We start from the raw sequence: 57,671 nt of genomic DNA on the forward strand, positions 1-57,671 counted from the left end.
TTAACTGTATTTCTGGAAAGCGAGAGATAATTGCTAATAAAGAGCTTACTCTTACCGCTACAATAGAATTTTAGTGCTTTTCTAATTTTGCTCATGTCTGTTAGTTTATTGGCCATAAATCCGTCGTTTTTTTAACGAATTTAAGGGCTAACAACATGAAAAAAGTAGTTGTTTTTTAGGTGGTCACTTTCAACTGGAATCAGGTGGTCAGTTTGCTCCGGAATTGGGTGGTCAATTTCAACCGAAACAAGTGGTCAATTTACACTGGAATTGGGTGGTCAATTTGACCGTTTTTTCCACAAGCCCTCCGGGTTTCTAAAAAAATCTCCACCCTTATAGTTTCAAATCAGAATCTGGATGTAAAATCAGGTACGCACAACTCAACGCGAGTTAGGTTGTATTTTTTCAGAAAAACTGGACTTCTTTTGAAACCTCCGCTAATGCGACTACTTTCTTTTTTTTTCTTTTTTTCTTTTAAGAAATGGATTCAAGAGCCAAAGACGTTTTGCTAGAGCTCTATATTTCACTCACACATATAAAGCCCCCGCCTTAATTTTATATATCGAATCCTATATATATCATAAGCGGGGTAGGTCTGCTTGAGAGGACGTGTTTTGGCTACATTAGACATACTGCTAACGTGCGTTTTAATAAAGATAGCACTTACTCTTGTGTTGAGGTTTACTTAGCCATTAAAGCTCTTAAACAAGACCTTTTACAACAGCTAACATGTAGTTTTATACCATAGGGTAAAGCTTGTATAGAAGGTTCTGACCTTAAATTCCTGTTTTTCCGTTGTCAAAAAACACTAGGTAGCGATCCCCCCCGTCAAATTATAGGGGAAAGTAAAATTGGAGTTAGAATTTCTAAGACGGAAGCTGTTTTGAAATTATTCTGAGGGAGGGAGTCTAATAAAAAAGACTAATAATAACACCTTAAAATTATGCAAATAATATGCAAACGCTAATTTATAAGAAAAACAAATTACCGTAAAACAAAAATAACCCACTGATTATCAGTGAGTTATTTAGTGAAGGCAGAAGGATTCGAACCTTCGACCGCCTGCTTAGAAGGCAGGTGCTCTATCCAGCTGAGCTATGCCTCCATTTTTCTTTTAAAACTTAAATGGAAAAAGTTTATTCTGTCGGGGTGGCAGGATTCGAACCTGCGGCCTCCTGCTCCCAAAGCAGGCGCGATAACCGAGCTACGCTACACCCCGTAAAACATAAAATCATTCTTAAACTTTTTTTCAAATAGCTCTCAAAAAATATTTGAGTTATTTAATTCGAAAATACTATCTTTCGAAACAAAAAAAGTAAGCGGAGGGACAGGGACTCGAACCCTGGCACCGGTTACCCGATGACAGTTTAGCAAACTGCTCCATTACCACTCTGGCACCCCTCCAAGCTCAGAGAAACATGTCTCGTTTTGCGGTTGCAAATGTAACACTTCATTGCATTACTCACAACTATTTCAGGGCTTTTTTTTAATGTTTTTTTGCATTTTTATAAAACCGCTTAACAATCAAACATATAGCTTGAAATAAAAATCATATTTATTTCGAGAAAAATATAATACCCAAATCAAAATCAGATTTTATATTAATTTGATTAAATTTGCTAGATAAACTAACATTACAAAAATCATGAACAAAAGAGTTGTTATCGTTTCTGCCGTTAGGACACCTATCGGAAGCTTTATGGGAGGATTATCTACAGTGCCTGCTCCAAGATTAGGCGCTATAGCCATTAAAGGAGCTTTAGATAAAATAAAATTAGATCCAAAATTAGTTGATGAAGTATATATGGGTAATGTGGTTCAGGCCGGCGTAGGACAAGCTCCCGCACGTCAAGCTGCAATTTTTGCAGGCTTAGCTGATACCGTTGCTTGTACAACAATAAATAAAGTATGTGCATCAGGCATGAAATCAGTAATGCTGGCGGCACAAGCTATCCAATGCGGTGATGCCGAAATCGTAGTTGCTGGTGGTATGGAAAACATGAGTTTAATTCCGCATTACATGAATTTGAGAGCTGGAACTAAATTTGGCCCTTCGACTATGGTTGACGGAATGCAAAAGGACGGACTTGTTGACGCTTACGACAACAACGCTATGGGCGTTTGTGCGGACTTATGTGCGACTGAATATAACTTTACTAGAGAAGATCAAGATAAGTACGCAATTCAATCGTATGAGCGTTCATCAAAAGCTTGGGAAGCTGGTAAGTTTGATAACGAAATTGTTCCAGTAGCTGTACCGCAGCGAAAAGGAGATCCAGTTATAGTATCTAGGGACGAAGAATATACAAATGTCAAAATAGATAAGATTCCAACTTTAAACGCTGTTTTTTCTAAAGATGGAACTGTAACTGCCGCAAACGCATCAACCATAAATGATGGTGCAGCAGCTATGATCTTAATGAGCGAAGAAAAAGCATTATCATTAGGTCTAAAACCTCTTGCATTTATAAAAAGTTACGCTGATGCTGCTCAAGAACCAAAATGGTTTACAACGAGCCCATCTAAAGCACTTCCTAAAGCTTTAGATAAAGCAGGAATACCAATCAGTGATGTTGATTATTTTGAGTTCAACGAGGCTTTCGCAGTCGTAGGACTTGCAAATGCTAAAATTTTAGGTTTAGAAAATGATAAAGTAAATGTAAATGGTGGTGCCGTTTCGCTAGGACATCCTCTAGGATGCTCAGGAGCACGAATTATTGTTACTTTATTGAATGTTTTAGAGCAAAATAATGCTAAAATTGGAGCCGCAGCTATATGCAATGGTGGTGGTGGTGCTTCGGCAATTGTGATAGAAAGACTTTAAAAAAATATGAGTTATGAGTTTTGAGTTTTGACACTTACAACTCATAACTCTTAACTCATAACTTTACATAAATGTTCGGAATTTGTAATCTGGCTATTATCCCGCTTCGGTTTGAACCAAATGATAGAAGCGAAATCGTTTCTCAAGTTTTATTTGGTGAACATTTTGAAGTTTTAGAACAACAAAAACAATGGTCTCGCATCAAGATGCAATTTGACGGATATGAAGGCTGGGTAGATTCCAAACAATACCAAGTAATTTCAGAGTCTGACTTCAATCAGCTTTCTGACGAACCTATTATCTTAAATGCTGATTTAATCGAATACGTCACTGGATCTAATAATTTGCTGATGCCAATTCCTCTAGGCGCTTCAATTTCGTTTATTAGCAACGACACTATAAATACAAGTAACTTCGATTTTGAAGGAACAAAAGTAAATGGTGTAAAAGATAAAAAGCACCTTATAAATACCGCCTTTTTATATCTTAACGCTCCTTATCTTTGGGGTGGAAAAACACCTTTTGGCATTGATTGCTCAGGTTTTACCCAAATGGTCTACAAGCTTAACGGCTACAAACTACTAAGAGACGCTTCGCAACAAGCCACACAAGGAGAAGCTTTAAGTTTTATCGAAGAGAGCGAACCAGGTGATTTGGCTTTTTTCGACAATGAAGAAGGCAGCATTATTCATGTGGGCATCATCATGGAAAACAACTATATTATCCATGCCAGCGGAAAAATACGGATTGATAGATTAGATCATCTAGGGATTTATAATCCCGAAATAAACAAACATACTCACAAACTGAGAGTCATTAAAAAGATTATATAAAAAAACCTATCTGAACTAAATCAGATAGGTTTTTTTTCAAAACTGTAAACGAATGTATTATTTCATTTTTGCTTCTAAAGCTTTCTTTTCAGCAGTCATTTCTAATGCACTGTACACATTTAAAAGTGTTTTAGCTACATCATCATTTTTAGAATCTACTTCTAATGCTTTTACTAAATAAGGTATAGCGCTTTTAAATACGTTTTGTCTTTGCGTTTTCAAAACTGCATAACGCTTCATATCTTTATCAGACGTTCCTAATTTATTCATTTCATCGATAATCCCAGTCTCAGCGTCTAACTTTAATGCCGCCATATTGATGTAAGCATTAACATATTTAGGGTTAATTACAATAGCTCTATCATAATATTTTTCAGCATTTACAAGGTCTTTAGCATTACCACTAATTACTCCTAAGTTAAAAACTAAATCTGCATCATTAGGATTTTTTTCTAAAACTTCATTGATTAACTTTTTATAAGTATCAAAGTCTTTAGTTTCTAAATACAAGTTTGCCTGAGTTAATATCAATGAAGTATCGTCAGGATTTGCAGCTCTAGCCTCTTCAATTGCTTTTTTAGCTTCTTCTGTTTTACCACCTTCAACTAAAATCAAAGCCATGTTTTTGTATATCTCTCCTCTTTTTGAAGGAATAACTTCAACAGTAGGTTTTTCGTGCGTACCTAACTTAACAGCTCTATCTCTTTCGGCAAGAGTATTAAAAAGATCTTCCTTATCTGAAATTTTATTTACCGCTAAGTAACTAGTTCCTTTTCCAGAATAGTTCATTCTTTTTAACTCTTCGTACATCTTTAACGCTGTATCATACTCTTTTGCATTTACATAAGTCGAAGCTGCATAGTATAGATTTAAAGTGTCTTTTTTGTCCAACAAATAAGCATCGTACAATTTTTTTGCACTATCTGAATGTTTTTCAACTTTAGAGTCGGCAATAGCGCTATTAATCAATTTATATTTTATATCAATAATTGATGTCGCAGCCTGAGCAGAAAATTTAGCTTTTCCAGACGCTTTCTCTGCATTTACTAAACTTAAATAAGCATCTGCAGCTAAGGCCAAATTTTTATCTGTATCAATGCTTTTATTTGCTAATTCAAGATATGTATTTCCTTTTAAAAAGAAAAATTGCGCTTTTTCGTCTGCACTTGCATTAGCCAATAAAGATTCAGCACCTTGTAAAATAGTAGCTGCTTCTTGAGTACTTCCTTTTTTTAGCGCTTTTTCAGCAGCTTTAATTTCATCTTTTTGAGCAAAAGACGCTACTGATAGCAATAAAGCTGACGCTAGTACTACATATTTACTTTTCATAAAATTCTATTTAATAATTAATTAATCTTTGTTTTTGTCTATTATTCTTGTTTATACTTCGTCATCAGCATCGTCTGCTTCATCCTCAGCTTCATCTTCTACTTCGTCATCTTCGTCCTCATCTTCGTCAGTAACACCCTCATCTTCCAGAACTTCTAAAATAGGTTTTACTCTTTCGATTACTTCCACTTCAATAACGTTACCGTCTTCGTCAACAACAACTTCTGGATCATCTTTCATCACTTTTGTAACCGCAGCGATAGAATCTTTACCTTTTAAGTTTATCAATTTCACACCTTGAGTAGCACGTCCCATAACTCTTAAGTCTTCGACAGCCATTCTTATTGTTAATCCTGATTTGTTGATAATCATTAAATCATCTGCATCAGTAACCGCATTGATCGAAATCAGATTACCTGTTTTCTCAGTAATATTTAAAGTTTTAACTCCTTTACCACCACGATTCGTAATACGATAAACATCTTCTCCATCGTCATCAACTAATTTAGTACGTTTTCCGTATCCATTTTCAGTTACAACTAAGACTTGAGATTCATTTACTGCATCCTTATCTACAGTAACCATGCCAATTACTTCATCAGTATCATCCTTAAGCGAGATTCCACGCACTCCAGAAGCCGTTCTTCCCATCGGACGGGTTTTAGATTCTTCAAAACGAACTAACTTCCCTGACTTAACAGCAAGGATAATTTGGCTCTCACCATTCGTTAATTTAGCTTCTAATAATTCATCTCCCTCTCTAATCGTAATTGCTGCAACACCATTTACTCTAGGTTTAGAATATTTCTCTAAAGAGGTTTTCTTAACCTGACCTTTTTTAGTCACCATAACTAAATTATGACTCTTAATATAGTCTTGATCTTTTAAGTCTTGTGTACAAATAAATGCTTTTACCTTATCATCACTTTCGATATTAACAAGATTCTGAATCGCTCTACCCTTAGCAGTTTTAGTTCCTTCCGGTATTTCATAAACACGCATCCAGAAACATTTTCCTTTTTGAGTAAAGAACATCATATATTGATGGTTAGTCGCCACAAACATGTGTTCTAAGAAATCTTGATCTCTTGTTCCAGCACTTTTTTGACCTACTCCACCTCTATTTTGTGTTTTGTATTCTGTTAGGTTTGTACGTTTAATATATCCTGCATGCGAAATTGTAATAACTACATTCTCATCAGCAATTAAATCTTCGATACTTACATCTCCACCAGAATATTCAATTTGGGAACGACGCTCATCCCCGTATTTATCACGTATTTCGATAAGCTCCTCTTTAATTAAAGCTGTTCTCAGATTAATATCTTCTAATAATGCTTTTAAGTGCGCTATTAACTTCATTAATTCTTCATATTCAGCTCTTAACTTGTCTTGTTCTAGACCTGTTAATTGACGTAAACGCATTTCTACGATCGCACGCGCTTGAATATCTGATAATTTAAATCTTTCGATTAATTTTTCACGAGCTTCTTCGGTATTTTTCGAACCTCTAATTAAAGCGATTACTTCGTCAATATTATCTGAAGCAATGATTAATCCTTCTAAAATATGAGCTCTCTCTTCTGCTTTACGCAATTCGAAACGTGTTCTTCTAACTACCACATCATGGCGGTGCTCTACAAAATAGTGAATCATGTCTTTCAGATTCAACATCTGTGGACGACCTTTTACCAATGCAATATTATTCACACTAAAAGAAGACTGTAACTGCGTATACTTATAAAGCGTATTTAAAACTACGTTTGGAGTCGCATCACGCTTCAAGATATAAACAATACGCATACCGTTCCTATCTGATTCATCGCGAATATTTGCTATTCCATCAATTTTTTTATCGTTAACTAAATCGGCAGTACGCTTGATCATATCGGCCTTATTCACTTGGTACGGAATTTCGGTAACGATGATACATTCTCTTCCGTCCACTTCTTCAAAACCAACTTTAGCACGCATTACAACACGTCCTCTTCCGGTTTTAAAAGCTTCCCGAACACCTTCGTAACCATAGATAATTCCTCCAGTTGGAAAATCCGGCGCTTTTATATAGGTAATTAACTCATCTATCTCGATATCGTTATTATCCATGTAAGCCAAAGTACCGTTGATTACTTCGGTAAGGTTGTGCGGAGGCATATTAGTCGCCATACCTACAGCAATTCCTGTTGCTCCATTGATCAATAAAGTAGGAACACGAGTTGGCATTACTTTTGGCTCATATAAAGTATCATCAAAATTCAGTTGAAAATCAACCGTTTCTTTTTCGATATCAGCCATTATTTCTTCCGAAATCTTGCGCATTCTAGCTTCAGTGTAACGCATTGCTGCAGGGCTATCGCCATCTACAGATCCAAAGTTACCTTGACCATCCACTAATAAATATCGCAAACTCCATTCTTGAGCCATACGAACCATGGCATCATAAACTGATGTATCTCCGTGAGGGTGATACTTACCTAAAACTTCCCCGACAATTCTGGCGGATTTTTTATGGGCTTTATTTGAAAAAACTCCTAAATCATACATTCCGTAAAGAACTCTTCGATGAACTGGTTTCAAACCATCTCTAACATCTGGAAGCGCCCTTGATACAATTACTGACATCGAATAATCAATGTAAGCTGACTTCATTTCATCTTCTATGTTAATAGGAATTAACTTTTCTCCTTCAGACATAAGTTGTTATATTAAAATATTATATTAGTTTCAAAACGTGCCAATATACGGCTTTTTGAAATTTATAGCCCTGTTTTAACGTTCTAATTTCAAAGATTTATTAACAAAATTACATCGGTTTTGTTTAATAAATTAAGCGCATTTTTACAATATTTCCCTATATTTTTTGTCAATTAGCTGACATGACATCTTCGGGTACGATTTTTGTTTTTAAAATACTAATTCACTAAGTTTACATATACAAAACACACATTATGGATGATAATTTTTCACCAAGAGTAAAAGATGTTATTACCTATAGCAAGGAAGAAGCTTTGCGATTAGGTCACGACTTCATAGGAACTGAACACTTGATGCTAGGTATTCTTCGCGATGGTAATGGTAAAGCAATTCAAATATTAAATAACCTATCTGTCGACTTAGACCATTTGCGTCGAAAGGTAGAAATACTAAGCCCAGCAACTCCTAGCATCGAAACAAATTTAGAAAAGAAAAATCTTCATTTGACCCGACAAGCAGAACGCGCTTTAAAAACAACTTTTCTAGAAGCAAAAGTGTTTCAAAGCTCCTCTGTTAGTACAGCGCATTTATTGCTCTGTATTCTGAGAAACGAAAACGATCCTACAACCAAGCTACTGAATAAACTTAAAATTGATTATGATGTAGCTAAAGAACAATATATCAATATGACACCAAACGAAGAAGAATTCTTGGAAAATTTACCAAGAGCTACAGACTCATACAATGACGATTCAGGACAAGATGACAGTCTTAAAGAAGGGAGTTTTAATAATCCAGCCAATAAATCCAATAAGAAATCTAAAACACCTGTATTAGACAACTTCGGAAGAGATTTAACAGAAATGGCCGAAGAAGGAAAACTAGACCCTGTTGTAGGACGTGAGAAAGAAATTGAACGTGTTTGCCAAATTTTGAGTCGACGTAAAAAGAACAATCCGCTCCTTATAGGTGAGCCAGGTGTTGGTAAATCAGCTATTGCCGAAGGTTTAGCTTTGAGAATCATTCAGAAGAAAGTTTCTCGAATCTTATTCAATAAGCGAGTAGTTACTTTAGATTTAGCAAGTCTTGTGGCTGGAACTAAATATAGAGGACAGTTTGAAGAACGCATGAAAGCGGTAATGAATGAATTAGAAAAAAATGACGATATCATTCTTTTTATTGATGAAATTCACACTATTGTAGGTGCTGGTGGTGCAACTGGTTCATTGGATGCATCCAATATGTTTAAACCTGCTCTAGCAAGAGGAGAAATCCAATGTATCGGAGCAACGACGCTCGATGAATACAGACAGTATATTGAAAAAGACGGTGCATTAGAAAGACGTTTTCAAAAGATAATTGTAGAACCAACTTCTGTTGAAGAAACAATTACCATTTTAAATAACATCAAAAACAAATACGAAGACCATCATAATGTTACTTATACAGCCGAAGCTATTGAAGCCTGTGTTAAGTTAACAAATAGATATATGTCTGAACGTTTCTTGCCAGACAAAGCTATCGATGCCTTGGATGAAGCAGGTTCACGCGTGCACATTACTAATATTGAAGTTCCAAAAAAGGTGCTTGACTTAGAGCGCCAACTGGAAGATATTCGAGAATTAAAAAATGTTGTTGTTAAGAAACAAAAATATGAGGAAGCCGCTAAGCTTCGTGATGACGAAAAACGCATCGAAAAAGAATTAGCAATTGCTCAAGAACAATGGGAAGAGGATGCAAAAAACAATCGAATTGAAGTTACAGAGGACAATGTTGCCGACGTAGTTTCCATGATGACTGGAATTCCTGTAAACCGTATTGCACAAACAGAAAGTAATAAACTGGCTATTTTACCAGAATTGATCGAAAGTAAAGTTATTGGACAAAAAGAAGCAGTTTTAAAAATCGCGAGGTCGATTCAAAGAAATCGTGCGGGATTGAAAGACCCAAACAGGCCTATTGGTTCCTTTATTTTCCTTGGTCAAACAGGTGTTGGAAAAACACAATTAGCCAAGGTTCTTGCTAAAGAATTGTTTGATTCTGAGGATGCATTGGTTCGAATTGACATGAGTGAATACATGGAGAAATTTGCGATCTCTCGTTTAGTTGGAGCGCCTCCAGGATACGTAGGTTATGAAGAAGGCGGTCAATTAACTGAGAAAGTTCGTAGAAAACCCTATTGTGTGGTCCTATTGGATGAAATTGAGAAAGCGCATCCAGATGTTTTCAACATGTTATTACAAGTTTTAGATGACGGATATTTAACAGATAGTTTGGGCCGTAAAATTGATTTCAAAAACACGATAATTATCATGACTTCAAATGTTGGAGCCAGACAATTAAAAGATTTTGGTCAAGGTGTCGGTTTTGGAACGGCCGCAAGAGCTGCGAATGCTGAAGATAATTCTAAAAGCATTATCGAAAACGCGTTGAAGAAAACTTTTGCACCGGAATTTCTAAACAGAATCGACGATGTAATTGTATTCAACACATTAGAGAAACATGATATTGATTTAATTATCGAAATTGAATTGAAAAAACTATATGCTCGTCTTACTGAACTAGGGTATAATTTGACAATTTCTGATAAGGCAAAAGCATTTATTGCAGAGAAAGGTTTTGATAAGCAATTTGGTGCAAGACCATTAAAAAGAGCCATTCAAAAATATGTTGAAGATAGCCTTGCCGAAGAGATCATTACATCTAAAATCGCCACCGGAGATGAGATATTCATGGATATTGAAGAGGGAGCTCAAGAATTAAATGTAAAAGTTAATAAAGCAGAAGCACCTACTAAGTAATTGCAAACTGCGTTTTTTATAATACCGTAAACCCGTTACGTCTTTCTTACGTAACGGGTTTATTCTTTATAGCAATTCTGTATATTTATAAAAACAAATATTTACATTTGACTTTTATAATATGCACTTAACAAAAATAAAAATATATGGCTCAAGATAAAGTTATTCTAGGTAGCGAAGAATGGTGTTCTTTTCCCGAACTAGGAATTCCTACAATAAAAGCACGTGTAGATTCTGGTGCAAAAACATCTGCTTTACATGCGATCAACATTGCTCCTTTTATCAAAAATGAAACAAATTGGGTGCGATTTGACATCAATCCTATTCAAAATAATTTAAAAACCGTCATCCATTGCGAGGCGCGTTTAGTTGATAAGCGTATCGTGAAAAGCTCTAGTGGTTTTAGAGAACAGCGTTATGTGATTCAAACTAATTTAGAGATTGGGACAGAGAGCTGGCCTATCGAAATGACATTGACAAATCGAGATTCAATGGGATTCAGAATGCTTTTAGGTAGAGAAGCCATGAGCGGAAGAGTACTAGTCGATCCTGCTCAGCAATACCTATTGGGCCAACCAACAAATGACAATCTTAAAGAATTATATAAAAATTCCGAAAAAGCAGCTACTGGTTTACGTATTGGAGTTTTGGCTAGTAATCCTGAATTATACAGCAACAAACGGATTATGGAAGCGGGCGAAATGCGTGGTCACGAAATGCATTTCTTAAACATCAAAGAGTGTTACATGCGTCTTGATGCTAAAACACCTGAAATTCACTATAGAGGCGGAATCATATTAAATCAATTTGATGCGATCATCCCTAGAATAAGACCGAGTATCACCTTTTATGGCTGTGCTTTAACGAGACAGTTTGAAGCTTTAAAAGTATTTAGTTTAAACTCAGCTGCAGCAATTACACAATCACGCGATAAGTTATTCTCATTGCAATTATTATTAAATAGTGGTATTGGGATTCCTACAACTGGTTTTGCTAATTCACCGTTAGACACCAATGATTTGATCAAAATGGTGGGCGGTTCACCATTAATTGTGAAATTACTAGAAGGAACTCAAGGTAAAGGAGTTGTTCTTGCTGAGACTAAGAAAGCAGCAGAAAGTGTAATCAACGCTTTTAAAAGTGTAAATGCTAATATACTAGTTCAAGAATTTATAAAAGAAGCTAATGGTAAAGATTTACGTTTATTTGTGATTGACGGAAAAGTAGTTGCGACTATTCAGCGTGAAGCGATGCCAGGAGAATTTAGAGCTAACATCCACCTTGGCGGAACAGCATCTGTTATTAAAGCAACCATGGAAGAAAAGCGAATTGCTATTAAAGCAGCAAAAGCGATGGACTTAAAGGTGGCCGGAGTAGATATTATCCGTTCAGCGAAAGGTCCGTTATTGCTTGAAGTAAATTCCTCTCCAGGATTAGAAGGAATTGAAGGCGCTACCAATAAAGATATTGCCGGCGAAATGATAAAAGCTATCGAAAAGAATTTTAAGATGAGATAGTAGATTTAGCTCTCTTAGAAATTAAAAGTTTTAGACTCAATAAATTCGATAAAAAAACCATCCTAACATTAAAATTAGGATGGTTTTTTATTTATTCGAAAAATATAATTATCTTAAAGAAACAATGAAAGCGCATAATATATTAGTGCTGCTAACAAGGCCGAAATAGGAATCGTTAACACCCAAGCCCACAATAGACTTACCGTAACGCCCCATCTTACTGCAGATACACGCTTCGTCATACCTACTCCAATAATAGATCCTGTAATAGTATGTGTTGTACTCACGGGAACTTTAAAGTGTTCTGTGAAATATAAGGTTAAAGCTCCAGCTGTTTCAGCAGCTACCCCTTCAAATGAAGTTACTTTTGTGATTTTTGATCCCATTGTTTTTACAATCTTCCAGCCACCACTCAATGTTCCTGCCGCAATTGCGGAGTAACAAGCTAACGGAATCCACTCCGGCATTCTAAAATCGCCATCTTCATTTGGAAGCACCACATCTAACCAATGAGGCAGACTTTCTTGAGCAATTCCACTTGTATGAATATAAACAGTAACTGCCGCAGCAATAATCCCCATTACTTTTTGAGAATCATTCCCACCATGTCCTAAACTAAAAGCAGCAGAAGACAATAATTGCATTTTCTTCAACCACGCTGCCGATTGATGTAAGTTTAAACTACTAAATATTAAACAAAAAGTACTAATTGACAAAATTATAAAAGCAACCAAAAACCATTTAATATTGTGTGATTCAAAAACTACACTCCACATATGAGAATCAAAACGAGGTTTTTTGATTTCATCGTAGTGAATCATCTGACTTGCAACAAACCAAATAGTCAAAATCATTAAACTCAGTGTAAATAATTTAGGATAAATGCTTTTCTTCGAAGCATTAAGAAGCCAAATAGATATTAAATAAGACATTAAAGTCCCCAATAAAGGAGCTAAAACAATAAAAGCAATAATCACCAAAACTCCCGAAGGAAAACTTCCTTCATTACCTGCAGTATACCAGTTTACGGTATCGTACCAATAAGCAGTTTTAATTTCGGCACCATTAACGATTGTATATTTAAGAAAACCGTGAACTGCAATGGCATGAGCAATAGCCGCACCTGCAAACCCACCAATTAGAGTATGAGAAGAACTCGACGGAATTCCTTGCCACCAGGTAAATAAATTCCAAATAATGGCCGCAATAACACCGGCGAGAATCACCACTAGATTAATTTCTAATGTATTAGCGGTTTTAGCTACGGTATCTGCGACACCAAAACCAAAGACCCAATAAGCTAAGAAATTAAAAAAAGCAGCCCAAACAACGGCTTGGAAAGGCGATAAAACTTTTGTGGCAACAACGGTAGCAATAGCATTAGCTGCGTCATGAAAACCATTGATGTAATCAAAAATTAAAGCCAGGACTATAATAACTAGAAGTAAAGTAAATTCCATAAATGTAATTTCAGAAAGAAATAGATAAAATTAAGAATGCTTTACAGCGATTGATTCAAGGACACCGGCAACGCTTTTACATTTATCTGTAGCAGTTTCTAAAACCGATAATACTTCTTTATACTTCAATAAATTCTTAACATCTGTCTCATTTTCGAAAATTTCAAAAACGGCTTTGTTATAAACGTTATCTGATTTATTCTCCAATTTATTAATTCTAGCACAGGCAGCAGTTATATTCTTTATATTCTTAAAACCTTTCAATTCTTTAACGGCTGTGTCAATGTTTTGACATGCTTCTAAATTGATTTCTGTCAATTTTCGAATTGATTTAGTAATTTTATCCACTTGATACAATCTCATTCTACTTGCTGCACCTTGAAGATTGTCAGCAACATTGTCAATAGATGTAATTAGTGCATGAATGTCTTCTCTGTCAAACGGAGTAATAAAGTTCCTACTTAACTCAAGATTAGTCTGACGAGTAATTTCCTCTCCTCTTTCTTCTAATTTATCGATTTTTTGAAAAAGAACTTCTCTTTCTTTTAATGGTTGGTTAACAGCCTCATGTAAATAAGTTGCTAATTCAATTAAATTACTAGAAGCTTCCTCAAATAAAGGAAAGAATTTTTTATCCTTCGGAACTAAAAATTGGAAGATGGTATTTAACGACATATTTTTTTTTTTGGATGCAAAAATACTTTATTTTATTATTCGATCGATTATCTAATCCAATAAATCATCTTCTATTTGAAAACTGTTTAAAAAAGCAACCGTTTTCTCAATGTCATAATGTAAAATTCGATCTTCTTTTACGAACGAAACCTCTTCTCTATAAGAACTTAAAAACATTTCGATGAACTCACTTGACTGAAGTGGTCTTCTAAACTCAATCGCTTGTGAAGCATTCATCAATTCGATCGCTAAAATACGTTCCAGATTATCCATAACACGCAACGCTTTTGTAGCACCGTTTGCCCCCATGCTCACATGATCTTCTTGCCCATTACTGGAAACAATACTATCGACACTAGAAGGTGTCGCTAATTGCTTGTTTTGACTTGCAATACTAGCAGCCGTATACTGTGGAATCATAAAACCCGAATTCAATCCTGGATTATCCACTAAAAAAGCAGGTAAATTACGCAATCCTGAAATCAACTGATAGGTCCTTCTTTCGGAAATACTACCTAATTCAGCTAAAGCAATTGCCATAAAGTCTAAGGCTAGTGCCAATGGCTGTCCGTGGAAATTCCCACCAGAGATAATCTGGTCACTTTCGATAAATATATTTGGATTATCTGTAACCGAATTAATTTCAGTTTTGAATACTTTTCTAACGTAATCAATAGCGTCTTTTGAAGCGCCATGAACTTGCGGAATGCAACGGAATGAGTACGGATCTTGAACATGTACTTTCACTTGTTTTATAATTTCACTTCCTTCCAGAAATTCTTTTATACGACCGGCAGTTGTGATCTGCCCTTTATGAGGACGAATAAAATGAATTAATTCATTAAATGGTTCGATGCGACCATCAAAACCTTCTAAGGATATCGCGCCTATTAAATCAGCTAAATAAGAAAACTTATTGGCTTTCATTAAAATATGAGCTCCATAAGCGCTCATGAATTGCGTTCCATTTAGCAAAGCCAGTCCTTCTTTAGACTGCAATACAATAGGCTGCCAGTTAAAGCGTTCCATAATCACGCTTGAATGCACTTTTTCGCCTTCAAAAAACACTTCTCCTTCTCCTAATAAAGGTAAAGATAAATGTGCTAAAGGAGCTAAATCTCCAGATGCGCCAAGGGAACCTTGAGTATAAATAATAGGTAAAATATCATTGTTATAAAAAGCCAGTAAACGCTCCACTGTTTGCAATTGTATTCCTGAATGCCCATAGCTCAATGACTGGATTTTCAACAACAACATCAGTTTTACGATTTCATGTGGAACTTCATCCCCAGTGCCGCAAGCATGCGATTTTACTAGGTTTTCCTGAAGTTTTGATAAGTTTTCATTGGAGATCTTAACATTACAAAGCGATCCAAAACCCGTATTTATACCGTAAATAGGTTCAGAATGCGTCACCATTTTTGCATCTAAATAATCCCTACATTTTTGAATATTAATTTTAGCCTCATCAGAGAGGTCTAATAACATCTGTTGTGAAATAATCTCGTTTACGGTTTCCAGGGAAAGTAGTGCAGTACTTATATAATGTGTATTATCCATTTAAGCTTTAATTTGAGAAGCCAAAATTGACTAAATCAATATTAAAAAGCAACATATATTAACTATAATTTAAATTTCAGATTAAAAAGTATCGATTTACCAAACTTGACCGTGTTTATTACAGAATTACCATGCTTCATAAAGTGATCATTTTAATTGTATTGAGTAGATTGTCACGTAGTTTTATCCATGGTAGTTCAAATTCGAAAAAATCACTATTAGGAATCAAACTTGGTTCTTTCTCCTATAAACCAGATGGAATTAAGGGTTAAAATCAAAAAAAATGGGCTCTAAAACTACTTATGAAAGCTAGTTGCTTAGAAGTCAAATAACGATTGCTACAATAAGAAGGAGGTAAAATAAGAAATATTCAATTGAGGACGAATTCTCATCTAAATTTTAAAATATTCGCAAAAAGCAGCTAAAAGACACTTCCTTTTTATAAAAAGCTGTATTTTTGAAAAACAATAATGACAAATAACAGAACTACATATCACTCTTCGATAACAACTCAAATTTGGGTTGCACTTTCTGTTACTTCTACAATTACTACAACAACTACTACCCCTTAGGGGTATACATTTTACATATAATCCTATTTTATATTTTTCTTTTTTTGGAAGGAAAGATTTTGGATAGGTATATTACATTGTCTTTTTCTCTAAAATAAAACAAACAAAATGAAAGTATTAAAATTTGGCGGAACTTCGGTAGCCAATTCCCAAAATATAAAACTAGTCTTAGATATAGTTCAAAATCAAGCAAAACAAGACCAATTAATCGTAGTTGTATCTGCACTAAGTAAAGTTACGGATCTTCTTCAGTTGGCTTCACAAAAAGCAGCCTCAACGGATGAAAGTTATAAGGAAATCGTTGCCGAAATTGAGCAAAAACATCTAAACGCTGTTAAAGAATTAATTCCTGTTAGTGAGCAAAGCAGCGTTTTAAGTCATATCAAACGCATCATCAATCATTTGGAAACACTTTTAGACGGTTGCTTCCTTTTGGGCGAACTATCTAATAGAACATCAGATACAATTTTAAGTTTTGGCGAGTTGCTTTCTTCTTATATTATTGCTGAAGCACTGAAACAAAATTATAAAAACAGTACCTACAAAGACAGCCGTGAGCTGATTAAAACCGACAATAATTTTGGAAAAGCAACCGTGAATTTCAAAGTTACAAATGAATTAATCAACAATTTTTATGCTGCGAATGAATCTCAGGTAATTTTAATGCCCGGTTTTATTGCGTCCTCTGTTGACGGAATCAACACCACTTTAGGTCGTGGCGGATCAGATTATACCGCTGCAATAATGGCTGGAGCATTAGACGCAACTGATTTAGAAATCTGGACTGACGTAAACGGAATGTACACTGCTAACCCAAAAATCGTAAAACAAGCGCAGCCAATAGCTTCCATATCGTATCAAGAAGCAATGGAGTTGTCTCATTTTGGAGCCAAGGTTTTATTCCCGCCTACTATTCAGCCGGTTTTACGAAAAAACATTCCTATTCATATCAAGAATACATTCGAACCACAAGCAGAAGGAACTTATATTTCAGCCCAATCGATTTCTAACGGCCAGCCCGTAAAAGGAATCAGCCATATCGAGAATATTACTTTGATTACGCTGGAAGGCCCTGGAATGATTGGTGTAACTGGTTCTTCAAAAAGACTTTTTGAAGTTTTGTCCCAAGAGAAAATCAATGTAATCTTTATTACCCAAGCCTCTTCTGAGCACTCCATTTGCATCGGGATCCTAAATGAAGATGCCGAAGCAGCTGAAGATGCTATCAATAAAGCATTTGAAATTGAGATTTTACAGCACAAAATAGATCCTTGCATCGTAGAAAAAAACTTGTGCATTATTGCTTTAGTTGGTGAAAACATGAAAAATCATCAAGGATTGAGCGGTAAAATGTTCAGCACTTTAGGAAAAAACAATGTCAACATTCGTGCAATTGCCCAAGGTGCTTCCGAAAGAAACATATCGGCGGTAATTAATCAAAGAGATGTAAAAAAAGCATTGAACACACTTCACGAACGCTTCTTTGAAGACAACACTAAACAATTGAATTTGTTTGTAATGGGAGTTGGAAATGTTGGCGAGAAATTCATCGACCAGATCAACCAGCAAAAGAAATTCCTAAAAGAAAACTTAAAAATAAATCTTCGTGTTATCGCTTTGTCTAATTCTCGAAAAATGATTTTTGACGAAGAAGGAATTGATCTAAAAGCATGGCACTCAGCTATCGAAAATGGAGAGCCAGCTGATCAAGAGTTGTTTATTAAAAGAGTAAAAGACCAGAATTTACGTAATAGTATTTTTGTAGATATTACTGCAAATGAAGGTGTTTCTAAAACATACGAGCATTTTCTAAGGCAAAGTGTTGCCGTAGTAACTTGTAATAAAATTGCTTGTTCATCTGCATTTGATAATTATAAAAACCTTAAAAATTTGTCCCGAAGATATAATGCGCCTTTCTTGTTTGAAACGAATGTAGGAGCGGGCTTACCTATCATTGACACTGTTAAAAATTTAGTAGCATCTGGAGATAAGATCAATAAAATCCAGGCTGTTTTATCCGGTAGTTTGAACTTTATCTTTAATAATTTCGATAAAAATAATTCTTTCGAAACTGTGGTAAAAGAAGCCGGAGTTCAAGGATTTACAGAGCCAGATCCGAAAATTGATTTGAGCGGAATTGATGTTGCTAGAAAAATATTGATTTTAATTAGAGAAAGCGGTTACGAAATGGAAATTGAGTCCATCGAAAACGAATCATTTCTTCCTGCTGCATGCATGGAAACAGTAAATAATCAAGATTTTTTCAAATCTCTTGTTGATCATGCGGCACATTTTGAGGGAATTTTGGCTGAAGCCAATGAAAAAGAAAGCAGACTGAAATTTGTAGCTCAATTTGAAGATGGCAAAGCAAGCGTTGGTTTGCAATTCATCCCAAAAGACCATCCTTTTTACAATTTAGAAGGAAAGGACAATATTGTATTGTTTTACACAGATCGATATGTAGACCAACCTTTATTGATAAAAGGCGCCGGCGCTGGAGCTGCTGTGACTGCTTCGGGAATTTTTGCCGATGTAATTCGAATTGGAAACGTATAAAAAATAGTTTAATGTCTAAAGTTTCAAGTGATGATGCTATATATCCGCATTTTTTAAACCTGAAACTTTTAATTTTAAACCTGAAACTCATTAATAATGAATGAAATAAGAATATTTTGCCCAGCCACCATTGCTAATTTATCCTGCGGATTTGATGTGCTTGGTCTTTGCTTAGACAATGTAGGTGACGAAATGGTTATTAGAAAATCAGATCAAAAAGGAATTCGTATCACTAAACTTGTGGGCGCCGACTTACCTTTAGAAACAGAGAAAAACGTTGCAGGTGTTGCCGGACTGGCTTTGCTTGATGCTGTTGAAAATGATTTTGGTTTTGATATCGAAATTTACAAAAATATAAAAGCTGGTAGCGGAATCGGGAGTAGTGCAGCAAGTGCCGCCGGTGCCGTTTTTGGAATCAACGAATTATTAGGAAGACCTTTTGAATTAAAAGATCTAGTACAGTTTGCCATGCAAGGCGAGAAACTGGCTTGCGGAAACGCTCATGCTGACAATGTTGCTCCTGCCCTTTTAGGCGGATTTACATTGGTAAGAAGCTATAACCCACTAGATATTATAAAAATAGAAAGCCCTGAGGAATTATATGCCACAGTGGTTCATCCTCAGATTGAGCTAAAAACATCAGATGCGCGTTCTGTGTTAAAGCAAACGGTTTCGCTAAAAAGCGCTATCATGCAATGGGGAAATGTCGGTGGTCTAATAGCTGGTTTATATTCTAAAGATTATGATTTGATAGGGCGTTCCCTGCATGACGAAATTGTAGAACCAATACGAAGTGTACTAATTCCAGGCTTCGATTTAATAAAACAGGCCGCTTTAGAAAATGGAGCTTTGGGTTCTGGTATTTCAGGCTCTGGCCCTTCAATTTTTGCTTTAAGCAAAGGAGAAAAAACAGCAAATCAAATTGCAAAGGCAATGAGCAAAGTGTACCAAGAGATGAATTTACCTTTCGAAATACATGTGTCGAAAGTGAATCCAGATGGCGTGAGAATATTATAAGAATAAAGTACTTAGTTGTTAGTCCTTAGATTAGCGACTAAGGACTAACAACTAAGTACTAAAAAGCTAAAAAATGAAATACTACAGTTTAAACCATCATGCTCCAAAAGTTTCCTTTCAGGAAGCAGTAATACAAGGATTAGCCTCTGATAAAGGATTGTATTTTCCGGAGACGATCAGTGCGCTGCCGCAAAGTTTTTTTGACAACATCGAAAATTTTAGCAATGAAGAAATTGCTTTTGAAGCTATTAAGCAATTTGTAGGCGCTGCAATTCCAGAAAACAAATTAAAAGAAATCATCGCAGACACCTTATGCTTTGATTTTCCCGTTGTCGAAGTGGAAATAGGGATTTACTCCCTTGAATTATTTCACGGACCTACAATGGCATTCAAGGACGTGGGAGCGCGTTTCATGTCGCGTTGTTTGGCCTACTTCAACAAAGATAAAAAAGACAGTAAAAATACTGTTCTTGTTGCCACTTCGGGAGATACCGGAGGTGCAGTCGCAAGTGGCTTCCTAGGTGTTGATGGCGTCGAGGTGATCATTCTCTATCCTTCGGGAAAAGTGAGCGATATTCAGGAAAAACAACTAACGACCTTAGGGCAGAATATAAAAGCGCTCGAAGTAGATGGTGTTTTTGATGATTGCCAAGACATGGTTAAAAAAGCATTTTTAGACGAAAGTCTGAAGCATAAAAACCTGACTTCGGCAAATTCGATAAATATTGCACGTTGGTTACCCCAAATGTTTTACTTTTTCTTTGCTTACAAAGAATTAAAGAAGCAAAACAAAGAATTGGTATTCTCTTGCCCAAGTGGGAATTTTGGGAATATCTGTGCGGGAATCATGGCTAAAAAACTGGGCTTGCCACTTCTCCATTTTGTGGCTTCCACCAATGTAAATGATACTGTACCACGATTTCTAGCGAGTGGATTTTATGACCCTAAACCATCAAAAGCGACGATTTCGAATGCTATGGATGTAGGAAACCCAAGTAATTTTATTCGAATTCAGGAAATGTACCACAATGATTTGGTACATTTCAAGAAAGATTTTTCTTCTTATACTTTTACAGATGAAGAAACGACCGAAGCGATGAAAACCATTTATAAAACTAATGGTTATATCGCTGAACCCCATGGTGCCGTGGGTTATTTAGGATTGAAAAGAGAATTACACAATTATCCAAATGCTATTGGTGTTTTCCTAGAAACGGCACATCCTATTAAGTTTCTGGATGTCGTAGAACCTACATTAAACGTAAAATTAGAAATTCCCGCACAAATAGAAAGTGTGATAGATAAAGAAAAAGTAAGTACTAAAATTAAGACGTATGAAGAATTAAAGGCTTTTTTAGGATAAAATTTAAACTCATATATACAAGCGACTGAGAAGTAATTTTCAGTCGCTTTTTTTATGGCTTAACTTGGTAGGGCAAAACGTTATTCTAGTCGTTTTTGCAACAAAATCAGGCTGCAGCTCTAGCCTTTATAATCTAAAAGAAACCTAATTTTAACAGTTCTTAACATTCCGTTTTGTAAGATTTAACATTAAATACCTCGCACTCTTTCCACTATAAAGTATGCTGTCTGTCTAATTATGTTTAGTTTTACGCTAAACATTAAAAATAGAATAAAACAATGAAAAACTTAAAACTGATTGCTCTAGGAATGATTTTTTTTACTGCTATTGGCTGTAAAGATTCCAAAAAAACTACAGAAGAAGCAACTGCAGCAGCAACTTACAGCATCGTAAATGACTCGACAAAAGTTAGCTTTACTGCTTATAAAACAACGGACAAAGTAGCTGTAGGTGGTACATTTAAAGAAATTACGTTTACAAATATCGGACAAGGAGAAACTGCCTTAGAAGCTTTAAATGGTACAAAATTCAGTATTCCAGTGAGTAGCTTATTTACAAATGATGCTACCGGAACCAGAGATCCTAAAATTTTAGAATTCTTTTTTGGAGTACTGAAAAATACAGAGCTTATCTCTGGTGAGTTTAAAGTCGCTGCCGATAAAACTTGTTCTATAGATGTATTATTAAACGGAAAAACAGCAAATATCCCTTTACAATACACTACAAATAGTGACACAAGCCTTTCTTTTGATGGAGTGATGAATTTAGAAAACTGGGATGCTTTAGCAGCAGTAGCGTCAATCAATAAAGCATGTGAGGCATTGCATACAGGTCCAGATGGCGTAAGTAAAACATGGAATGAAGTGGCAGTACATGCTGATGTTTTATTGAAGAAAAATTAGAAAACCTTAGTACTCAAGCATTCCACTTGTGACTGCAATAATAAAGGCTTCATTGGGCAAAAAAGCTACCAATGAAGCCTTTATTTTTTTTAGAAGTGAATCACTTTCAACGTTTATTTTTAATTTACTAGTCAGGAATATTTCTAAAAATCAGACTCGCCATCATAAAAATTAACATCTAGAAAAAGAAGCAACTACTTCAAAAAACACTCTCTTCTCCACTTAAGCACGTTGTACTTTATTTTGTTATCTTAGATATTTGAAATTGAAATTATTCAGTTAATAAGGCAGCTCCTATTCTAGTAGCAAAACGGCAGAATTCTATGCAAAACTTTTAAAAGAGCATTCTTTTTAATACGTGAACAACTACAGTAAAAGAATTTGCCTGATTATAAAATAGATGAAATTATTATGTCAAAAACATTTGGAGAAAAAGTGATTGATTTCAATCGAGGTCTACACTATTCTGATGCGCTGCCAGAAGATTTTATGGTACTTAATCCTTATATGGATAATCCGGAAACTTTGAAGGTCATGGAACAGTTTTATAATAAATTTTACTACGATTCTAATCAACGAAAATTCCTTATCGGTATTAACCCCAGTCGTCACGGAGCTGGTGTAACGGGTGTCCCTTTTACAGATACCAAACGATTGGAAAGCGTTTGTGGGATTAAAATGGAATCAGCACATACACATGAGATTTCCTCAGTGTTTATGTACGATATGATCGCCGAATATGGAGGAGTGAATGCCTTTTACAAGCAATTTTACATCAACTCGCCCTTTCCGTTAGCAATTGTTCGCCGAACAAAAGAAGGGAAATATCTGAATGCCAATTACTATGACGATCCTACTCTTTTTAAGATGTTGAAGGATTTTATGATTTCGACCATAAAAAACCACATCAGTCTGGGTTTAGATACCTCGGAAGTTTATGTATTAGGAAAGAAAAACGCCGTTTTCATCCAAAAGTTAAACAAAGAAGCTCAATTATTTGACCACATAAAAGTACTAGAACATCCACGCTACATTCAACAATACAAGTCAAAAGAAAAACAGATTTATATTGACAAGTATATTTTAACCTTGAATAATGCCCTATGATCACTTTGAAGCCAGCTGCAATTTACACTATAGGCCATTCTACCTATAGTCTAGAAGTGTTTTTAGCTATGCTCCATTCTTTTAATATAAATTGTTGTTTATATCCGTAGTTTTCCTAGTTCTCGCAAGTTTCCTCAATTCGATCAAGAAAATTTAAAATTAGCTCTCGAAACAGATGGAATCCAATACCGCCATATAATCGATTTGGGAGGAAGAAGAAAAGCAAATAAAGACTCTAAAAATATGCGCTGGAACAATGAATCCTTCAGAGGTTATGCTGATTACATGGAAACAACAGCCTTTGAAATTGCGGTCGACAAACTAGAAGAAAGCGCTTAAAAAAAACAGTATATATGTGCTCTGAAGCCCTTTGGTGGCGTTGCCATCGCTCTCAGGTTTCTGATCATCTAAAAGCAAAACTTTGGACAGTATTACATATTAAAGGAATAGGAAAAGTACAGGAACATAAATATACTGCACTGGCGCGAGTAATTGACGACAACGTATTTTATTCAGATGATGTATAAAAATAATTAAAAAGCCAATTATGTAAGTAAAATAACTTGCAAGAGTACATGGTTCTTTCTAAGTTAAATAAAATGCATGAGTTACATGAACCAATTCATGACTTAAAAAAAAACAACAAGTAGCTATCTCTCTATTTTTAAAATGTTAAATTATTGATTAACAACACACTATGCGTTTGTTTTTTAATAACTTTGTACACTAGTAGAAGCTATTGCCAATTTAAATACCTCTGCCTTATTATAGGTAGTGGTACAAATAAGAATAATACTTACACGAAAGCAAAATGAGAAAGATCTTCTTTGTATTACTATCAATAGGACTATTCTTTTTGACTGTTAGAATTTTTTCTAAAAGTTCTGATAGCATTCCTTTTGCGTATTCTGAATTAGATTTCATAACAGAGGCCAAACTTTTACAGCAAGTAAAAAACGTAAAGGAATTAGTAGCTGATAATTCCAAATACAATCAAGAAATTGCTTTTTTTGTAGACATGAAAGTGATGTCTGGAAAAAATAGGTTCTTTATATATGACATTAAAAACAATGTATTACTAGATCAGGGATTAGTAGCTCACGGTTTTGGCTCCAGAATAAAAATAAATGGTGAACAAAAATTCAGCAATGAAAACAGTTCACTTTGCACTGCCTTAGGCAATTATAGCATTGGACACAGTTACAATGGCAAGTATGGTAAAGCCTATAAATTATATGGCCTAGATTCTTCTAATAATAATTCATTCTCCAGAAGTATTGTACTCCATAAAAGTACTGACGTACCCTATGAAGAACAGAATGATCAAATTGGTTATAGCTTTGGTTGTCCAATGGTAAATAAAAAATACTACGAACGAATCGAAAAACTCATTGACGATTCAAAAACCGCTATCATTTTAGACATCTACTACTAATTTAAAACTATCCTAAGATTCTTCACTTTAAATACTCTATTTCACTTATTCTATTTCTTCTTTATGGTAGAATTAGCGCTAGATAGATGTGTGAATCATGTAATTAATTTACACATAGATGTAACAGATTTCGAATCATAAAGCTTAACTTTACGTTAGAACAAAATCTCTGAAAAGTGCGGAGGTTGTTTAAATGCAGTATTGGCGTTTTATCCTTTATAAAAGGAATTAGAACATTCATAAAATTAGTAGGACACGGTGCCTACTATTATTTTTAAACACCACCTCTTTCAGAAAAAAATTAATAACAAATAAAATATACATTTATGACTATTCAATTAAATTCAGACAACAACTTAACATTACACGAAGCTTTCAGAACACAGTTAAATACTTTACTAAATGAGGAATTAAGCAGATTTAGCGGGCATATTACAAGACTAGAAGCTCATTTTTCTGACGAAAACGGTCACAAAGAAGGGCAAAACGATAAATTATGTAAACTTGAGGCACGTCTTGAAGGAATGAAACCAATTCTTGTTTCCAATCATGGAAACAATCATGAACTAGCTGTAAAAGGCGCTATAAATAAGCTGAAAACAACGTTAGACAGCACCCTTGGTCGTTTGAGCAATCATTAATTTCAAATAGAAAAGTACAGTTGGTTTAAATCTTTAGAAAATTATAGATTATAATAAAAAGGTGTTTCTCTCCCTGTTACTTCTAATTCAATACGCAAAGCGTCCTCATTTAATATTTGAGGACGCTTTTTTTATATCACTCTTTGAACTGTTCTTTATAAACAAATTAGCAGCCTTTTAAAATACGTTTTACTTAATAATCAAGTTTGATAAAAATATTCACTTTCTTATAAATAAAAATAGACTTGAATTTTTTCAAGTGTATTTTTATCTTAATCCATCAACACTTTATAAGTAGGATCCTCAATGATGTTAATGTCAATTACCTTGTCAGCATCGTGCAGTAACTGGCGACAGTCAGCGCTTAAATGCCTTAGATGAATCTTTTTACCCACTTTGGCATAGCGTTCCGTTAATTTATTTACGGCGTCTATTGCACTCATATCAGTAATTTTACTTTCTTTAAAATCAACAATTACTTCCTCAGGATCATTGTGAACGTCAAACTTTTCGGCAAATGCAGTGGTGGAACCAAAAAATAACGGTCCATATATTTCATAATGCTTAATCCCTTTTTCGTCAATATATTTTCTAGCTCGAATGCGTTTAGCACTCTCCCAAGCAAAAACTAAGGCTGAAATAATAACTCCTATCAAAACTGCTAGTGCCAAATTATGCATTAAAATAGTAATGATTGCTACTAAAACTCCAACAAATATATCGTGTTTCGGCATTTTGTTGATGATTCGAAAACTAATCCATTCAAAGGTACCTATGGCCACCATTACCATTACTCCTACCAAAGCAGCTATGGGTAATTGTTCGATTACTGGTGCTCCAAATAAAATAATGATCAGAATTGCAAATGCTGCCACAATACCAGACAATCGAGCTCTCGAGCCTGCTGAAAGGTTAACTAAAGTTTGCGCAATCATAGGACAACCTCCCATTCCAAAGAAAAAACCATTTAGAATATTAGCACTTCCTTGAGCGACACATTCTCGGTTACCATTACCTTTTGTTCCTGTTATTTCATCCACTAAGTTTAAAGTTAATAATCCTTCCGTCAATCCTACTGAAGCCATTATTAATGCATAGGGAAAAATGATTTCTAAAGTAGCAAAGCTTAAAGGAATCTCAGGAATATGAAATGGAGGAAAGCCACCGCTTATGGAAGCAATATCGGCAACTGTTTTTGTTTCAATTCCAAATCCTAAAACTAATCCAAAAACAACTATAATTGCCACTAATGAAGCAGGTACTGCCTTTGTTACTTTAGGAAATAGTACAACAATTGCAATTGTTAATGCTACTAAACCAGCCATAATATACATAGGACTTCCTGATAACCAAACACTTTCACCATTGACAATAGTTTTGAATTGATCCAGCTGCGACATAAAAATAATTATCGCTAAACCGTTTACAAAACCAAACATAACGGGCTGTGGCACCAGCCGTATGAATTTACCTAACTTAAACAGACCAATTAAAATTTGTATTATCCCTGCCAAAGCGACAGCAGCAAAGACATATTCTAAGCCGTTTGAATTCATTAGCGCAATTAAGACAATTACCGTTGCTCCTGCTCCTCCAGACACCATTCCAGGCCTACCACCAAAAATAGCGGTAACTAAACCCATTATAAATGCTGCATACAGTCCTACTAAAGGTGGAAAACCAGCTAATATCGCAAATGATAATGATTCAGGAATCATAGTCATCGCAACTGTTAAACCAGCTAAAATTTCGGTTCTGTAATTTACTTTTTGTGTAAAATCAAATAATTTGAAATACTGTTTCATTCTATTTTATAAAATATTAATGAGTTTAGGATGGAAAAAGTCGTCAAAAATAAGTCAAACTTTAAAACCAAAAAAAATGACAAATAATCATTAGACTAAAATGGCATAATCAATTCTTAGCCATTAATAAAAAATATTATTTATTCTTTAGGAATGCAAATGTACTCGTTTTAAATGGCTGTTCAAAAAGGAATGCCACTATACTATTTATTACGCAGAAAATTGCATTTCATGAATCACTTCAATAAAACGCATATACATCTGAAAAACAATGACATATAAAATTGTGAAGTTTTATTTTTATGGTTAAATTTATAGAATTAAATCAGACCTAAACAAATAGTTACGGTTCTTTCACTGTAACTCCTTACAACAAAATAAAATGGAAAATCATACTGTTAGAGTTCTTGATGCGCAATTCATAACTCATGATGTAAAATGTTTTAAAGTCGAAAAACCGGAAGGATATAATTTTATACCTGGTCAAGCAACGGAGGTTTCAATTAATACAACTGAGTGGAACGATAAACCAAGACCATTCACCTTTACTAATTTGAAGGAAGAAAATTATCTCGAATTCATGATTAAAATTTACAAGGAGCACAATGGTGTAACAAACATGCTGGGCCGAATCAATAAAGGAGATGAATTAATTCTTCATGATGTATGGGGTGCGATTCAGTACAAGGGTCCTGGAGTTTTTATTGCTGGAGGCGCTGGAATCACACCTTTTATTTCGATATTTAGAGACCTATTTATAAAAAAGCAACTGGCGGGTAACAAACTAATTTATTCAAATAAAACTTCAGAAGATGTTATAATGAACGAAGAATTAGAGGGAATGCTAAAAGATAATTTTATTAAGTTATTTACCCGAGAAAAAATAATGGGTTTTACAGGAAAGAGGATTGATCGAAAATACCTTATCGAAAACATTACTGACTTTAGCCAGCATTTCTACATCTGTGGATCTAAAGAGTTTGTAAAAAGTATTTCTGGCTATTTGATTGATTTGGGAGCCAAGACAGATGAAGTTGTTTTTGAAAAATCTTAAAAATAAAGATTTTTCAAAAACAACTTCATATCTATTTATTAAGTAGTTACGCTTTAACTAACAATCGTTTTACTCTTACAATAAGTTCATTCGGGCTAAAGGGCTTCGTGATGAAATCATCAGCACCTAGTTCAAAAGCTTCCAGAACTGTCTTCTCTAAGCCCATCGCAGACAACACTATTATAGGAATCTCTAGTTTCATTTCAACTTTTATTGCTCTTACGATATCAAGTCCGTTGACTATGGGCATCATAATATCAGTAATTATTATATCAGGATTTTCGGCTGTAACGATAGCAATCGCTTCTTCGCCATTGGCGCATGAAATTACATTAAACCCTTCTCTCTTTAGCTTAAACTCCATAGTTTTAAGCAACATTTCGTCATCTTCGGCTATTAAAATTTTCATTTGTTTTAATTTAATTATTATTTGGGGGAAATAATTAGTTCAAAAACTGCATTTTTAACTCTATCGCTAGAGGTTCTTTAAAAAAATAGTAATTGGTAAGTCCTTCATTTTAAAAGTTAAAAAATAATACGGTACAAATAGTTTCTTTCTGTATCATTCTAGATGCAAAACTAAACTATATTTTTGATACAGTGTGTATTGATTCCAATTCAGTAAAAACAGACTGGCATATTTCATTAAGATGAAGTACTTCGTCTTTCCTCTTTTGACCAAAAGGATCAGTCGTAATTTCTGCCTCGATAATTTCAATACTTTTTAACGCTGAAACAACTCCTAACAAATTGATAGAAGACTTCAATTTATGCACTTCATTTTTTAGAATAATTAAGTCATCTGCTTCATTTGATTCTACGATTATTTTTAGTGCTATGGGAGAATTTTTTCTAAACAACTCTATCATTTGGTCAATAAAATCAACATCTCCGTCTGCAAAATCAGTCAAATATGTTAAATCAATTAATTTTTCATCTTTACTTTCCTTCGTAGCTCCGTCAGCAGCATCATTGGTGTTTGTCTTCATTAAATTTTTATATAGTTTTTCAAGTAATGCATTAAAATGATACGGCTTTGATAAATAATCGTTCATTCCGTTTTCTAGACAACGCGTTTCTTCTATTAAAGTTGCATGTGCCGTCAACGCAATAATTGGGATATTAGCCTTAGCTCCCATATTATTTCGAATGTATTTTGTTAGTTCGATTCCATCCATTTCTGGCATTTGGATGTCCATTAATATAATATCGTAATCATTCTTTTCAATTTTATCAATTGCTATTTTTCCGTTCTCAGCAATATCAATTTCTTTCTCCCATTTCTTAAAAACCTTAATGGCTAAAAGTTGGTTTAGGTCGTTATCCTCCACCATTAATATTTTAATCCCTTTTAGAAAATCAGGAGTAAGTTGCTTGTTTTCTACAATAGGAACGTTCCCTATTCTACTTTGATCCTTTGCATATTGCATTGGGAAGGAGAACTCGCTACCTTTTCCAACTGCACTTTTTACATTAATCTTACTACCCTGCAACTCAATCAACTTCCTTGTTATGGTTAGACCCAAACCTGTACCTCCAAATTTTCTGGTGGTTTCATTTGAGGCTTGATTAAAACTTTCGAATATAGAATCAATTTTATTTTGAGGAATACCTATACCAGTGTCAGTAACTGTAAATGTTATAAAAACATCAGTTTCAGATTCTTTATCCAATGAAATAATTAACTCTACCTGTCCTTCTTCTGTAAACTTTAAGGCATTCCCTAATAAATTAATCAAAATTTGAGACAGCCTTGTTGGGTCTCCTATTAAGAAATCGTCAATTTTAGGATCAATTTTATAAAGCAATTTTACGTTCTTTTCTTTAGCAATTGTGGAAAGCAGCTCTATAACGGTTTTAATATTTTTTGATAACGAGAATTTCACTTCTTCGATAACCATTTTATCAGCTTCAATTTTCGAAAAATCAAGGATATCATTTATCATAACCATCAAGTTTTTTCCGGCTCTTTTTATGGCTTTTACACTTTGTTCTTGATCAATATTTAAATTAGTTCCCTCCAGAATTCGTGCAAATCCGATAATACCATTCATTGGAGTACGAATTTCGTGACTCATATTAGTTAGAAATTGCTCCTTTACTCGAACGGATTGTTCAGCTAGTTCTTTGGCCTTTATAAGTTCTCTCTCAATATGTTTTTGATCAGTGATATCTTGAATTGTTCCTAAAATTTTAAAAGGCTTGTTATGCTCATCATTCAAGCATTTTATATACTCGTTAATATATCTAACAGTACCTCTTTTAGTAGTTAAACTATGACTGAACTTTACTTCCGAATTGTTTTTTAAAATCAAATTCAGGTTATCCTCGAATAGCTTAACACTATCTGAATTGACTAGGCGTGACTTTAAAAGAGCTAACGAAGGAATACTTCTTTTATCTATTTCAAAAATAGCGTAGACTTGCTCAGAGAAAAACACCTCTTCATCAATTAGATTCAATTCCCAGAATCCAATTTTAGCAAGTTTTTGTGCCTCCAAAAGTCGGTTAGCATTAATCCTTAGAGCCAATTCGGTTTTCTTGCGATGCACAAGACTCTCGTGAAGTTTAAGGGCGTTTCTTATACTTTGTGACACACCGTCAGGAGTCAGTAATGATTTTGGAATATAATCCGATGCTCCGCCCAAAATAGCTTGGCTCGCAACCTTCTCATCTCCCTGAGAAGTCACAAAAATTACTGGAATGTCTATATCAATAGCACGTAGTTTCTTTAAAAAGGAAATACCATCACTATCTGGCATTAAATAGTCTAAAAAAATCAAATCATATTGCGAAGATTTAATTTTTTCGATGGCCTCTTTTGCAGAAAAAGCGGTTTCGACATCGGCAATTATTCCTGATTTTGAAATTGATCTAATTATAGTAATAGAGTCAACTTTATCATCGTCAATAATTAATATATTTAAGGCTATAGCCATATTTTTTTATTTTATGTCGCTTAAAACTCTATAATATTCCAATAATCATTCATTATTGTATAAAATTCCGATATTTTATGGTTTTCAAAAGGTTTGTCAAAATAACCCGCAATATTTAAATCTAAGGCTGCGACTTTATTTTTATCATCATGTACACTTGTAATCACAAAAATTAAAAGTGACCTTAGATTAGCATCTTTTCTGATTTTCTTTATTAACTCTATTCCTTCACTTCCAATTTCATTTATGGCTATCAAAACAATCTTTGGCGCAGGTGTCAAGGTATTTTCGCCTGATAGCATTTGCCATGCATCGGCATAACTTTCAGAAAAATATAAATTCGATTGAACCTCAACTTTTAACAAAGCTGTTTTGGCGTCATCGATTGCTGTTTTACAGCTATCGATATAGAGGATGTTTGAGTTTGTCATAAAGTAAGTCTATAGAAAATTACATTTCGCATAGTGACCAAAAGTTCTTAAGTGTAGCTACCGAAGAAAGGAATTTTTCAAACGAAAGCGGCTTCAAAATATAACCGGCTACATTTAGATTATAGGCGTTAATTTTATCACTATCCTCGTTAGAAGTGGTCATGACAAATACGGATATATTTTTCAGATTTTCATCTGCTCTCATCTCTTTTAGAAATTCGATCCCATTCATTTTTGGCATATTAATATCCAAAATAATGATTTTAGGTAAAGGATTAATTACATTGCGCAACATATCTAGAGCCTCAACTCCGTTTCCTGCCACAAATAATTCGTTTTTTATATTATTTTTAGAAAATGCTCTTTTTACATTCATTACATCGACCTCATCGTCTTCAACTAATAAAATACTTACTAATTTTTGAATCATTCTTTTATATTTTTAATGTTATTGTTTTTGGCCAATTAAATGTAAAAATTGAGCCCCCAGTATCTCTTGTTTCATACTTTATACTTCCTCCAACGACTTGTAAGATTTTACTACTTATTGCTAATCCTGCACCAGTCGAATCTACAACATCTTTCGAATTTACAGTATAAAAAATTGAAAATATTTTATCTTTTACTGCTTCTGGCACTCCGGGACCGTCGTCGCTTATCTTTATTTCATAGGCCTCAGCCGTTTCATTTAGCTCAATAACTACCTCTTTCTTCTCTTTGTTATTAAATCGAACTGCATTTGTGATAAGATGATTTAAAACTCGGGTTAATTTTTTTCCTAAGGTATCAACATTTTCATTCGATAAATTATTGATAACTAGAAAATCAACGTTTTCTTTATCCTCCAAAGTTTCTATGCTTTCACTGATAATTTTAGGGATATTTATCTCATAAAATTCTAATTCCACTCGATTAACTCTTGAGAGTTCCAGCAAACCATTCATCATACTCTCAAGGCGTCCCACTCTGTTTTTTAACAAATTAAAATTACTGATTATATCTCCTCCCACGCTAGGGTCTAAATCGTCTTCAATCCAGGTTGCAATATTAGAAATTGCTCGCATAGGTGTTTTTATATCATGTGAAACAATGTATACAAAATCTTCATATTCCTGTTTAAGAACTTCTAATTCCTTTTTATAATTTCTTTCTATTTCCTCCATTTATCATTTATTTAGGAATTGTAAATATAAAATTGGCTCCCTTATCTTCTTCAGATTCTATTCGAATACTGCCGCCCTTTTCTTCAATTATTTTTTTTACAATAGACAAACCTACTCCTGTACTTTCTTTTTTATCTCTGGCTTCTATAGTTTGAAATACTTGAAACACCCTTTCATGATACTCCTCAGCTATACCAGGACCATTGTCTTTTATGGAAAATTGGTGGAAATCTGGCAATGACTCATAAAGACATTCTATTTTGCCAATCGGTTTATCGCTATACTTTACGGCATTGCTTATAATATTACTAAACACTTGCTGCAATAGAATCCTTTCAGTGTCAAAAACAGGAAATCCTTCTCCTATAAAAACTTCAAAACCTGAAGTGGGCACAATCATTTCTACAATCTGATCAAGCATTACTTTAACGTCGGAAGTTTCTTTTTCTATTTTTGTACGGCCTATTCGAGAATAGTCTAAAACTCCATTAATCAAATTCTCCATTCGCTGAATTCGGCCTCTCAACAAGTCAAAATTACTATTTACCTCTTCTGGCATATCTGGCATGTCTTCTACAATCCATTCTGATAAGTTATTTATCGCTCTTAAAGGCGCTTTTAAATCATGAGAGACAATGTAAGCAAACTGATCCAGCTCTTTATTTTTCCTTTCAAGATCAAATAATGCATTATTTAAACTCTTCTGATCCTGTTTTTGTTCTGTTATATCTTGACTAATTGCAACATATTGGTAGGGCTTTCCTTCCTTATTTAAAAAAGGAACAATAGTAGAATAAACCCAATAATATGTTCCATCTTTTCTCTTATTTCTGATCTCTCCTTTCCAGATTTTTCCATCCGAAATAGTGGCAAATATATTTTCAACAAATTTAGTGATCATATCACTGTGATTACCCAGATAATGAAATTGTCCTATTAGTTCTTCCTTTTTATATTGGGTAATCGAACAAAACTTGTCATTCACGAAGAGTATTACTCCTTCTTCATCTGTAATTGTAACAATAGAAGACTCGTCTAAGGCAGCCCTAACATCATTGATTTCTTTGGCTTTTTCGAATATGATTTGCTCCGCTAGCGTTTTCTCAGTGATATCCTGTACTGTTCCTTGAATACCTGTAATTTCGCCTCTTGAATTTTTGATGGCTTGACCAATTCCTATTAAGTACTTAATACTACCATCTGGAAGCAAAATTCTGTATCGATAAGTTAAGTCTGTACCGGTTGTTAAAGTTTTCGTCATCAATTCATCTAAAACTGAAACATCTTCGAAGTGAATTCTATTTCTAAAGGCATTAAGAAGTTGCTCTGATGGCAATTCTTCCATTTCAAATATCTGATAATGTCCCTTCGACCACACTAGAAAATCTGCTGCTAAATCATATTTCCAACTACCAATTTTTGCAATGCTTTGGGATTCGTCTAATAATTTTTTACTATTTATTAAATTCTGTTCCGCTATTTTTTCATCGGTTACATCTTGAACTGTACCTTTTATTCCAATTATTTCCCGCCTACTATTTCTGTAAGGTTGCCCAATTTCTAAGATTTCTTTAATTCTATTACCTGGAAGAATTATTCTATAATTAATTTTAAAATCGCTTCCTGTTTTTACAACTTCGTCGCCTATTTTGTCCAGAATTGTAATATCATCCGGGTGAATTCTATCTCTAAACGCACTATTTAGTTCCTGAAGTGGTAAATTTTCAAGTTCGAAAATAGTATAATGATGCTGTGACCATGTAAGACGGTTTGATTTAAATTCAAACCTCCAACTTCCTATCTTAGCAATCTTTTGAGATTCATCTAACAGCGTATTGCTATTTATTAAATTGAGCTCAATTTCTTTTTCCTGTGAAATATCTTTACCTATACCTAAATAACCAGATACTTCCCCATCTCTATTTTTTATAGCAGTTACAGTTAGTTTTACAGGAAATGTTGTTGCATCTTTTCTGATATAGGTCCACTCATTCGAATCAGGAACGTTAAGCTTGTGTGCTTTTACAACGAAAGCGTCAAAACCAGGCTCAATCTCTTCTCCTAATTCCTTTGTTAATTCTTGTGATCGTTTAACAATTTCATCAATAGAATGTAAAATAGCGGGTGACGAAAGACCCACAAGCTCTTCCGCTGTATACCCTGTCATCTTCTCGGCGCCGCGGTTAAACTGTTTTATTGTACCATCCAGTTCAGTGGCTATTATTGAAAAATCGGATGCATTTAATATAGCTTTTAACTCATTTGTTGTATTGATAAGTATTTCTTCTTGTTTTTTTTCAAAAGTTGTATCTCTCGCGATGCAGTATAAATTACCTGTTTCAGGATGAGGTGAGACATTCCAATTCAATAAAACATATTCACCATTTTTACATCGATACCTGTTTTCAAAACTAACTGTCAGTTCTCCTTTCGCTAGCTTCTCTACTTCTTTATAGGTCTTGTCTAAATCATCGGCGTGAATAAAATCTACAAATGGCTTCCCTTCTAATTCCTCTTTCGCATACCCTAAAACAGTAGTAAATGCTGGATTTACTTTATGAAAAGTAGCATCAACATTAGCAATACATACTAAATCTTTAGAAAGTTCAATAAAATTCTGAAATTCCAGTTGCGTAGTTTTAAGCTCTACATTTTTTTTTCGTAAGTCTAATAATAAAACTACTTGGTACGCCAAGAGTTGTAATGCATTTTTCTGATCGTCAGTTAGTTCTTTTGGTTCTGTATCAATCACACAAAGTGTTCCTAAGGTAAACCCGTTTCCATCATGTAGCGGTGCGCCAGCATAAAACCGAATATCTGGACTTCCAGTCACCAATGGATTATCAGCAAAAAGTTCATTTTCAAGTGCGTTATTTACCTCATAAACTTCCTCTCCCATAATTGCATATTGGCAAAAAGAGAGTTCTCGGGGAGTTTCACTAGCTCCTAAACCGACACTTGATTTAAACCACTGTCGATTTTCATCTAATAGACTTATCAAGGCTATGGGAGTTCCACAAATGAAGGAAGCTAACTGTGTTATCGAATCATACTCCTTTTCAGGCAATGAATCCATAATTGAATAACTTTCAAGAGCGATAAGTCTCTCTGATTCATTTAGAGGCAATATTGGTTTTTTCATTATATAGGTAGGTATTCTTTTGGGGTTAATCGTTCGAAAAAGATAATATTAAAAAAATATTTATAACGCAATTCTAATAAGTCACATACTTCTGGAACCTTACAAAAATAAAATAATAATTGAATTAAAACTGAATTTTTCTGTTAATTATTGGCCCTTGACCTGCCCTTTTTAAAGGATTTTTTGAAACATTTCATAGAATTAAATTGCTGCTAATAAGTGTATTTTACAAAAAAATAAGAGCCAATTCTATTAAAAATCAAAAGCTGCTAAATCATTAAACCAAAAGAAATACTCAAATAACTATAAATTAAATACTTATTAATAAAATAAGTGTCTTTTGAGTACTAATTCCGTCTTTTTTTGATTAAATTAGTGGAGCACTAAGGAAATCAAAACGAGCACACCTACTCCGCTCTACCTTTAGTTAGCAGATTGCTCCTATTATTCCTAGTATTGGCTTCAAAATCATTTTTTGATTCGAATAATTAAATCGTGCCTTGAATAACCTTCTATCGTCTAATCTACTTAAAAGAGTACGCACTTACAATTTAAAACGATAAAAATGGAAGATTACAAATACATCTTATTCTTTAACCAATTTGATCTCAATACTATAGATCAGGTAGGTGGTAAAAACGCCTCTCTTGGAGAAATATACAATCAATTAAAACCTATTGGAGTTAATATTCCCAATGGATTTGCAGTTACCGCCGCTGGCTACCGTCTTTTTCGAAAGAATAACAATCTCGAGAATTCATTAGATGAAATTTTAAATCAATTAGACACAAAGCAGTACAGCAACCTTTCTGAAGTAGGTGAAAAAGCAAGAAATTTTATTCTTTCAGGAACTATTCCTGACGAAGTGCGCGCTGAAATAAGTGCAGCATACCAATCGCTAAGCAAACAAAGCGATATCTACAATCTTGATGTCGCAGTGCGAAGCAGCGCCACAGCTGAAGATTTACCCACAGCAAGTTTCGCAGGACAAATGCAGTCCTTTCTCAATATCAGCGGGGAAAATCAATTACTTGATGCTGTACATCGTTGTTATGTATCCCTGTTTACTGATCGCGCCATAAAATACCGGCATGATATGGGTTTTACAAAATTAGATATTGCAATCTCGGTAGGAATACAACAGATGGTTCGAAGTGATAAGGCAGCTTCTGGAGTTGCTTTTACTATCGATCCTGATACTGGTTTTCAAAACACAATCATTATAAACAGTTGCTGGGGACTTGGAGAAAATATCGTACAAGGAACTGTAACACCAGATGAATGGATGGTTTTTAAACCTACTTTGGAGGATACAAAACTGAACCCTATTATAAAAAAACATTGCGGCAGAAAAGAATTTACAATGATTTATGCCCAAAAAAATGAAGAAACCACTTTTGAAAATACAATTGTAAATACAACAACGACCGTCGAAAAACAAAATCAATATTCTTTAAATGACAAAGAAGTAATTGAGCTGGCACAATGGTGTACTAAGATTGAAAAACATTATAAAAAACCTATGGATATTGAATGGGCCAAAGATGGCTTAAACAATCAACTCTATATTGTTCAGGCTCGACCTGAAACGATTCACGGTAAGTTTCAAAAAAAAGTTAGGGAGATTTACTCACTTACAGAAACCGGTACTATTATCACTCAAGGAATCTCACTAGGCGATAAAATAGCAACTGGAAAAGCACGCATACTGCATAGTCCTTTGGAAGGTAATCAATTATTAGAAGGCGAAATTCTCGTTACCGATATGACAAATCCAGATTGGGATCCAATTATGAAAAAGGCGGCAGCCATAATTACTAACAAAGGGGGACGTACAAGTCATGCCGCCATTGTCGCAAGAGAACTAGGAACTGTTGCCGTTGTAGGTTGTGGTGACGCGACAAATCTCATAAAGAATGGTCAACAAATTACAGTTTGTTGTGCTGAGGGTAAAGTTGGAAAAATATATGACGGAAAATTAAATTGGGAAATTACAGAACATGATTTCAGTCAACTATCTATGCCCGAAACAGCTCCAATGTTCATTCTTGCTGATCCCGAAAGAGCTTTTGAATTAAGTAACTACCCTAATAAAGGAGTTGGTTTGATGCGCATGGAATTTGCTATTTCTAACAGCATTAAAATTCATCCCCTAGCACTTTGTGAACCTAATAAAATAACCGACCAAAATATAAATGACCAAATAGCAGAATTAACTAAAGGCTATGGTGACGGTAAAAAATATTTCATTGACAAACTAGCTGAAGCAGTCTCGATCGTCGCGGCCGCTTTCTATCCAAAAGAGGTTATTGTGAGAATGAGTGATTTTAAAAGCAATGAATACGCTAATCTCATTGGAGGCAAATACTTTGAACCCAAGGAAGAAAATCCGATGATTGGTTTTAGGGGTGCTTCTCGTTACTACAGCGATTTTTATAGAGAAGGGTTTGCTCTAGAATGTGAAGCTATGAAAAAAGTGCGAAACGATATGGGATTCCACAACGTAAAATTGATGATTCCCTTTTGTCGAACAGTTGAGGAAGGAGAAAAAGTATTAGCACAGATGGCCGTTAACCAGTTGATTCAGGGTCAAGACGGTTTAGAGGTCTATGTTATGATAGAAATACCAAGTAATGTAATATTGGCCGACGAATTCGCCTCGATTTTTGACGGATTTTCTATTGGTTCGAATGATTTAACACAGCTCACTCTTGGGCTGGATCGCGACTCTGCTCTAATAAGTGATTTGTTTAGCGAACAAAATCCAGCGGTAAAAAAATTAATACGCGAAACAATACTTGCCGCTAAGAGAAATAATATAAAAGTAGGATTGTGCGGTCAGGCGCCTAGTGACATCCCAGAATTTGCACAGTTTCTAGTGGAACAGGGAATCGATAGCATATCATTTAATCCAGATGCCATCATAAAAGGAATTGAAAACATTTTAAAAACCGAAAAGAAAAATAAGGTTCGGCTATAAATGACTAAAAAACAAATCAATTTAATTTTTTAAAAATCAATACTATGCAATTAGATACATTATGTCAGAGTTGTGGAATTCCACTTGATAACGAGCAATTGAAAGGAACAAAAGCAAATGGATTAAAAACGGATGAGTATTGCAAATATTGCTACCAAGCTGGGGAATTTACACAGCCAAACATGACATTTGCCGACATGAAAGAAACGGTAGAAACACAAATGAAAAAATTAAAACTTTCAGAACATACGATTCAAGAAGCGTTAGATCTTCTTCCCTACTTAAGCAGATGGAAAGCGATTTGATATCTTTCAATTTAAAATAACCTATTCGAAATAATAAAAATTATAACCATATAAACAACTAAAATATTCATCATTTGAAGTAAAATAAACATTATGAAAATTTTAATGTACAGCATATTCGCATTTGACAAATCCTTTATCGAGAATACAACCCATGGCAAACTGGAAATAGAATACACAGATAAGTCATTAAATGAAGATACTGCAATTCTTGCCAAAGGATATGAAGGCATTGCTCTTTTTACAGCTGACGATGCCTCTGATGTTGTACTGGAAAAATTATATTTACTTGGTATTAGATATATTGCCTTACGCTCTGTAGGATACGACCATATAAACATTATGAAAGCAAGAGCCTTGGGAATAAAAGTGGCTAATGTTCCGGCCTATTCCCCCTATTCTGTAGCGGAGCATGCTGTTGCATTACTAATGGCTTTAAATCGAAAAATTACGCTCGGCCAAAAACTAATGCAAATGGGTGACTACCGCCTAGATAACTTAATAGGTTTTGACTTGCATGGAAAAAAAGTGGGAATTATTGGAACCGGAAAAATAGGTGCCGCTTTTGCAAAAATTATGCATGGTTTTGGTTGCCAAATTTTAGCTTATGATCCACAAATAAATGAGGAGTTAAGCAAACAAATTAACATTAGCTATAGCACACTGGAAGAACTTTGTAAAAATTCTGATGTGATTTCAGTTCATTGTCCGTTAAATTCAGAAACAAAATACATGTTCCATAAAAGTTACTTTAATATGATGAAAAAAGGAGTGATTTTTATTAATACCGCCAGAGGAAGCGTCGTGAATACCGAAGATTTGATAATGGCGCTCAAGTCAGGAAAAATTGGAGCAGCCGGTTTAGATGTTTATGAAAAGGAAAAGAACATCTTCTTTGGCAACCATATGGATAAAAAATTTGAAGATAATTTATATACCATTCTTCGCGCCTTTCCCAATGTTTTAATTACTGGACACCAAGGGTTTCTGACCAATGAAGCTTTACAGGGAATTGCAAATACTACAATTGCTAACTTTAATGCATGGTCCTACGCTGGCATTTGTGAAAACGAAATAAATTAATTATTTATTTTATTTCGAAAAGCAGAAAGCACGCATTACCTAAAATAAATTCAGATGAATATCAATTGGCATTTACTTTCACTTTCTGAAGTTTCTGAGAAGTTGGAGACATCCCCCTCAGGTATAGATGAAAAAACTGCTGAAGAACGTCTAGTCCAGTACGGTAAAAATCAGATTGAAGATAAAAAAAAGAAGACCCTTCTGCAGATGTTGGTTCGTCAGTTCCGAGATTTTATGATTATTATTTTAGTCATTGCGGCAATTATCTCAGGAATAATGGGTGACCTAACAGATACTATAGTTATAGTTGCCATCGTAATTATTAATGCAGTTATTGGTGTAGTTCAAGAATACCGCGCTGAAAAAGCAATGGAGGCTTTAAAAAACATGGTGTCAAACGTGGTGCAGGTTCTACGTGAAGGACATCGAATTGACATCCCCGCTTTTGATATTGTTCCTGGAGATGTGGTGATTCTTGAAGTTGGAAATAGTATTCCTGCTGATGTTCGTTTTTTTGAAACCCATCAGTTAAAAGTAGATGAATCTACACTTACAGGAGAATCCTATAATGTAGAAAAAAATGCTGACTCCCTTCCTAAGCAAGAATATTCGCTAGGAGATCTTACGAATATGGGATTCAAGGGAACTTTTGTCACTAACGGTAGAGCACTTGCTTATGTCGTGGCAACGGCAATGAATACCGAGTTAGGAGGAATTGCAAAAATGATTCAGACTGAGGCAACTTTGACTCCATTGCAAAAAAGATTAGCCTCTTTTGGAAAACGATTGTCGATGGTCATTCTATTTATTTGCCTCGTTATTTTTCTAATTGGCTGGCTGCGTGGAGAATCCCCGTATTCCATGTTAATAGTGTCTATTTCCCTTTCGGTGGCCGCCATTCCCGAAGCTTTACCCGCTTTGGTGACTATTGCTCTTGCCTTTGGCGCTAAGCGATTAGTGAAACGAAATGCGCTAATACGTAAACTTCCAGCCGTTGAAACACTGGGTTCCGTTACTTACATATGCTCTGACAAGACGGGTACACTTACATTAAATAAAATGACAGTCGAAGGCATTTATGAAACGTTTGACAAAAAATACGATACTATTTTTCTCGAAGGAGACATCCTTCTCCATCTAATGGCTTTGAACAATGATGTCTCAAAAGATAAAACTGGAGAATGGCTCGGGGAATCCACTGAAGTCGCATTAGTTCAATATGCTTCACAAAAAAAAATGGAGCGGGCCGAATTAGAATTAAAATTTCCCCGCGTTGCAGAATTGCCTTTCGATTCGAAAAGGAAATGTATGACCACATTACATCAAATCCAAAATCCCTCTTCGGACCAGCCAAACGAAATAATTGTCATTGTGAAAGGCGCGGTTGAAGTAATATTCAATAAATTGACTGACAATCAAAAATCACTTATTCCAGAACTAGAACTCAGAGTAAACGAGATGGCCGAAAAAGGATATCGGATTTTAGGCTATGCGATGACAACCCTACCCAATTTACCTGACAAATTAGTTTCGAATGAAATAGAGTCTACTTTAACACTTATCGGTTTTGTGGGAATGATTGATCCTCCACGTGAAGAGGCTAAACAGGCCGTTTCACAATGCGTAGAAGCAGGTATTATTCCTGTCATGATTACTGGCGATCATAAATTGACAGCCAAAGCCATTGCTGAGAAGTTAGGAATCATTACTTCCGAGAAAAACCTTGTCTTAACAGGAATCGAACTTGCCAAATTATCACCCACAAAATTCTCGGAAATTGTAGAAAATGTACGTGTTTATGCCCGAGTAAATCCCGAACAAAAATTACTAATCATTAATGCCTTACAGTCTAAAAATCATTTTGTTGCTATGACCGGTGACGGTGTAAATGATGCGCCAGCACTTAAGAATGCCGACATAGGTATAGCCATGGGAATTAATGGAACAGCCGTTTCTAAGGAAGCCGCAGCGATGATATTACTCGATGATAATTTTGCCACAATCGTAGTAGCAGTAAAACACGGACGAAGAATATTTGACAATATCCTGAAATTTATAAAATATACTATGACATCTAATTCTGGCGAAATTTGGGCAATTTTTTTAGCCCCTTTTTTCGGTTTGCCAATACCGTTGCTTGCGATTCATATACTTTGGATTAATCTTGTAACCGATGGACTACCAGGACTGGCATTAGCCTCTGAGCCCGCCGAAGCAAATATCATGCAGCGTCCCCCACGAAATCCGAAGTTGAATATTTTTGCCGGAGGCATGGCCATACACATTTTATGGGTCGGACTTTTGATGGGAGTAGTAACACTTGGTATACAAGCCTGGGCAATTCATAGTGAGATAGTGCATTGGCAAACAATGGCTTTTACAGTGCTTTGCTTCAGTCAGATGGGACACGTAATGGCAATTCGCTCCACGCGGGAATCCGTTTTCAAAATCGGTTTTTTTTCGAATAAACCCATGTTGATTTCTCTATTATTAACGGTTAGTTTACAATTGATTATTATCTACACTCCTTTTTTCAATGAAGTTTTCAGAACCCAACCATTATCTTATTTAGAGTTAGTTATAACCTTAGCCGCGTCAAGCATCATTTTTTGGGCAGTAGAAATAGAGAAATGGGTATTTCGTCGGAATACTAAAAATGAAAAGCTAAAAGTTGAAAAAAAACAGTAGCTGGTTAAATTTATTCTAATCCTGTTTCGACGAATTCGACCTAATTATCATCGAATCGATTTTTGACTACATACTATTTAATACCAAAGACCAATTTATCAATTAGAGAACAGGCTACAATGCAGCGATGGTTACTTTCAAATTAGATAGGAATCACTTCTGCACCAATTTTCCGGAATCGAAAATGCAAATGAGGAATTAGTGCAATACCTAGCATTATAAAAAATATAAAAACACCCATATAATAGTAATAATCTCTTGCAAACAGAATATTCGTATGATTTGCAACAGCTTTTCCCATTAACTTCTTCGCCACTACTTTGGCTTTAATTGTTGAAGCTCCTTTGGCAAGAGCCAGATTTTCATACAGTTGTAAACGCTTACCGGATTCACTATTTAAAGTGGTTATAGTATTTCCAAGTTCGTTATAATGTACACTTACTTGTTTTAAATTCACAAAGGAAATAAGTGCTAAGCTTACTGTGAATGCAAAAAACCGAAAAGAAACGCCACTCAATGAAGCGGAGAAACTCTTAGATTCTGGAACAGAGGAAATTGTAAAAAAAACAATAGAAAGCATCAAAATCCCATTTCCAAGTCCTTGAAAAAATAAAGGCAGTACAACACTATTTTCATTGGCTTGAGAGCCAAAAACAAAAAACATTTGTATATGATACAGCAGTAAAAAAGCGAATCCTGTAAGCCATATTAAGCGCATATTTCGCTTACGCAAAAGAAATCGTGCCGTTATTGTTATACCAACAACAATACCAATGGCATTAAATAACATGATGTAGGCATAATGATACGAATCTAAACCCATCTCATTAAAAAGAAAAGTATTAGCGGCACTAAGATCGCCTTTAGAAATATAATAGAGAATTAGTAGCAAGGCTCCTATTCGAAAATTTCGGAATTTGTAAATTGTTAAATCGATAAACGGACGTTTTCGATTTTTTTGTACTAAAATAAAAATTCCAAGCAATAGTATGATGCTTCCTACACATACCCAAATACGAATACTTTCAAACCAATTGTAATATTGACCATACATAATCACATAGGCTATTAAAGTAAGTAGTGTGCTGTAAATCACGAAACTCTTCCAATCTAAATCCAGCAAGGGAAGCCTTTTTTGGTGCAACCGTAAATTTGTTTTCAGACACAGTAGCAGTAGAAGCACGCCCGGAATTTGAACATAAATAATCGCTAAATACAATACATTAAAATCATAATTTTGAAATATATAAGCATCAAACAAGTAGATAAATGCATTAGATATTAGCAAGGTTCCATAAAAAACAGCGTATCCTAAAACTCTTGATCGGTTCGAATGAAACTGAGAAAATATCAGATTTATTGTAACACCAATTAAACCCACTGTAACCACTCCTCCTAAATATCGTAAGACCAGAAAAAGTAATGCATTTTGAGTGCTATACAGTAGTAAATTGATTGCTGTAAACAATAAAACACACATTAAAAAATAAGTTTTGGAAGCAAAATAGCTAAAAAACCTTCTTTCCAATGGAAAAAAACTAGCAATCCCAACATAATACAGTACGATCGAAAATTGAATATCTGTCGGATCCAGACCATAAAAACTAGCGGCACTACTAACTCCTCCTATATAAGCCGCTAACATGGATACCGCTGGAAGAATTACTATAAATATCGTAACTTTAATTAGCCATTTCGGAACCCAATTTTTAAAAATGTTTGACGATTGATTCATATAAAAGTTATAATTTAGGAATCAAAACCTCAGCATTCATACCTGCACGAAGGTTATTTGTTTTTGCTACAGCATCTGTCAAAAGTATCCTAACTGGAAAACGCTGAATAATTTTCACAAAATTCCCTGTAGCATTATCAGGAGGCAAAAGCGAGAATCGAGATCCTGTAGCTGGGGCAAGAGATTGGATCTTACCATGAAAAGTCTCCTTAGAGTAAGCATCTACTTTAATTTCTACCTCTTGTCCTTCTTTCAAATTTGCAATTTGGGTTTCTTTAAAATTAGCTACAATCCATTTCCCTTGATCTTGATCTACAATAAAGCCTATCGTTTGTCCTTTTTGAATCAATTGCCCTACTTGCAATGTCTTATCTCCCATAATCCCATCGGCTGGTGCGGTGATAACAGCATAGGTCAAATTGAGCTTAATATGTTCTACGATAGCTTCTCTTTGCTGAACATTTGCTTTGGCTACGACTAATTGTGAACCAACATCATTTATCTTGCCTTTGGCTGTTTTATAGCTGTTTAGAACCGCTTTATATTCTGACTTTGCGATTTCGAAGCTGGTTTTTATAGCCTCAAAATGTTGTTGCGTAACTGCTTCCTCAGCTAGTAATTTTTTATATCTACTAAATTCTTGTTCTTGCTGCCACAGCTTTGCCTGAGATGCAGCAATACTAGCCTCACTTATTGATGCGCTACTAGTTGTGGTTACTGTATTACTTTCGAGCACTACTAAAGAAGCTCTGGCGGAACTCAACTCAGCTTCGGCTTCTTTTAATTGCATCATAGTTTCATTTTTATCGATCACTAGCAAAGTGTCTCCTTTATAAACACGTTGATGGTCTCTAAATTTAATTTCTTGAACATATCCTGTCGTTCTACTTATTATTGGATTAATATATTCTTCTACCTGAGCATCATTAGTTTCTTCATAGCGATACATTTTTACGAGTGCATATAGACCATAAATAACCAATAAAACCAATACTATTGAGGCAATACTATAAGTAATCTTAACAATAATCCTGTCAATACGTTCGTGTTTTTCTGTTGTTGTAGCCATAATTATAGGTTTCCTGTATTTTTTAGTAGTTGGTAATAGTGTACTTGCTCTGATATTTTGGCTGAAACGAGTTCAAATTGTGCTTGCAATAACTGTGTGTCCGCATCAAGCAAGTCAGTTATTAATGACAATTGGTTAAAATAGGTATGATTGAGTATGCGACTATTCTCTGCCGCTTGTTTTATATTCAATTGTAATTCCTCTATTTTTTCTTGATCTTCTATGTAACGTTTATAAGCCCTATTGATGTCTTTTCGTAAATTATCTTGCACATTTTCTTGTGCTATTTTTTGCTCTTCATAGAGGATTTTAGCTTCTTCTTCTTTATGCACATCATGATATATCGACGAAATCGAGTACGATAATTTAACCCCTACAACTCCTAGTAAGTAGGGCGCATTTTCATAGGGATACAATTTGATCTGCGGATAGGAATAATTATAATCGCCAAACAAACCTATTCTTGGTAATTTATCCGCTTTTAAGCCTTCTATATTTAATTTACTAAGTGCTACTTTTTGCTTAGCAATCTTCTGTAATGGAGATTTGTTTATAGCGCTATCAATATAATCATCATAGCTCATTAAATGCTGCCCTTCTCGAAAACCAATAGAATCTGTGGGTTTCAAATTTTGAAAATCAGGTTCTCCCATGTAAATATTTAGTTCCTGCATGGCTAATTGCGCATTATTTCGAATTTCTGTTAAAGAAGTTTTCTGCTTAGACAATTGCAATTGCGCTCGAAGTAAATCACTTTTCAAAACGACTCCTCCTGCATGTAATTTTTGAATTAGTTTTAAGCGTTCTTCATTTTGATAAATATTCTTCTTTACTAATTTTTCAAATTGTAAATAGAGTTGCAATTTCAAATAAGTTTCAGCCACTTGATAATGGATGTTTTCTATAGTTTCCTCTTCTATATATTCTGATAACTCCTGTTTCGCAACTTCTTTTTTGATATTTGTTTTTAGCTTATGCCCATTGTAAATTTCAAAATACGCATCAATTGTAGCACCATAAATAGAATGATCCTCTAAGGGTATATAGTCTGGATGGTGTAAAATTCCATTGTTAAAAATGGGAATGTTAGCTAATTTGCCATAGTTAGCATTAAAACCTATTTCAGGAAGTTGTTTGCTCTTTGCATTTTTTACGGCTTCGGCACCAGATGCTGTATGCAAATGATGGATTTTAATTTCCTTGCTATTTCGAGCGGCTTTTTCCCAAACGCTTTCGAGCGAAATTGCAACACTATCTTTCATTAGTTTTTGAGCTTGTATCGGAACAAAAAAAAACAAGAATATAGGCAGTCCTATTTTACAATAACTAAAGTGCATATTTACTTCTTAAATTAGAACTGCAAAATTCCAATTTCTTTTTAAGTCTTAATTTGTAAATTAGGCCATTTATTTGTTAATTTGAGCCAAATTAAAAATCATGATATGCCCACGATAAAAGAGCCTAGTTTTTTAGAAAAGGTAAATCAATATCCGAAGACTACTTACATCTACCATACTAAGATTGAAGAGCAACTTGCCATGCACAGTCACAACAAGCATCAGCTTACTTATATAGAAGGAGGAGCTGCTTATTTAAAGACAAATGACAATTCCTATTTCTTACCTGCCCGTCACTATATTTGGATTCCAGCGGGTATGGAGCATTTTATCGAGTTAAAAAGCTCCATAACTATGATACGGAATATTTATATTCCTACTCACATTCTTAATAGTAATGATTTTTATTCGAAAATGGGAATTTTCCCTGCATCAAATTTGGTTCTGGAAATGATTTTATTCACCGAAAACTGGAGCGGAAATATTTTTAAAAAAGAAAAAAATAAATTTCAATATATAAAAACCTTAGGAAATATTATTGCAGAAATTAGCAAAAATCCACTTCCTGTAGTACTTCCCACAACTACTAACCAGAGATTAAGCCCAATTTTAAAATACATCCATATTCATGTAGACCAACTGCTACTTTTACAAGATGTTGCTAAACAATTTGGTTTCAGCAGCCGCAGCCTTTCGCGTATATTTCGAGATAACTTAGATATTTCATTTTTGCAATATGTAAAACTCACTCGAATAATCCATAGTATGGAAAAATTACTGCAAACTGAAATGTCTATCAGTGAGATTGCCTATGCATCTGGATACAATAGTCCGGCTACTTTTAGCAACACTTTTTATAATTTGGTTAAGGTAAGACCTGTTGATTTTAGAAAAAAGAACCGAGAGATATCAGAATAAAAGATTCATCTATCATTAATCTTACCCATCCTTTTACTAATCTGCAGCCAAAAATATATTATTATTGGCACACTTTATAAAATCCCCCTAACAAACTGAAATAAAACATTTTATTACAATTAATCATATAAAAAATCAGTAAATTTATGCAGCTACTATATTATATCTTTTCAGACTTTTAGAAAAGTAGTAGCGCTAAAAGGGAACCGCCGTATCAACAATTGAAAAAAAAATATAAAATGGCATTTATAGACTATTATAAAGTATTAGGAGTCGAAAAAAAGGCTAGCGAAGCTGACATTAAAAAGGCGTATCGAAAAATGGCCCGAAAATACCATCCCGACTTGAATCCTAATGACAAAGAGGCCGAAAGAAAATTTAAAGAACTAAATGAAGCCAATGAAGTCTTGAGCAATGCTGAGAATCGTAAAAAATATGATCAACACGGTGAAAACTGGCAACAGGCCGAGCAGTATGAACAATCAAGAAGACAGCAGCAGCAATACCAAGGAGGAAGACAACAAGCCGGTTTTGGTGGCGGTTTTAGCGGCGGCGGAGATTATTCGGACTTTTTCGAATCTATGTTTGGGGGACAATCTGCAAGAGGTGGTGGCCGTAGTACACAATTTAAAGGTCAGGATTTTAATGCTGAACTGCATCTTGACTTAAAAGAGGTCTATACCACCCACAAGCAAACATTGACGATCAATGGAAAAAACATTCGGCTTACTATTCCCGCGGGAGTAGAAAACGGACAAATAATAAAAATTACTGGACTTGGAGCAGAAGGTGCTGGAGGCGGTCCAAAAGGGGATTTATACATCACTTTCACCATAGAGAATCATACTGCTTTTAAACGAGATAAAGCAAATCTGTACGCAGCTGTAGATTTAGATGTCTATTCAGCCATATTAGGAGGTGAGATTACCGTAGACACTTTTGACGGAAAAGTAAAATTGAAAGTACCCGCGGGAACTCAAAATGGAACCAAAGTAAAACTAAAAGGAAAAGGCTTTCCCGTTTATAAAAAGGAAAATCAATTTGGTGATTTATACATCACTTATGAAATAAAAATTCCAACAAGTCTGTCTGAAAAAGAAAAGGAATTATACACTGAACTTTCTAAGCTAAGAACATTATGAATACAGAAAACTTCATTCCACTCCACACATTAGTTAGCCACTATAAAGTCGAACTGGCTTTCTTTAGTCATTTAAGCGAACTTGGATTAGTAGAGATTCAAACAGTGGAACAGGTGCAATATATTCATCAAGATTCCATTTATGAAATCGAAAAGATCATCCGGATGCATCAAGAATTAGATGTCAATATAGAAGGAATTGATGTTGTTTTTAACTTACTACAGAAAATTGATGCATTACAGACAGAGCTTATAGCTGTTAGAAACAGATTAAGACTATATGAGAACTAAGTGGCGCTAATTTTACAAATTACAATGACTGAAGTTCAACTATTTTTACATTCATCTTGAATTATTATTCAGCTCCAAAAATCCTCCGACCACATTAATTGAGGTTGTACTTTTCTAATGCGCAACGTCATTAAATATTTGTTTTATGGATACTACTTTTAACACTCTAAAATTAATCCATCTTGGCATCGATGCGCAGCGAGAAAACGTTGTTTTCATGCGAAAAGATTGCCATATCTGTAAATCAGAAGGTTTCGAAGCACTAAATAGAGTACTAGTAACTGTAAATGGCAATTCTAAAATAGCCACTTTATACATTATCACTGATGGAATTTTACAAGCGGGAGAAGCGGGATTGTCTGAAAGTGCATGGAAAGATTTAAACGCTAAGAAAGGGGACGAAATTAGTTTTTCACATGTGCAGCCCGTGACTTCCATGAGTAGTATTAGAGCTAAAATGTATGGCAGACAGCTGAACAATGAGAACCTACAAAACATAATAAAAGATATTGTCAAGGGCGAATATTCTAATATCGAAATTGCTGCTTTTATAACTGCTTGTGCCGGTGACAATCTCAACATCGAAGAAATAATAGGACTCACTAAAGCGATGGTAGTTTCAGGGCAAAGACTTTCTTGGAATAAAAAAATTGTGGTCGACAAACATTGTGTAGGAGGACTTCCTGGAAACAGAACAACACCTATCGTAGTGGCAATAGTTGCTGCCTACGGCCTTACAATACCCAAAACTTCTTCTCGGGCCATTACATCGCCTGCAGGCACGGCTGACAGCTTAGAAACCATGACGACAATTGATCTCAGCATCAAACAAATTCAAAAAATAGTAGAGCAGGAAAATGGATGCTTCGTTTGGGGCGGTTCCATCAAACTAAGCCCAGCCGATGATATCTTAATTCGGGTAGAAAGAGCGCTTGATGTGGATGGTGAAGGACAAATGATTGCATCAGTATTGTCAAAAAAGATTGCCGCGGGTTCGACACATGTGGTTATTGATATTCCAATAGGAAAAACAGCAAAAGTAAGAACAGAAGAAGATGCCGAAAAATTAAAATATTATTTCAATGTCGTTGGAAAAGCGATGGGCATCAAAGTAAATGTTCTTTTTACGGATGGGTCCCAGCCCATTGGTAGAGGAATTGGCCCTACACTAGAAGCTATGGATGTGCTTAGTGTGTTGCGCAATGAAGAAAATGCACCTCAAGATTTAAAAAATAAATCACTTCTAATTGCAGCTAGCATCATCGACTTAGTAGATGAAAAAAATGGATTACAAAGTGCTCAAGAAATCCTATCCTCTGGAAAGGCTTACGAGAAGTTTCTTGCGATATGCAAAGCCCAAGGTGGTTTTAGAGAACCTGAATTTGCCGTCTTTAAAGAAGATGTTACAGCTGAAAAATCAGGAGTTGTGATTGAAATTGATAACCGAAAACTTGCGAAAATCGCAAAACTTGCTGGTGCACCGCACGATAGTAAAGCAGGATTGCTATTAAAAACGCCTTTGAATACCAAAGTCGAAAAAGGTGATATATTGTATACTATTTACTCCGAAACAAATGGCGAACTGAAATACTCTGTCGACTACATGAAATCAGAAAAGGATATTATTCTAATTCAATAATGCTCATGAAAAAAATATATTTTGCTTTACCAGGAAATGAAGAGTTGGCAGAAATACTTATTCAAAAAGAAAAGGCTGAAAAAGGAAACGTAGAAATCCGCTCTTTTCCTGATGGAGAAACCTATGTTCGGATTATATCAGATGTGAAAGACAAAAAAGTATTTCTAGTTTGTACCCTTCATCAGCCTGACTCTAAATTGTTACCGCTTTACTTTTTGGCGAAGACCGCAAAAGAATTTGGTGCTAAAAGCATCTGTTTAATCGCACCATATCTTGCTTATATGCGCCAAGACAAGGTCTTCAATACTGGAGAAAGTGTTACCTCTACCCTCTTTGCAAATTTACTTTCTGGATTTGTAGATACATTAGTTACGGTTGATCCCCATTTACATCGAAGAACTTCTTTATCTGAAATCTACAGCATACCAACAACGGTCTCTCATGCAGCGCTGCATATTTCGGCCTGGATACAATATACTATTGAGAACCCAGTACTAATTGGCCCCGACAGTGAAAGTGAACAATGGGTTGCCGAAGTCGCAAAAAATGCAAACGCACCCTATATTATTTTATCGAAAATTAGACATGGTGACCGTGATGTAGAAGTTTCCATACCACAAATTGATAAATACAAAACCCATGTTCCCGTTTTAGTGGATGATATTATTTCAACTGGACGAACGATGATAGAGACGATTACTCATTTGAAAAACGCTGGAATGAAACCTCCCATTTGCATTGGCGTACACGCAGTATTTGCTAAAAATGCTTTTCAGGAAATAAAAAATTCAGGAGCAAAGGAAATCATTACTTGCAACACCATTCCTCATGAAAGCAATAGAATTGACATTAGCGATTTGTTGATTCTCTAAGCCAAAAACACCAGTCTTTTGTAATCCAAAGAATATCCCCCTAAGCAATTTTTTCTTCGAAAAACAAACCAGTCACCAGAATCTTTTACCGAATATAGTAAGTCATTTTACAATTAGACTCAAAAACCTAGAATCTAGATTCTTCTTCATTTATTCCGTTCATATTTCGTGTTTTTATGAGAATGTCTTTTGCAAATGTTTTATTATCGGTGTAAAAAAACTATTTTCCCTCGATTAAAACATCAAAAAACCAGTTTAACAAAATTCAAAATAACTGATAATCAGCGGAATATTCGTATATTTGAGTAGCCCCTTATTATAAAAATTAATTCATGACACCTATGAATCCTATTTTTAAAATAATAAAACTGATCCAATCTTTCTTACTTGAAATTGGAGAACTTTCCTTCTTTGCGGGTCGCTTTTTCAGAGAATCTTTTAGACGTCCCTTTGAATTTAAAGAGTTCCTTCGACAATGTTTTTATATGGGAAATCGATCTTTATTGTTGGTTGCTGTAACTGGATTCATAATTGGTTTGGTTTTTACCTTACAATCGCGCCCTACTCTTCTTGAGTTTGGCGCCGTTTCCTGGATGCCTTCTATGGTAAGTATTTCGATCATTCGAGAAATAGGCCCTATAATAACCGCATTAATTTGCGCTGGACGTATCGGTTCTGGGATTGGTGCAGAATTAGGGTCCATGCGCGTCACCGAACAAATTGATGCAATGGAAGTATCAGGTACAAATCCATTCAAATACTTAGTGGTTACTCGCATTATGGCTACCACTTTAATGCTTCCTATACTTGTGTTTTTTGGTGATGCAATTGCTCTTTTTGGATCGTATTTGGTCGAAAATGTAAAAGGACAGGTGTCTTTTTTACTGTATTTCAATCAGGTTTTTAATGCTTTGGAATTTGGAGACCTAATACCGGCGACCATCAAAAGCTTCTTTTTTGGCTTTGCCATAGGATTAGTGGGCTGTTTTAAAGGTTATTATTGTAAAAAAGGTACGGCAGGTGTTGGTATTGCAGCAAATTCTGCGGTAGTTTTTACTTCGATGCTCCTTTTTGTCATTGATTTTATTGCTGTTTTTGTCACTGATATATTTTATGATTTATAATTGATTATGAATACTACCATCCAAAATAGAAAAGTTATTATCGAGATCAAAGACTTGAGAAAAAGCTATGGTGACAATCATGTCTTAAATGGTTTCAACATGACTTTACACGAAGGAGAAAATTTAGTGATTATGGGAAAATCAGGCTCAGGAAAATCAGTAATGATAAAATGCCTTATCGGGTTAGAAAAACAAGATAGCGGTTCGATAATGGTGATGGGAGAAAAAATTGATGAACTCGACCGCGCAACCTTAGATGAACTCCGAACAGAAATTGGCTTTCTTTTTCAAGGAAGTGCTTTATATGACTCGATGACCGTGAGAGAAAATTTAGAATTTCCCTTGCGTCGTCACACTAAAAAATTTGGAAAACTAAAAGACACCACACCCTTAGTGATGCAGGCTCTTGAAAATGTAGGATTATCACAAACCATAAACTTGATGCCCGAGGAACTTTCGGGAGGAATGAAGCGTCGAATTGCATTGGCGAGAACACTAATTCTTCAACCCAAGATTATCCTCTATGATGAACCTACGACAGGATTAGATCCCATCACTTCCAAAGAAATATTGATCTTGATGAAGTCAATCCAGGAAAAATACACCACATCAGCATTAATCATAACACATGATGTCGATTGTGCCCGAGTGATCTCAAATCGAATGATTTTGCTGGTTGACGGTGTTAATTATGCCGAAGGAACTTTTAACGAACTAGCAACATCGACAGATCCAAAAGTACAGGCTTTCTTTAAATAAGTATAGACATGGAAAAAACTACATCACAAAAAATAAGATTAGGCCTTTTTGTAATTATTGGCTTGCTGATTTTTATATTAGCTACCTATTTTATTGGCGATAAGCAAAAAATGTTTGGAAAAACTAATCATTTAGAAACTATTTTTAATAATGTAAATGGTTTACAAATAGGGAATAATGTACGCTACTCGGGAGTAAATGTAGGAACTGTCCTTGGTATCGAAATGATCAATGACACCAGTATCAAAGTGGATATGATTATTGACAAAGCCATCTTTAAACACATAAAAAAAGATGCAGTAGCCACCATAGGCTCTGATGGACTGGTAGGGAGTATGGTCATCAACATTCTACCGGGAAAAGGAAATGAAGCTTCGGCGGAGCCAGGAGATGAAATCATATCTATAAATCGCATTCGAACTGACGACCTTTTAATTACCTTAAGCAAAACCAATGACAACGCTGCCCTTCTCACCAAAAACTTGCTCAAAATTACGGACGAAATGAATAATGGAAAAGGAACTGTAGCACTATTATTGAATGACATTGAAGTGGCAAAGGACTTAAAAGAAACCATGTATTACTTAAAAATTTCAGGAAGGGAAACCTCAAAAGCCACCAATAATTTAAACCGACTTCTTGAATCCATCAACAACAAAGACAACGTTATAGGGCTATTGCAGGATACGGCTGTTGCCAATGATATTAAGACAATCGTTAGTAATTTAGATAAAACTAGTGTCGAAGTAAATAAAGTCGCGACTAATCTAAACAAAACTATTGTCAATATTAAAGAGGGAAAAGGTGCACTCAACTACCTTTCTAATGACCCCACGCTTGTCCATACAATTGACTCGACCATGACTAATGTCAATGAAGCGAGCATTAAATTGAATGAAAATTTAGAAGCTCTTAAACACAATTTTCTCTTTCGAGGATATTTCAGAAGGTTAGAGAAAGAAAAACGAAAGGAAAAAACGAAATAGCTAATTTAAGCCGTGCTTGCAATCAAGGTATTGAATACAAACACAGCAATCTTAACTTGCGAACTGAGCCAAGCTTGTCATTTTTTACTGCTCGAATAATAATGGAAAAGGCTGTCGAATTACAACAGTTTCTCCCTTCTCTATAAAAATTGGGAACTATAAAAAATTAAAACATATTTAATTCATTTACAAAGTGTTATTGATTTAAAATAATCAGAAACGGTATTTATTTTTTATTTAATTAAAAAAATATTGATGTTATAAACTTCTAATGTCTTATATTTCAAAACATGAAGCTCTATTATTCCTAATGGAAACTCTAAAAAATTAAAAAATATAATTAATTTTCTATGACAATTATAATTTCACTTTGTCTTTTACTACTTATCGCTTACTTGTTTGATCTTACAGCTTCAAGGACAAAAATACCTTCTGTTATACTATTATTACTTTTGGGTTGGATCGTTAGAGAAGTAACCTTCTTTTTTAGTATTGAGCTACCAAATCTTACAACTATCCTACCCATTTTAGGTACAATTGGACTTATTTTAATTGTATTGGAAGGTTCTTTAGAGTTGGAGCTCAACAAATCTAAAATTGGACTGATAAAAAAATCATCCATAGGGGCTTTCTTGCCTTTGATTGTGCTTGCCTTTTCGCTTGCCTATTTATTCCATTATTATGGAGGATATTCCTTCAGAGATAGTCTTTTAAATGCGATCCCATTTTGCGTTATTAGCAGCGCAATCGCAATACCAAGCGTAATAAACCTTTCTTCGACTCAAAAAGAATTTATCATTTATGAAAGTAGTTTATCTGATATTTTCGGAGTTATTTTCTTCAATTTCATTGCATACAATTCTAGCTTCGGTTTAGAAACATTTGGATATTTTTGTTTAGAAATACTAGTAATAATAGCAATTTCCTTTGTGGCAACAATATTACTATCCTTTCTGCTCAATAAAATTGAACACCATATTAAATTTGTCCCTATCGTGTTACTAATCATATTAATTTATGAAGTATCCAAAATATTCCATTTGCCAGCACTTATTTTTATCCTAGTTTTCGGATTGTCAATTGGTAATTTAGATGAACTAAAACATTATAGATGGACCCAACAATTTAGACTTGACTTACTGAACAAGGAGGTTGCGAAGTTTAAGGAACTGATTATCGAAGCGACTTTTCTGGTTAGAGCCTTGTTCTTTCTTTTGTTTGGTTATTTGATCAAAACTGCCGAAATTTTAAATACGGACACGCTGGTATGGGCTGGAGGAATTGTAGCTATACTTTTTACTTTGCGTTTCATCCAACTTAAAATATCTAAAATCCCTTTATTCCCGTTGCTTTTTGTAGCGCCACGAGGACTTATTACGATCTTATTATTTTTAGGAATCGCACCAGAGCATTCGATAATGCTAGTCAATAAATCTTTAATTATTCAAGTAATCCTGATGACTGCAATTATAATGATGCTGGGATTAATGATTACTGCCAAAAAAAGAAAAACAATTCTAGAAGAAAGAAGAAAAGCACAGGAGGAATCCATGGACGAAAACATAGTAGTCTAAAAAAAACGTCTCTTGAACTAGCTGCAAAATAATATTTAAACTATTTAAAGGCAGTGTTCACGAGTCGTTTATTTTTTTTAAATGCTTTTTAAAGCATCCATCAACAAGTCAATATCTTCTTTCGAATTATAATGGCTGAAAGAAATACGCAGACTCGGTTTTCTTAAATCATCCTCCGAAAGCATTTCGGCTAATACATGTGAAGCCCTAATACTTCCACTCTGACAAGCACTTCCTCGCGAAACTGCAATGCCTTTCATGTCTAAATGAAATAAAATCATGGCTGTTTTATCCTCTTCAAGAGGTAATAAAACATTCAGTATATTATAAAAACCATCTTGACTTCCGTTTATTACAAATTCTGGAAAATCAATTTCAAGTCGCTCTATTAGATACTTTTTTAGTTCAGAAATTTGGGTTCTTTCCACCTCTAAATTACTGTATGAAAGTTCCAAAGCTTTTGCCATTCCCGCAATTTGGTGAGTCGCTTCTGTTCCTGCTCGCAATCCCTTTTCCTGTTCGCCTCCATAAAACAAAGGCTGCAAACCTGAATTTTTTCGAACAAATGCAAATCCAACACCTTTGGGTCCATGAAATTTATGTGCGCTAGCAACTAGAAAATCTATAGCTAGTTCTTGTAAATCAATTTCTTTTTTTCCAATGGACTGCACCGTATCAGAATGTAAAAGTGCGTTGTATTGCTTGCATATTGGTACGACTCTACTTAAATCTAAAACAGTTCCAATTTCATTATTGACATGCATTAGGCTCACTAGTGTCTTATGATTTTGCGACAATAATTCGACTAAATCTGTGATGTCGATTTCTCCATTTGGCTTGACCGCTACGTAATCTACCTGAATTCCAAATTCTTTTTGCAATGCCTGAACGGTATACAAAACGGCATGATGCTCAATTTTACTGGTAATAATACGTTGCACTTTCAAATCTACCACAGCAGAACGAAGGATCCAGTTATTAGCTTCCGTTCCACAAGATGTAAAAATAATTTCTTGTGCAGCAGCATTCAACTGCTTTGCAATTGATTTTCTAGAAAGTTCCAATATACTTTTGGCATTTCGACCAAAACTATGCGTTGAAGAAGGATTTCCAAAATCTTCTGCCATTACTTTTGTCATTTCTTGAATGACTTCTGGTCGTATGGCTGTCGTTGATGCGTTATCGAGGTATATTTTTTTCATTGTTGCAAAGTTATGAAATATCAATTGCGTATTCTCCAATATCAATTGTCATTTTTTTAGCTATTTTTGTAAAAATATATTTTACGATGAAAAGAGTTCTAGGCCTATTGGTTTTTGTATTAGTTTTAAATGGTTGCGACGATGGAAA

Annotated in this window: 44 protein-coding genes and 3 tRNA genes (1 of these 47 running past the window's edge); 28 read left to right on the top strand and 19 right to left on the bottom strand. The window is 34.8% G+C overall.

Annotated elements, in window-relative coordinates; all coding sequences use genetic code 11:
- Positions 1–1,031 precede the first annotated feature (1,031 nt).
- The 3 genes from E0F98_RS14780 to E0F98_RS14790 all read right to left on the bottom strand — a co-directional run bounded on the left by E0F98_RS14780 (position 1,032) and on the right by E0F98_RS14790 (position 1,404).
- Positions 1,032–1,105: transfer RNA gene (locus E0F98_RS14780), tRNA-Arg, on the bottom strand.
- Positions 1,106–1,144: 39 nt separating this feature from the next.
- Positions 1,145–1,219 (bottom strand) — tRNA-Pro (locus E0F98_RS14785).
- A gap of 101 nt (positions 1,220–1,320) precedes the next feature.
- A tRNA-Ser gene (locus E0F98_RS14790) sits at positions 1,321–1,404 on the bottom strand.
- Positions 1,405–1,645: 241 nt separating this feature from the next.
- On the opposite strand from E0F98_RS14790, the gene E0F98_RS14795 reads away from it, so the two are divergent.
- Positions 1,646–2,824, top strand: coding sequence for an acetyl-CoA C-acyltransferase (locus E0F98_RS14795; protein WP_132112835.1), 1,179 nt, complete (start codon positions 1,646–1,648; stop codon positions 2,822–2,824).
- A gap of 71 nt (positions 2,825–2,895) precedes the next feature.
- The gene (locus tag E0F98_RS14800; protein WP_132112837.1) at positions 2,896–3,657 is read left to right on the top strand and encodes a C40 family peptidase; all 762 of its coding nucleotides are present in this window, start codon (positions 2,896–2,898) and stop codon (positions 3,655–3,657) included.
- A gap of 57 nt (positions 3,658–3,714) precedes the next feature.
- Here E0F98_RS14800 and E0F98_RS14805 read toward each other — a convergent pair whose 3' ends face one another.
- Both E0F98_RS14805 and gyrA read right to left on the bottom strand, forming a co-directional pair.
- Positions 3,715–4,986, bottom strand: coding sequence for a tetratricopeptide repeat protein (locus E0F98_RS14805; protein ID WP_132112839.1), 1,272 nt, complete (start codon positions 4,984–4,986; stop codon positions 3,715–3,717).
- A 51-nt stretch (positions 4,987–5,037) separates the two neighbouring features.
- A complete protein-coding gene (gyrA, locus tag E0F98_RS14810) occupies positions 5,038–7,680 on the bottom strand; it encodes a DNA gyrase subunit A (RefSeq protein WP_132112841.1) in 2,643 nt (880 codons plus the stop codon).
- Positions 7,681–7,934: 254 nt separating this feature from the next.
- Between gyrA and E0F98_RS14815 the strand changes: the two genes are divergently transcribed.
- Positions 7,935–10,481: an ATP-dependent Clp protease ATP-binding subunit gene (locus E0F98_RS14815; RefSeq protein ID WP_132112843.1), complete on the top strand. Its 2,547-nt coding sequence runs from the start codon at positions 7,935–7,937 to the stop codon at positions 10,479–10,481.
- A 146-nt stretch (positions 10,482–10,627) separates the two neighbouring features.
- Positions 10,628–11,998, top strand: coding sequence for a 30S ribosomal protein S6--L-glutamate ligase (rimK, locus tag E0F98_RS14820; RefSeq protein WP_132112845.1), 1,371 nt, complete (start codon positions 10,628–10,630; stop codon positions 11,996–11,998).
- Between the two features lie 113 nt (positions 11,999–12,111).
- Here rimK and E0F98_RS14825 read toward each other — a convergent pair whose 3' ends face one another.
- The 3 genes from E0F98_RS14825 to hutH are packed head-to-tail and all read right to left on the bottom strand — an operon-like array spanning position 12,112 to position 15,693.
- Complete coding sequence (locus E0F98_RS14825; protein ID WP_132112847.1) at positions 12,112–13,458, bottom strand: inorganic phosphate transporter; 1,347 nt, start codon at positions 13,456–13,458, stop codon at positions 12,112–12,114.
- A 30-nt stretch (positions 13,459–13,488) separates the two neighbouring features.
- Entirely contained in the window at positions 13,489–14,133 is a 645-nt protein-coding gene (locus E0F98_RS14830) for a DUF47 domain-containing protein (protein ID WP_132112849.1), read from the bottom strand.
- A 51-nt stretch (positions 14,134–14,184) separates the two neighbouring features.
- Positions 14,185–15,693 (bottom strand): histidine ammonia-lyase, encoded by a 1,509-nt coding sequence (hutH, locus tag E0F98_RS14835; protein WP_132112851.1) that lies wholly within the window; start codon positions 15,691–15,693, stop codon positions 14,185–14,187.
- Positions 15,694–16,373: 680 nt separating this feature from the next.
- Here hutH and thrA point away from each other — a divergent pair.
- The 9 genes from thrA to E0F98_RS14875 all read left to right on the top strand — a co-directional run bounded on the left by thrA (position 16,374) and on the right by E0F98_RS14875 (position 25,286).
- The gene (gene thrA / locus E0F98_RS14840) at positions 16,374–18,821 is read left to right on the top strand and encodes a bifunctional aspartate kinase/homoserine dehydrogenase I (RefSeq protein WP_132112853.1); all 2,448 of its coding nucleotides are present in this window, start codon (positions 16,374–16,376) and stop codon (positions 18,819–18,821) included.
- Between the two features lie 96 nt (positions 18,822–18,917).
- On the top strand, positions 18,918–19,838 hold the full coding sequence (locus E0F98_RS14845) for a homoserine kinase (RefSeq protein ID WP_132112855.1): 921 nt from the start codon (positions 18,918–18,920) through the stop codon (positions 19,836–19,838).
- A 73-nt stretch (positions 19,839–19,911) separates the two neighbouring features.
- Positions 19,912–21,201: a threonine synthase gene (thrC, locus tag E0F98_RS14850; RefSeq protein ID WP_132112857.1), complete on the top strand. Its 1,290-nt coding sequence runs from the start codon at positions 19,912–19,914 to the stop codon at positions 21,199–21,201.
- A 278-nt stretch (positions 21,202–21,479) separates the two neighbouring features.
- Positions 21,480–22,103 (top strand): hypothetical protein, encoded by a 624-nt coding sequence (locus E0F98_RS14855; RefSeq protein WP_132112859.1) that lies wholly within the window; start codon positions 21,480–21,482, stop codon positions 22,101–22,103.
- A gap of 411 nt (positions 22,104–22,514) precedes the next feature.
- On the top strand, positions 22,515–23,210 hold the full coding sequence (locus tag E0F98_RS14860; protein WP_132112861.1) for an SMUG2 DNA glycosylase family protein: 696 nt from the start codon (positions 22,515–22,517) through the stop codon (positions 23,208–23,210).
- Between the two features lie 102 nt (positions 23,211–23,312).
- The gene (locus E0F98_RS16285) at positions 23,313–23,549 is read left to right on the top strand and encodes a DUF488 domain-containing protein (RefSeq protein ID WP_317126210.1); all 237 of its coding nucleotides are present in this window, start codon (positions 23,313–23,315) and stop codon (positions 23,547–23,549) included.
- A 14-nt stretch (positions 23,550–23,563) separates the two neighbouring features.
- A complete protein-coding gene (locus tag E0F98_RS16290; RefSeq protein ID WP_317126209.1) occupies positions 23,564–23,737 on the top strand; it encodes a hypothetical protein in 174 nt (57 codons plus the stop codon).
- A 284-nt stretch (positions 23,738–24,021) separates the two neighbouring features.
- The gene (locus E0F98_RS14870; protein ID WP_132112863.1) at positions 24,022–24,645 is read left to right on the top strand and encodes a murein L,D-transpeptidase catalytic domain-containing protein; all 624 of its coding nucleotides are present in this window, start codon (positions 24,022–24,024) and stop codon (positions 24,643–24,645) included.
- Between the two features lie 326 nt (positions 24,646–24,971).
- Positions 24,972–25,286, top strand: a complete 315-nt coding sequence (locus tag E0F98_RS14875; RefSeq protein ID WP_132112865.1) for an HPF/RaiA family ribosome-associated protein — start codon at positions 24,972–24,974, stop codon at positions 25,284–25,286.
- 272 nt (positions 25,287–25,558) lie between these two features.
- On the opposite strand, the gene E0F98_RS14880 is transcribed toward E0F98_RS14875, so the two are convergent.
- Entirely contained in the window at positions 25,559–27,091 is a 1,533-nt protein-coding gene (locus E0F98_RS14880; protein ID WP_132112868.1) for a SulP family inorganic anion transporter, read from the bottom strand.
- A 382-nt stretch (positions 27,092–27,473) separates the two neighbouring features.
- Here E0F98_RS14880 and E0F98_RS14885 point away from each other — a divergent pair, with 382 nt between their 5' ends.
- Positions 27,474–28,145 carry an FAD-binding oxidoreductase gene (locus tag E0F98_RS14885; RefSeq protein ID WP_132112870.1) on the top strand — a complete coding sequence of 224 codons (672 nt, stop codon included), beginning with the start codon at positions 27,474–27,476 and terminating at the stop codon, positions 28,143–28,145.
- Between the two features lie 46 nt (positions 28,146–28,191).
- On the opposite strand, the gene E0F98_RS14890 is transcribed toward E0F98_RS14885, so the two are convergent.
- The 6 genes from E0F98_RS14890 to E0F98_RS14915 all read right to left on the bottom strand — a co-directional run bounded on the left by E0F98_RS14890 (position 28,192) and on the right by E0F98_RS14915 (position 35,820).
- A complete protein-coding gene (locus tag E0F98_RS14890) occupies positions 28,192–28,554 on the bottom strand; it encodes a response regulator transcription factor (protein WP_132112872.1) in 363 nt (120 codons plus the stop codon).
- 175 nt (positions 28,555–28,729) lie between these two features.
- Positions 28,730–31,084: a hybrid sensor histidine kinase/response regulator gene (locus E0F98_RS14895; protein WP_132112874.1), complete on the bottom strand. Its 2,355-nt coding sequence runs from the start codon at positions 31,082–31,084 to the stop codon at positions 28,730–28,732.
- A gap of 20 nt (positions 31,085–31,104) precedes the next feature.
- Positions 31,105–31,515 carry a response regulator gene (locus tag E0F98_RS14900; RefSeq protein WP_132112876.1) on the bottom strand — a complete coding sequence of 137 codons (411 nt, stop codon included), beginning with the start codon at positions 31,513–31,515 and terminating at the stop codon, positions 31,105–31,107.
- Between the two features lie 19 nt (positions 31,516–31,534).
- On the bottom strand, positions 31,535–31,945 hold the full coding sequence (locus E0F98_RS14905; protein ID WP_132112878.1) for a response regulator: 411 nt from the start codon (positions 31,943–31,945) through the stop codon (positions 31,535–31,537).
- Positions 31,946–31,949: 4 nt separating this feature from the next.
- Positions 31,950–32,678 carry a sensor histidine kinase gene (locus E0F98_RS14910; protein WP_132112880.1) on the bottom strand — a complete coding sequence of 243 codons (729 nt, stop codon included), beginning with the start codon at positions 32,676–32,678 and terminating at the stop codon, positions 31,950–31,952.
- Between the two features lie 7 nt (positions 32,679–32,685).
- Positions 32,686–35,820 carry a PAS domain S-box protein gene (locus tag E0F98_RS14915; protein ID WP_132112882.1) on the bottom strand — a complete coding sequence of 1,045 codons (3,135 nt, stop codon included), beginning with the start codon at positions 35,818–35,820 and terminating at the stop codon, positions 32,686–32,688.
- Between the two features lie 565 nt (positions 35,821–36,385).
- Here E0F98_RS14915 and ppsA point away from each other — a divergent pair.
- The 4 genes from ppsA to E0F98_RS14935 all read left to right on the top strand — a co-directional run bounded on the left by ppsA (position 36,386) and on the right by E0F98_RS14935 (position 42,876).
- Positions 36,386–38,800: a phosphoenolpyruvate synthase gene (gene ppsA / locus E0F98_RS14920; RefSeq protein WP_132112884.1), complete on the top strand. Its 2,415-nt coding sequence runs from the start codon at positions 36,386–36,388 to the stop codon at positions 38,798–38,800.
- A gap of 44 nt (positions 38,801–38,844) precedes the next feature.
- On the top strand, positions 38,845–39,105 hold the full coding sequence (locus E0F98_RS14925) for a zinc ribbon domain-containing protein (RefSeq protein WP_132112886.1): 261 nt from the start codon (positions 38,845–38,847) through the stop codon (positions 39,103–39,105).
- Between the two features lie 93 nt (positions 39,106–39,198).
- Positions 39,199–40,188: a 2-hydroxyacid dehydrogenase gene (locus E0F98_RS14930; RefSeq protein WP_132112888.1), complete on the top strand. Its 990-nt coding sequence runs from the start codon at positions 39,199–39,201 to the stop codon at positions 40,186–40,188.
- Positions 40,189–40,242: 54 nt separating this feature from the next.
- On the top strand, positions 40,243–42,876 hold the full coding sequence (locus E0F98_RS14935) for a cation-translocating P-type ATPase (RefSeq protein WP_132112890.1): 2,634 nt from the start codon (positions 40,243–40,245) through the stop codon (positions 42,874–42,876).
- Between the two features lie 142 nt (positions 42,877–43,018).
- On the opposite strand, the gene E0F98_RS14940 is transcribed toward E0F98_RS14935, so the two are convergent.
- Genes E0F98_RS14940 through E0F98_RS14950 form a run of 3 tightly spaced genes read right to left on the bottom strand, consistent with a single transcriptional unit; the run spans position 43,019 to position 46,942 of the window.
- On the bottom strand, positions 43,019–44,611 hold the full coding sequence (locus E0F98_RS14940; RefSeq protein ID WP_132112892.1) for an MFS transporter: 1,593 nt from the start codon (positions 44,609–44,611) through the stop codon (positions 43,019–43,021).
- 7 nt (positions 44,612–44,618) lie between these two features.
- On the bottom strand, positions 44,619–45,680 hold the full coding sequence (locus E0F98_RS14945; protein ID WP_132112894.1) for an HlyD family secretion protein: 1,062 nt from the start codon (positions 45,678–45,680) through the stop codon (positions 44,619–44,621).
- Between the two features lie 2 nt (positions 45,681–45,682).
- The gene (locus E0F98_RS14950) at positions 45,683–46,942 is read right to left on the bottom strand and encodes a TolC family protein (protein ID WP_243699260.1); all 1,260 of its coding nucleotides are present in this window, start codon (positions 46,940–46,942) and stop codon (positions 45,683–45,685) included.
- A gap of 180 nt (positions 46,943–47,122) precedes the next feature.
- Here E0F98_RS14950 and E0F98_RS14955 point away from each other — a divergent pair, with 180 nt between their 5' ends.
- From E0F98_RS14955 to E0F98_RS14995, 9 genes are all read left to right on the top strand, one after another.
- Entirely contained in the window at positions 47,123–47,935 is an 813-nt protein-coding gene (locus tag E0F98_RS14955; protein WP_132112896.1) for an AraC family transcriptional regulator, read from the top strand.
- Positions 47,936–48,174: 239 nt separating this feature from the next.
- Positions 48,175–49,077, top strand: a complete 903-nt coding sequence (locus tag E0F98_RS14960) for a DnaJ C-terminal domain-containing protein (RefSeq protein WP_132112898.1) — start codon at positions 48,175–48,177, stop codon at positions 49,075–49,077.
- Positions 49,074–49,367, top strand: a complete 294-nt coding sequence (locus E0F98_RS14965) for a chaperone modulator CbpM (protein WP_207917115.1) — start codon at positions 49,074–49,076, stop codon at positions 49,365–49,367. Before E0F98_RS14960 ends, E0F98_RS14965 begins: the two co-directional genes overlap by 4 nt.
- A gap of 145 nt (positions 49,368–49,512) precedes the next feature.
- Entirely contained in the window at positions 49,513–51,006 is a 1,494-nt protein-coding gene (locus E0F98_RS14970; RefSeq protein WP_132112902.1) for a thymidine phosphorylase family protein, read from the top strand.
- Between the two features lie 5 nt (positions 51,007–51,011).
- Entirely contained in the window at positions 51,012–51,878 is an 867-nt protein-coding gene (locus E0F98_RS14975) for a ribose-phosphate pyrophosphokinase (RefSeq protein WP_132112904.1), read from the top strand.
- 332 nt (positions 51,879–52,210) lie between these two features.
- Positions 52,211–53,002, top strand: coding sequence for an MlaE family ABC transporter permease (locus tag E0F98_RS14980; protein ID WP_132112906.1), 792 nt, complete (start codon positions 52,211–52,213; stop codon positions 53,000–53,002).
- 6 nt (positions 53,003–53,008) lie between these two features.
- Complete coding sequence (locus tag E0F98_RS14985) at positions 53,009–53,761, top strand: ABC transporter ATP-binding protein (protein ID WP_132112908.1); 753 nt, start codon at positions 53,009–53,011, stop codon at positions 53,759–53,761.
- A gap of 8 nt (positions 53,762–53,769) precedes the next feature.
- Entirely contained in the window at positions 53,770–54,747 is a 978-nt protein-coding gene (locus tag E0F98_RS14990; protein ID WP_132112910.1) for an MlaD family protein, read from the top strand.
- A gap of 350 nt (positions 54,748–55,097) precedes the next feature.
- Positions 55,098–56,321 (top strand): cation:proton antiporter, encoded by a 1,224-nt coding sequence (locus E0F98_RS14995; protein WP_132112912.1) that lies wholly within the window; start codon positions 55,098–55,100, stop codon positions 56,319–56,321.
- A gap of 77 nt (positions 56,322–56,398) precedes the next feature.
- On the opposite strand, the gene E0F98_RS15000 is transcribed toward E0F98_RS14995, so the two are convergent.
- Positions 56,399–57,523, bottom strand: coding sequence for a cysteine desulfurase family protein (locus E0F98_RS15000; protein ID WP_132112914.1), 1,125 nt, complete (start codon positions 57,521–57,523; stop codon positions 56,399–56,401).
- An 86-nt stretch (positions 57,524–57,609) separates the two neighbouring features.
- Between E0F98_RS15000 and E0F98_RS15005 the strand changes: the two genes are divergently transcribed.
- A protein-coding gene (locus E0F98_RS15005; protein ID WP_132112916.1) for a hypothetical protein crosses the window boundary here: on the top strand, positions 57,610–57,671 show its 5' portion. The gene runs 898 nt beyond the window's last position; the window shows 62 of its 960 coding nt (coding positions 1–62); it begins with the start codon at positions 57,610–57,612; its stop codon lies beyond the right edge, outside the window.

Source organism: Flavobacterium hiemivividum (assembly GCF_004349145.1).
In the GTDB taxonomy this organism is placed as follows: domain Bacteria; phylum Bacteroidota; class Bacteroidia; order Flavobacteriales; family Flavobacteriaceae; genus Flavobacterium; species Flavobacterium hiemivividum.

What these genes read in the sequence shown, in the direction of transcription:
- E0F98_RS14930 (WP_132112888.1), top strand. Translation starts at nt 39,199, where the DNA reads ATGAAAATTTTAATGTACAGCATATTCGCATTTGACAAATCCTTTATC.
- E0F98_RS14925 (WP_132112886.1), top strand. Translation starts at nt 38,845, where the DNA reads ATGCAATTAGATACATTATGTCAGAGTTGTGGAATTCCACTTGATAAC.
- E0F98_RS14880 (WP_132112868.1), bottom strand. Translation starts at nt 27,091, where the DNA reads ATGAAACAGTATTTCAAATTATTTGATTTTACACAAAAAGTAAATTAC.
- thrC (WP_132112857.1), top strand. Translation starts at nt 19,912, where the DNA reads ATGAAATACTACAGTTTAAACCATCATGCTCCAAAAGTTTCCTTTCAG.
- E0F98_RS14860 (WP_132112861.1), top strand. Translation starts at nt 22,515, where the DNA reads ATGTCAAAAACATTTGGAGAAAAAGTGATTGATTTCAATCGAGGTCTA.
- rimK (WP_132112845.1), top strand. Translation starts at nt 10,628, where the DNA reads ATGGCTCAAGATAAAGTTATTCTAGGTAGCGAAGAATGGTGTTCTTTT.
- E0F98_RS14980 (WP_132112906.1), top strand. Translation starts at nt 52,211, where the DNA reads ATGACACCTATGAATCCTATTTTTAAAATAATAAAACTGATCCAATCT.
- ppsA (WP_132112884.1), top strand. Translation starts at nt 36,386, where the DNA reads ATGGAAGATTACAAATACATCTTATTCTTTAACCAATTTGATCTCAAT.
- E0F98_RS14895 (WP_132112874.1), bottom strand. Translation starts at nt 31,084, where the DNA reads ATGGCTATAGCCTTAAATATATTAATTATTGACGATGATAAAGTTGAC.
- E0F98_RS14890 (WP_132112872.1), bottom strand. Translation starts at nt 28,554, where the DNA reads ATGAAAATTTTAATAGCCGAAGATGACGAAATGTTGCTTAAAACTATG.
- E0F98_RS14795 (WP_132112835.1), top strand. Translation starts at nt 1,646, where the DNA reads ATGAACAAAAGAGTTGTTATCGTTTCTGCCGTTAGGACACCTATCGGA.
- E0F98_RS14805 (WP_132112839.1), bottom strand. Translation starts at nt 4,986, where the DNA reads ATGAAAAGTAAATATGTAGTACTAGCGTCAGCTTTATTGCTATCAGTA.
- E0F98_RS14965 (WP_207917115.1), top strand. Translation starts at nt 49,074, where the DNA reads ATGAATACAGAAAACTTCATTCCACTCCACACATTAGTTAGCCACTAT.
- E0F98_RS14900 (WP_132112876.1), bottom strand. Translation starts at nt 31,515, where the DNA reads ATGACAAACTCAAACATCCTCTATATCGATAGCTGTAAAACAGCAATC.
- thrA (WP_132112853.1), top strand. Translation starts at nt 16,374, where the DNA reads ATGAAAGTATTAAAATTTGGCGGAACTTCGGTAGCCAATTCCCAAAAT.
- E0F98_RS14870 (WP_132112863.1), top strand. Translation starts at nt 24,022, where the DNA reads ATGAGAAAGATCTTCTTTGTATTACTATCAATAGGACTATTCTTTTTG.
- E0F98_RS14815 (WP_132112843.1), top strand. Translation starts at nt 7,935, where the DNA reads ATGGATGATAATTTTTCACCAAGAGTAAAAGATGTTATTACCTATAGC.
- E0F98_RS14975 (WP_132112904.1), top strand. Translation starts at nt 51,012, where the DNA reads ATGAAAAAAATATATTTTGCTTTACCAGGAAATGAAGAGTTGGCAGAA.
- E0F98_RS14875 (WP_132112865.1), top strand. Translation starts at nt 24,972, where the DNA reads ATGACTATTCAATTAAATTCAGACAACAACTTAACATTACACGAAGCT.
- E0F98_RS14985 (WP_132112908.1), top strand. Translation starts at nt 53,009, where the DNA reads ATGAATACTACCATCCAAAATAGAAAAGTTATTATCGAGATCAAAGAC.
- E0F98_RS14825 (WP_132112847.1), bottom strand. Translation starts at nt 13,458, where the DNA reads ATGGAATTTACTTTACTTCTAGTTATTATAGTCCTGGCTTTAATTTTT.
- E0F98_RS14995 (WP_132112912.1), top strand. Translation starts at nt 55,098, where the DNA reads ATGACAATTATAATTTCACTTTGTCTTTTACTACTTATCGCTTACTTG.
- E0F98_RS14955 (WP_132112896.1), top strand. Translation starts at nt 47,123, where the DNA reads ATGCCCACGATAAAAGAGCCTAGTTTTTTAGAAAAGGTAAATCAATAT.
- E0F98_RS14885 (WP_132112870.1), top strand. Translation starts at nt 27,474, where the DNA reads ATGGAAAATCATACTGTTAGAGTTCTTGATGCGCAATTCATAACTCAT.
- E0F98_RS14915 (WP_132112882.1), bottom strand. Translation starts at nt 35,820, where the DNA reads ATGAAAAAACCAATATTGCCTCTAAATGAATCAGAGAGACTTATCGCT.
- E0F98_RS14970 (WP_132112902.1), top strand. Translation starts at nt 49,513, where the DNA reads ATGGATACTACTTTTAACACTCTAAAATTAATCCATCTTGGCATCGAT.
- E0F98_RS14935 (WP_132112890.1), top strand. Translation starts at nt 40,243, where the DNA reads ATGAATATCAATTGGCATTTACTTTCACTTTCTGAAGTTTCTGAGAAG.
- hutH (WP_132112851.1), bottom strand. Translation starts at nt 15,693, where the DNA reads ATGGATAATACACATTATATAAGTACTGCACTACTTTCCCTGGAAACC.
- E0F98_RS14945 (WP_132112894.1), bottom strand. Translation starts at nt 45,680, where the DNA reads ATGGCTACAACAACAGAAAAACACGAACGTATTGACAGGATTATTGTT.
- E0F98_RS14990 (WP_132112910.1), top strand. Translation starts at nt 53,770, where the DNA reads ATGGAAAAAACTACATCACAAAAAATAAGATTAGGCCTTTTTGTAATT.
- E0F98_RS14905 (WP_132112878.1), bottom strand. Translation starts at nt 31,945, where the DNA reads ATGATTCAAAAATTAGTAAGTATTTTATTAGTTGAAGACGATGAGGTC.
- E0F98_RS14940 (WP_132112892.1), bottom strand. Translation starts at nt 44,611, where the DNA reads ATGAATCAATCGTCAAACATTTTTAAAAATTGGGTTCCGAAATGGCTA.
- E0F98_RS14845 (WP_132112855.1), top strand. Translation starts at nt 18,918, where the DNA reads ATGAATGAAATAAGAATATTTTGCCCAGCCACCATTGCTAATTTATCC.
- gyrA (WP_132112841.1), bottom strand. Translation starts at nt 7,680, where the DNA reads ATGTCTGAAGGAGAAAAGTTAATTCCTATTAACATAGAAGATGAAATG.
- E0F98_RS15000 (WP_132112914.1), bottom strand. Translation starts at nt 57,523, where the DNA reads ATGAAAAAAATATACCTCGATAACGCATCAACGACAGCCATACGACCA.
- E0F98_RS14855 (WP_132112859.1), top strand. Translation starts at nt 21,480, where the DNA reads ATGAAAAACTTAAAACTGATTGCTCTAGGAATGATTTTTTTTACTGCT.
- E0F98_RS14950 (WP_243699260.1), bottom strand. Translation starts at nt 46,942, where the DNA reads ATGAAAGATAGTGTTGCAATTTCGCTCGAAAGCGTTTGGGAAAAAGCC.
- E0F98_RS14960 (WP_132112898.1), top strand. Translation starts at nt 48,175, where the DNA reads ATGGCATTTATAGACTATTATAAAGTATTAGGAGTCGAAAAAAAGGCT.
- E0F98_RS16290 (WP_317126209.1), top strand. Translation starts at nt 23,564, where the DNA reads ATGTGCTCTGAAGCCCTTTGGTGGCGTTGCCATCGCTCTCAGGTTTCT.
- E0F98_RS14830 (WP_132112849.1), bottom strand. Translation starts at nt 14,133, where the DNA reads ATGTCGTTAAATACCATCTTCCAATTTTTAGTTCCGAAGGATAAAAAA.
- E0F98_RS14910 (WP_132112880.1), bottom strand. Translation starts at nt 32,678, where the DNA reads ATGGAGGAAATAGAAAGAAATTATAAAAAGGAATTAGAAGTTCTTAAA.
- E0F98_RS14800 (WP_132112837.1), top strand. Translation starts at nt 2,896, where the DNA reads ATGTTCGGAATTTGTAATCTGGCTATTATCCCGCTTCGGTTTGAACCA.